The sequence below is a fragment of the Thioalkalivibrio sp. HK1 genome (assembly GCA_000583135.1).
Classification (GTDB): Bacteria; Pseudomonadota; Gammaproteobacteria; order HK1; family HK1; genus HK1.
Genome location: JFBG01000059.1, coordinates 1 through 51,162 on the forward strand (window position 1 = coordinate 1; position 51,162 = coordinate 51,162).

At 59.2% G+C, this 51,162-nt stretch carries 41 protein-coding genes, 2 tRNA genes and 1 pseudogene; 8 read left to right on the top strand and 36 right to left on the bottom strand.

The features are described from left to right. Nucleotides 1-224: 224 nt before the first annotated feature. A complete protein-coding gene (locus BF99_RS23065) occupies nt 225-920 on the top strand; it encodes a hypothetical protein (protein WP_156013348.1) in 696 nt (231 codons plus the stop codon). A 673-nt stretch (nt 921-1,593) separates the two neighbouring features. Here BF99_RS23065 and recO read toward each other — a convergent pair. From recO to BF99_RS0114720, 14 genes are all read right to left on the bottom strand, one after another. After that, entirely contained in the window at nt 1,594-2,325 is a 732-nt protein-coding gene (recO, locus tag BF99_RS0114620; protein WP_025771523.1) for a DNA repair protein RecO, read from the bottom strand. A gap of 141 nt (nt 2,326-2,466) precedes the next feature. Next, on the bottom strand, nt 2,467-4,260 hold the full coding sequence (gene era / locus BF99_RS23815) for a GTPase Era (RefSeq protein WP_081759293.1): 1,794 nt from the start codon (nt 4,258-4,260) through the stop codon (nt 2,467-2,469). Then, entirely contained in the window at nt 4,220-5,029 is an 810-nt protein-coding gene (gene lepB / locus BF99_RS0114635; protein WP_025771525.1) for a signal peptidase I, read from the bottom strand. Before lepB ends, era begins: the two co-directional genes overlap by 41 nt. 206 nt (nt 5,030-5,235) lie before the next feature. Continuing rightward, entirely contained in the window at nt 5,236-6,657 is a 1,422-nt protein-coding gene (locus tag BF99_RS0114645) for a DegQ family serine endoprotease (RefSeq protein WP_025771528.1), read from the bottom strand. A gap of 341 nt (nt 6,658-6,998) precedes the next feature. Beyond that, on the bottom strand, nt 6,999-8,006 hold the full coding sequence (locus tag BF99_RS0114660) for a MucB/RseB C-terminal domain-containing protein (RefSeq protein ID WP_197019174.1): 1,008 nt from the start codon (nt 8,004-8,006) through the stop codon (nt 6,999-7,001). 160 nt (nt 8,007-8,166) lie between these two features. Beyond that, nucleotides 8,167-8,946, bottom strand: coding sequence for a sigma-E factor negative regulatory protein (locus BF99_RS0114665; protein WP_025771530.1), 780 nt, complete (start codon nt 8,944-8,946; stop codon nt 8,167-8,169). Between the two features lie 6 nt (nt 8,947-8,952). Further along, nucleotides 8,953-9,504: a sigma-70 family RNA polymerase sigma factor gene (locus BF99_RS0114670; RefSeq protein ID WP_051482938.1), complete on the bottom strand. Its 552-nt coding sequence runs from the start codon at nt 9,502-9,504 to the stop codon at nt 8,953-8,955. 638 nt (nt 9,505-10,142) lie between these two features. Beyond that, nucleotides 10,143-11,135, bottom strand: coding sequence for an EF-P lysine aminoacylase EpmA (gene epmA / locus BF99_RS0114680; protein ID WP_025771532.1), 993 nt, complete (start codon nt 11,133-11,135; stop codon nt 10,143-10,145). Then, nucleotides 11,113-11,682 (bottom strand): elongation factor P, encoded by a 570-nt coding sequence (efp, locus tag BF99_RS0114685; RefSeq protein ID WP_025771534.1) that lies wholly within the window; start codon nt 11,680-11,682, stop codon nt 11,113-11,115. Before efp ends, epmA begins: the two co-directional genes overlap by 23 nt. Nucleotides 11,683-11,827: 145 nt before the next feature. Beyond that, on the bottom strand, nt 11,828-14,089 hold the full coding sequence (gene parC, locus BF99_RS0114695; RefSeq protein ID WP_025771535.1) for a DNA topoisomerase IV subunit A: 2,262 nt from the start codon (nt 14,087-14,089) through the stop codon (nt 11,828-11,830). 61 nt (nt 14,090-14,150) lie between these two features. Then, nucleotides 14,151-16,325: a DNA topoisomerase IV subunit B gene (gene parE / locus BF99_RS0114700; RefSeq protein WP_025771536.1), complete on the bottom strand. Its 2,175-nt coding sequence runs from the start codon at nt 16,323-16,325 to the stop codon at nt 14,151-14,153. 168 nt (nt 16,326-16,493) lie between these two features. Then, complete coding sequence (locus tag BF99_RS0114705) at nt 16,494-17,084, bottom strand: DUF3501 family protein (protein WP_025771537.1); 591 nt, start codon at nt 17,082-17,084, stop codon at nt 16,494-16,496. A 36-nt stretch (nt 17,085-17,120) separates the two neighbouring features. Further along, a complete protein-coding gene (locus tag BF99_RS0114710; RefSeq protein ID WP_025771538.1) occupies nt 17,121-18,473 on the bottom strand; it encodes a heterodisulfide reductase-related iron-sulfur binding cluster in 1,353 nt (450 codons plus the stop codon). A 288-nt stretch (nt 18,474-18,761) separates the two neighbouring features. Next, nucleotides 18,762-19,178, bottom strand: coding sequence for a rubrerythrin family protein (locus BF99_RS0114720; RefSeq protein ID WP_025771539.1), 417 nt, complete (start codon nt 19,176-19,178; stop codon nt 18,762-18,764). A gap of 487 nt (nt 19,179-19,665) precedes the next feature. On the opposite strand from BF99_RS0114720, the gene xseB reads away from it, so the two are divergent. The 3 genes from xseB (at nt 19,666) to folE2 (ending at nt 22,068) form a co-directional block, all read left to right on the top strand. Then, nucleotides 19,666-19,950 (top strand): exodeoxyribonuclease VII small subunit, encoded by a 285-nt coding sequence (gene xseB, locus BF99_RS0114740; protein ID WP_025771541.1) that lies wholly within the window; start codon nt 19,666-19,668, stop codon nt 19,948-19,950. A gap of 83 nt (nt 19,951-20,033) precedes the next feature. Further along, complete coding sequence (locus tag BF99_RS0114745; protein ID WP_081759294.1) at nt 20,034-20,987, top strand: polyprenyl synthetase family protein; 954 nt, start codon at nt 20,034-20,036, stop codon at nt 20,985-20,987. Between the two features lie 259 nt (nt 20,988-21,246). Further along, nucleotides 21,247-22,068 (top strand): GTP cyclohydrolase FolE2, encoded by an 822-nt coding sequence (folE2, locus tag BF99_RS0114755; RefSeq protein WP_025771545.1) that lies wholly within the window; start codon nt 21,247-21,249, stop codon nt 22,066-22,068. 105 nt (nt 22,069-22,173) lie between these two features. Here folE2 and mazG read toward each other — a convergent pair whose 3' ends face one another. Further along, nucleotides 22,174-22,998 (bottom strand): nucleoside triphosphate pyrophosphohydrolase, encoded by an 825-nt coding sequence (mazG, locus tag BF99_RS0114765; RefSeq protein WP_038098545.1) that lies wholly within the window; start codon nt 22,996-22,998, stop codon nt 22,174-22,176. A 105-nt stretch (nt 22,999-23,103) separates the two neighbouring features. Here mazG and BF99_RS0114775 point away from each other — a divergent pair, with 105 nt between their 5' ends. Then, complete coding sequence (locus BF99_RS0114775) at nt 23,104-25,107, top strand: transglycosylase SLT domain-containing protein (RefSeq protein ID WP_197019175.1); 2,004 nt, start codon at nt 23,104-23,106, stop codon at nt 25,105-25,107. A 105-nt stretch (nt 25,108-25,212) separates the two neighbouring features. Here BF99_RS0114775 and BF99_RS0114780 read toward each other — a convergent pair whose 3' ends face one another. The 9 genes from BF99_RS0114780 to murJ form a co-directional block, all read right to left on the bottom strand. Next, a complete protein-coding gene (locus tag BF99_RS0114780) occupies nt 25,213-25,896 on the bottom strand; it encodes a DUF1249 domain-containing protein (protein WP_231471402.1) in 684 nt (227 codons plus the stop codon). A 176-nt stretch (nt 25,897-26,072) separates the two neighbouring features. After that, complete coding sequence (ampD, locus tag BF99_RS0114790; protein ID WP_025771550.1) at nt 26,073-26,645, bottom strand: 1,6-anhydro-N-acetylmuramyl-L-alanine amidase AmpD; 573 nt, start codon at nt 26,643-26,645, stop codon at nt 26,073-26,075. Then, nucleotides 26,642-27,862 (bottom strand): phosphotransferase, encoded by a 1,221-nt coding sequence (locus BF99_RS0114795; protein WP_025771551.1) that lies wholly within the window; start codon nt 27,860-27,862, stop codon nt 26,642-26,644. The genes ampD and BF99_RS0114795 overlap by 4 nt, the downstream gene beginning before the upstream one ends. A gap of 19 nt (nt 27,863-27,881) precedes the next feature. Then, nucleotides 27,882-27,957, bottom strand: a tRNA-Thr gene (locus BF99_RS0114800). Nucleotides 27,958-27,994: 37 nt separating this feature from the next. Beyond that, entirely contained in the window at nt 27,995-28,432 is a 438-nt protein-coding gene (locus BF99_RS0114805; RefSeq protein WP_025771552.1) for a Fur family transcriptional regulator, read from the bottom strand. A gap of 273 nt (nt 28,433-28,705) precedes the next feature. Continuing rightward, nucleotides 28,706-29,656 (bottom strand): 4-hydroxy-3-methylbut-2-enyl diphosphate reductase, encoded by a 951-nt coding sequence (ispH, locus tag BF99_RS21100; protein WP_038098548.1) that lies wholly within the window; start codon nt 29,654-29,656, stop codon nt 28,706-28,708. A gap of 177 nt (nt 29,657-29,833) precedes the next feature. Continuing rightward, on the bottom strand, nt 29,834-30,415 hold the full coding sequence (gene lspA, locus BF99_RS0114815) for a signal peptidase II (RefSeq protein WP_081759296.1): 582 nt from the start codon (nt 30,413-30,415) through the stop codon (nt 29,834-29,836). Beyond that, on the bottom strand, nt 30,408-31,382 hold the full coding sequence (locus tag BF99_RS0114820) for a bifunctional riboflavin kinase/FAD synthetase (RefSeq protein WP_231471403.1): 975 nt from the start codon (nt 31,380-31,382) through the stop codon (nt 30,408-30,410). Before BF99_RS0114820 ends, lspA begins: the two co-directional genes overlap by 8 nt. Before the next feature lie 101 nt (nt 31,383-31,483). Beyond that, the gene (murJ, locus tag BF99_RS0114825) at nt 31,484-33,067 is read right to left on the bottom strand and encodes a murein biosynthesis integral membrane protein MurJ (RefSeq protein ID WP_025771555.1); all 1,584 of its coding nucleotides are present in this window, start codon (nt 33,065-33,067) and stop codon (nt 31,484-31,486) included. Nucleotides 33,068-33,303: 236 nt separating this feature from the next. On the opposite strand from murJ, the gene rpsT reads away from it, so the two are divergent. Beyond that, a complete protein-coding gene (gene rpsT / locus BF99_RS22620) occupies nt 33,304-33,573 on the top strand; it encodes a 30S ribosomal protein S20 (protein WP_081759298.1) in 270 nt (89 codons plus the stop codon). A 358-nt stretch (nt 33,574-33,931) separates the two neighbouring features. Here rpsT and proB read toward each other — a convergent pair whose 3' ends face one another. The 4 genes from proB to rplU all read right to left on the bottom strand — a co-directional run bounded on the left by proB (nt 33,932) and on the right by rplU (nt 36,982). Further along, nucleotides 33,932-35,146: a glutamate 5-kinase gene (gene proB / locus BF99_RS0114835; protein ID WP_025771557.1), complete on the bottom strand. Its 1,215-nt coding sequence runs from the start codon at nt 35,144-35,146 to the stop codon at nt 33,932-33,934. After that, a complete protein-coding gene (cgtA, locus tag BF99_RS0114840; protein WP_025771558.1) occupies nt 35,146-36,186 on the bottom strand; it encodes an Obg family GTPase CgtA in 1,041 nt (346 codons plus the stop codon). Before cgtA ends, proB begins: the two co-directional genes overlap by 1 nt. Nucleotides 36,187-36,389: 203 nt before the next feature. Next, nucleotides 36,390-36,650 (bottom strand): 50S ribosomal protein L27, encoded by a 261-nt coding sequence (gene rpmA, locus BF99_RS0114845; RefSeq protein ID WP_025771559.1) that lies wholly within the window; start codon nt 36,648-36,650, stop codon nt 36,390-36,392. Nucleotides 36,651-36,667: 17 nt separating this feature from the next. Then, nucleotides 36,668-36,982 (bottom strand): 50S ribosomal protein L21, encoded by a 315-nt coding sequence (gene rplU, locus BF99_RS0114850; RefSeq protein ID WP_025771560.1) that lies wholly within the window; start codon nt 36,980-36,982, stop codon nt 36,668-36,670. A 416-nt stretch (nt 36,983-37,398) separates the two neighbouring features. Between rplU and BF99_RS0114860 the strand changes: the two genes are divergently transcribed. Continuing rightward, the gene (locus BF99_RS0114860) at nt 37,399-38,433 is read left to right on the top strand and encodes a polyprenyl synthetase family protein (protein WP_025771561.1); all 1,035 of its coding nucleotides are present in this window, start codon (nt 37,399-37,401) and stop codon (nt 38,431-38,433) included. Nucleotides 38,434-38,481: 48 nt separating this feature from the next. Further along, nucleotides 38,482-38,558 (top strand) — tRNA-Pro (locus BF99_RS0114865). 236 nt (nt 38,559-38,794) lie between these two features. Here BF99_RS0114865 and BF99_RS0114875 read toward each other — a convergent pair. The 8 genes and pseudogenes from BF99_RS0114875 to BF99_RS0114920 all read right to left on the bottom strand — a co-directional run. After that, on the bottom strand, nt 38,795-40,252 hold the full coding sequence (locus BF99_RS0114875; protein WP_025771562.1) for a M81 family metallopeptidase: 1,458 nt from the start codon (nt 40,250-40,252) through the stop codon (nt 38,795-38,797). A gap of 135 nt (nt 40,253-40,387) precedes the next feature. Next, the gene (locus BF99_RS0114880) at nt 40,388-41,377 is read right to left on the bottom strand and encodes an ABC transporter ATP-binding protein (protein ID WP_025771563.1); all 990 of its coding nucleotides are present in this window, start codon (nt 41,375-41,377) and stop codon (nt 40,388-40,390) included. After that, a complete protein-coding gene (locus BF99_RS0114885; protein ID WP_025771564.1) occupies nt 41,374-42,387 on the bottom strand; it encodes an ABC transporter ATP-binding protein in 1,014 nt (337 codons plus the stop codon). The genes BF99_RS0114880 and BF99_RS0114885 overlap by 4 nt, the downstream gene beginning before the upstream one ends. After that, a complete protein-coding gene (locus tag BF99_RS0114890) occupies nt 42,384-43,313 on the bottom strand; it encodes an ABC transporter permease (RefSeq protein ID WP_025771566.1) in 930 nt (309 codons plus the stop codon). The genes BF99_RS0114885 and BF99_RS0114890 overlap by 4 nt, the downstream gene beginning before the upstream one ends. Beyond that, nucleotides 43,310-44,227 carry an ABC transporter permease gene (locus BF99_RS0114895; protein ID WP_025771568.1) on the bottom strand — a complete coding sequence of 306 codons (918 nt, stop codon included), beginning with the start codon at nt 44,225-44,227 and terminating at the stop codon, nt 43,310-43,312. Before BF99_RS0114895 ends, BF99_RS0114890 begins: the two co-directional genes overlap by 4 nt. 60 nt (nt 44,228-44,287) lie before the next feature. Beyond that, entirely contained in the window at nt 44,288-45,820 is a 1,533-nt protein-coding gene (locus BF99_RS0114900; RefSeq protein WP_025771569.1) for an ABC transporter substrate-binding protein, read from the bottom strand. Nucleotides 45,821-46,128: 308 nt separating this feature from the next. Beyond that, complete coding sequence (gene ggt / locus BF99_RS0114910; RefSeq protein ID WP_025771570.1) at nt 46,129-47,736, bottom strand: gamma-glutamyltransferase; 1,608 nt, start codon at nt 47,734-47,736, stop codon at nt 46,129-46,131. Nucleotides 47,737-48,240: 504 nt separating this feature from the next. Then, nucleotides 48,241-51,162, bottom strand: a pseudogene (locus tag BF99_RS0114920) (autotransporter outer membrane beta-barrel domain-containing protein); the annotation flags it as partial.

Genomic DNA, 51,162 nt, shown 5'->3' on the forward strand with positions numbered 1-51,162 from the left:
CGGGGGGTGCGCATCGAAGTCCGCCCGCCCCCGCCGCCCGCCCCTCGGGATCCGGCATGCCTGAGCCGACGAATCAGTCTTTCACGAACCCCCCACCGGCCCCAGGCCGGGGCACCGGGGCTGTCGATCATGCCCCGCGCGCACCTCATCCTTCGCCGGATCGTCCATCGCCGAGGCAACGATCATGGTCCCCGAGGGAAAACAACCCCTTGACCGAGCGGCCGATGAGTCAAGCCCCATCATCGACAAGGACGCCTCCCCTCTCGACCCCGAGGGGTTCCTTCGAAAGACAACCGGATATCCCCAAGGCACCTGCACAACCCGATACCCCGCCGAGGGAGAGACACTGGCATCCCGAGCCGTCATCGAGGCGTTTTTCACCCTCGCCTCCTTGGTCCGGCTCCGCTGCCACCCCCCGTTCGGATCATCGAGGGGGCGTCGACTCCTTCAAAAGCGAAACGCCCAAGATCGGCGGCACGGGCCCGAGCCGAGGAAGGCCCTTCGTCGATCCGGCAAGCAGATCCGATGGAACGGGCTTGAGCGGTGCGCCGAGCCCGGCAACGAGGACGACACCTTCGCCGACGAGCGATCCCTTCCGCGAGCGAAGCCCGGGGCGCATGGAGGGTTCTCACGGCGATCGAAGGGGCGAGTTCGATACCCGCTTCGCCTCGACCCCTGCAAGAGGCGAGGGATCGTCCTTTTCGTCTCCGGCGGCGCAAGGCGGATCGGCGGCCCCCGTCGACGGCGGCAGGCAACAGCCACACCGCTCTCCCTACGAAGCAACTCCGGCAAGGGAAGAAAGAACGGAGGATCGCCCGGTCGACGATCGCTATCGAAGGGGCAGCCCGGGATCGATGGATGCAAATATCGAACCCCGCCGATCGACCGGCGGCGGTGATGATGATTCGCATCGGGATTGACCGATCTTCGATCGCCCCCGATCGTTTTTCGCCTCGATCCGGTCGCCTGACCGGTCGAGGCGAGCGTCGAAGGGCAAGGCAACGATCCGCTGAATGAGATAGAGACTCACAAGGAATCTTTTTTCCGCCACCTGATTTCTCACCGAGGATGCAGCGCTTGGGCAAGCGTTGATCGCTCATTCGATTTGCGGATGGACAAAGCCCTCGTCCGCAAATCGAATGACAGTGATTGAAAAGGGTGGGGATTGAAAAGGAGCGATTCTTTTCGAAAGCGAGCGATGGCCGCTTTATCTCGGTGATGGACTCCCAATCGGGGCGTCGAAGACAGCGGTTTTCCTTGACGGAAATCGGCTCGATGCCAAATTCGAGCCTACGGATCCATCGAACGATCATTCTCGATGGCATCACAGGCCCTTGGTCGCTCGGCCTTGGTCGCTCAATCTTGACAGCGGGGTCTTCGAAATTCCACGATCACCGATATCTTCATCTCATCTGCGAGAAAAAAGGGTCGCCCCCATCCTTGGCTGCCCCCTCACCCCCGCCGAAGCCGGTCCCGGTCTTTGCGAAAAGTCTTCCTCAGCACTTCACGATAGGGGTTTGCCCGAACACCTTCGCTCGAACACCCAAGGCGCGCCCCGCTCGCTCCTCGCTCATCGTCATCGCCCTTTGGATTTCAGGCGGCATCCGATGATCGTCGCCGACGCCAGAGATTTCGAGAAATCAGCGTTTTTTCTCCGCTGTGGGCGAAGATGACCCGCCGCATCAATTGCTTGGCCTCCCGCAATGTATCGCGCTTCGATAGCCGCTCTTCGGACAAGGCCAGCAGGGTCTCCCCGCTGATGCCGGCGCCGGAGTGTCGACGGGGATCCCAAGGCTCGGGACCCGAATCCGGCCGATAGATATAGCGAGCATCCGGTACGATCCGAGCGCCGCTCTTTGCCTCTCTTTCCAGCTGCAAGGCATAGCCGGTGGCCTGCAAGAGCCTTTTTTCGAAAATACGCAGCGAAGGCTCCGGATCCTCTTCCAAGGCGATTCGTTGCAAGGTACGACGGTAGGTTTCGAAAAGATCCGGTTCCGGATCGTGGCGATGCAGAAAATGGAGCAGCAGTTCGTTGACATAAAAACCGATCAAGGTGGCGGAGCCTTGCGTCGGAACGATCTCCCCTTGGGCTTCCGCTGCGGTCAATGTCGCCAGCTCGCCCCGCCCTCGCCATGAGATCAACAAAGGTATGAAGGGTTGGAGCAGGCCGCGCATCCTGGACTTCGGACGCAGGGCGCCGCGAGCCACCACCGCGAGCCGGCCGCTATCGTGCCCGAAAGCCTCGATCAGCAAACTCGTTTCCCGGTAGCGCCGGGAATGCAAAACGAAGGCCGGCTCGAGATCGATGCGCTCGGTACGAATCATCGGCTATCCCCGAAATCGCTTGCGCGCTTGCGAATACGATCGGAATCGAGACCGACAACGAACCGAGACGAAGCCTCGACCCCGCTCGAATCCATGGGAGCCAAGAAAAAACAATCCCCGAAGCCGAGCATCGGACGATTCCTAGCGCTCTTCCACATAACCCAAGGACGCCAATGCTCGCTCGTCATCCGGCCATCCTTGTCTGACCTTCACCCATATCTCCAAGTGCACCGGGCGGCCCAAGCGCTGCGCGATCGCCTGACGGGCTTCGATACCCACTTCCTTGAGGCATCGGCCGTGGCTGCCGATCACGATCGACTTATGCTGTTTGCGCGCAACCCATACCAAGGCGTGAATTTGCAGCTGTCGGCCCTCGTCCCGGCAGTGCTCGATCTCGACCGCGAGTTGATGGGGCAACTCCTGGCCCAATCGCCGAATCAATTTCTCCCGCACGATCTCGGCGATATGGAAATTCTCGCCCCGGTCCGTATTCACTTCGGGGGCGAATATCGGCGGACCCTCGGGCATCAGGGGCTCGACCACCGCCATCAGGCGATCGAGATTCTCGCCGTTGCGGGCACTGATCGGGATCACCTCCAAGAAATCGTGCCGCTGCGAAACATCGCGCAGCATCGGCAATATCCGCTCTCGCCGCCGCAGGCGATCGATCTTGTTGATCACGAGGATCACCGGAGCCCCACTTGCCGCCGCCAACACCCGATCGAGGATGGGATCGTCATCGACCTGCCAACGAGGGGCCTCGATGATCATCAATACGAGATCGACCCCGGCGAGAGCCCCGACCGCCACCTTGTTCATGAAGCGGTTGAGGGCGCGGCGGTGGTGGCGATGGATCCCCGGAGTGTCGACGAGGACGATTTGCGAGTGCTCCTTGCTCAACACACCCGAAATACGGTGGCGGGTGGTCTGCGGGCGCCTCGAGGTGATGGTGAATTTGCGCCCGGCGATCCGATTGAGGAGGGTGGATTTGCCCACATTCGGCCTTCCGGCAACGGCGACGAGACCGCAGCGATGGGGAATCCCGGGCGGCGGGGAACAAGCCTCTTTATCCGAAGGTGTCGGTATCGATTCCCGCTCGTCCTCGTCGGCACCGCCGCCCGACATCGATATCGTCTCGCAAGCCGTCTTCTTCCTCTCTCTCAGATCGGCGGGAGGGGTCTTTTTTCCCTCTCGCTTCTTTCGTTTCTCGGCCTTGCTTCGCCCTTTGCCGGTTTGCGGATCCTCGTCGACGCCGAGACGCACAAGGGCCGAGGCGGCGGCCGAACGCTCCGCCCGGCGACGAGAAGAGCCTCGCCCCGTCGTATCCCCGATCATCCCCTCCACCTTGCAGTGCACGATGAAACGCCGCTCCTCATCGGCTCCCTCGACCTCTGCGATCCGATAATCGGGCAAGGGTTTGCCTTGTCCTTGCATGTGCTCCTGCAGGCGAGTTTTGGGATCCTTGCGCCCGCCCTCGCTCCTCGCCGCCGCAATGGTTTTTGCAAGTATCTCCAATATCCGCTCGCGGCAAACCTGCAGATCCGAATCGAGCCAGATGGCACCCATCAAGGCCTCGAAGGCACCGGCGAGGATCGAATCGCGATCGCGGCCGCCGTTGCGACGCTCACCGGGGGAAAGGCGCAGCGCCGGTCCCAATCCGATGGATCGAGCGGCGGCGGCCAAACTCTCGCCGCGGACGATCCGGGCCCGCATGCGCGTCAGTTCCCCTTCCTTGGCATCGGGATAAAGGTCGAAGAGATGCTCGGCGATCACAAGGGACAGGATTGCATCGCCCAAGAACTCCAAGCGCTCGTTATTGCGGGCGTCGGCGCTGCCATGCGTCAACGCCCGTTTCAACAATTCCCGGTCGGAGAAGAAATAACCGAGGCGTCGCTCAATCGATGCTCTGGCCAATCCTGCCCCATTCGATCCCATGACCGAAATCCCAGTGCATCCAGATCCCGAATGCCCTGCCGATCAGCATCTCGTCCGGAACCATCCCCCAATAACGACTGTCCCGGCTATGGTCCCGATTGTCACCGAGCACGAAATATTGTCCTTCGGGAACGACGACATCGCGGGTCTCGCGAGAAAAAGCGCCGGGTCGAATCAATATGGGATGGCGATGATCGAAAATCCTCTCTTGGATCAGACTCGCCCCGTCCATCACCGCTCCCGATCCATAGCCGGTATAACGCACCGCCGGACCTTGTTCCATCTCCTCGCCGTTGATATACAGGGTTTTATCCCGGTATTCGATCCGATCCCCGGGAAGACCGACGATCCGCTTGATGAAGGGCGTTTTCATATCGCCGGGATAGCGAAAAACGACCACATCCCCGCGTTCGGGGGTGCCGGTGGGCATGACCATGGTATCGACGACCGGCAAGCGAATGCCGTAGCTGTATTTGCTGACGAGGATGAAGTCCCCGGTCAGCAGCGTCGGCATCATCGAGTTCGAGGGAATGCGAAAGGGCTCGATCACGAACGAGCGAAGCAATAAAACGATCAGGAGAACCGGGAAGAAGGAGCGCGAATACTCGACGATGCGCGAGGGGGCGGCGGGGACGAGGAGCTCGCCCCCGGCCTCTTTCGCTCGCAGGGCGATCGAGCGACGACGAGAGAGCACCAAGGCATCGAAGGCCCAGATCAACCCGGTGGCCAGAACGAGCAGAACGATCAGAGTGGGAAAATCAAAGCGCATCGAGGGTGTTCCGGATCATCGAAAGAAAAGCGCAAGGGGTATCGAAGATCGTCCTCTTATTCAGCAGGCGAACATCGACCCTCGGGCGCATGAAATTCCTTGGATTCGAACTTCGAAGGCGGGGATGATGCGATAAGCGATATTGACCGAGGGTCGATATCATGATATCGGTCTTCGGTTTCGACAACGAAAAAAAGCCATTCGATCTACTCCGGTCTCAGTGCGAGAAATACGGGATCGCCGTTTCGATGCACCAGCATCGAAACCGCCTTCCCGGACTCCAATTCCGATACGATGCGCTTGAAATCGACCGCACTCGTGATCTTCTCGTTCTTGAAAGTCTTGATCACATCGCCCGAGCGCAACCCCGCCTGTCGCCCGATTCCGTCTTCGACCTCGGTGACCACCACTCCGTGTCCCGGTCCGTCCTCGGCGGTGAGTTCTTCCTCGCTAAGATCGCGCACCGTGATCCCGAAGCGGTCGATATCCGCTTCCCGTTTGCCCGAGGACTGCTGCATATCGTCCTCCGGCAACTCTCCTAGTTTCACCGTCAGGGTGATTTCCTCGCCGTCTCGCAAAATATCGACATCGACTTCCTCTCCGACTCTCGTCAACCCCACCACCGGCGGCAAATCGGATGAGCGTTCGATCTCTTGGCCGTTGAACGCCAAGATGATATCCCCGGTGAGAACGCCGCCCTTGCGAGCCGGACCATCCAAGACCCGGGCGACCAACGCCCCTTTGGGTTTTTCCATGCCGAAGGATTCGGCGAGTTCGCGAGTCAGATCCTGAACATGCACCCCGAGCCACCCTCTCGATACCCGCCCCTTCTCGCGCAGCTGCCGCACCACATCCATCGCCACCCCGATGGGGATCGCAAAAGACAGGCCCATGAACGAACCGGTTCGGCTGTAGATCTGGGCATTCACCCCGATCACTTCGCCTTGCAGATTGAAAAGAGGACCACCGGAATTCCCGGGGTTGATGGCGACATCGGTCTGGATGAAGGGTACGTAGTTCTCGCCTTGCAGGCTACGGCTTTTGGCGGAGACGATACCGGCGGTCGCCGAATAGTGGAATCCGAAAGGCGAACCGATGGCCAAGACCCACTCCCCGACCCTTAGATCGTAGTCGGTGCCGATGCGAACGGTCGGCAAACCTTGAGCTTCGATCTTCAGCAATGCGATATCGCTGCGCTCGTCGGAGCCGACGATCTCCGCATCGTATTCGCGACGATCGCTCAAGCGCACGATCACATCGCCGGCATCTCGGATCACGTGGTGATTCGAGATGATATAGCCGTCCTCGGAGATGATGAATCCGGATCCGAAAGCCGTCGATCCGTACCCCTGCATATTCCCTTGGTCTTGGAAAAACCGACGGAAAAAATCGTTGAAGGGGCTATCGGGGGGCAATTCGGGAATATCGAAACCCTCGGGGAAGTTGCGTCCGGATTGGCGCTTGCGCTCGATGCTGATATTGACCACCGCCGCTTGATTGCGCTCGATCAGATCGGTGAAGTCGGGCAGCGAGGCGGCGCTTGCCGGCGGGGCGAGAACAATCGGGATCAGCATCGCCGACAACGAAATGAACAGGTGAGCGCATCGCAAGCGAAGGGGAAATCTCATGACAACCTCGTATCGATACCGATGATGAAAGAACCGTTCGTTTTCAAAAAGGGGCGAAAGGGTGGAGGTCTTGGGGTGAGTATCCCTTGCGATCGAGCGATGACTCGATCAAGACATCCTTCCTTTCGTATCCTAAGATGCCAATGATATCGCTTTTTCGCCGGCGACGGACCATTCGAAGGAGAGCGACCGAAATGTCGCTTACAACGATCCCCCGCCGAGTTCACCTTTTTTCGAGTTCGCAAAAGGAAATCGGGCCAGGCATTCGACCCCCCGGCGACGAAGGTTCGATCGGATCCGGTCGATGGGAAAGACGCTCGAGGCGATCGGCCATCGGCGATCTAATGTATCGGGGCAACGGAAAGCGCCACTTTCTCGACCGTATGCATCGGCACCTCACCGAGGACGATGATCTGCACCGAACCCTCGATGCGAGTGAACGAATTGACCGCTCCCAAGATATCCCTTGGAGGCGGCGCAGCGGAATCTTTTTGGATATCCCCTATGAACAAGGAAAACGATGCGTGGCCGTCGCTGAAAAGACGATGGTCCACCGGTTTTCTCCCGGGGTGAGCGATATCGAAGGATCGACTGATCATCTCGAAGCCCTCGGGCACCCACTTTGCCGACCACCTCGCAAAGTCGGGCGGCGGATCCGAGGGCACCGTCTCCCTTCGAGGTTTCAGCTCGTGACGTGTGAATCCGGTATCGGGAATCTCGGGGCGCAAAGCGATATCGGGGATCGATTCCGGTATATCCAAATGGGTATAGAAGAGCCGCTCGAGCGAGGTCCCGTCCGATGATCGCAGATCGGACTTCAACAACAACCCGGTATGCCGGTCGATCACCAAACGGGAGGCGTAGCGATAACGATCTTTGGGAACGATATCGATCACCACCCCTTCGCGCCCCGCAACCCGCTCGAGAGTGCGATGCTGCGAGATCTCGTAGGCACCGAGATCGTCGATCGTCGAGCGCTCGAAACGACTCCCGGGGATGGGCAGGGATCCGTCATGAACATCGGATAAATGCTCCGCGATCAATACGGATCGGGTATCGGACATGATGCACACCACCTGATCGCCGTCTCGGATCACCTCTCGGGCAACCCCCGATAGCGAAAAAAGGCGCTCTTTGAACCCTCGGGGGTCGATGCGACGAACGATCCGCACCGACTGCATCGCCGCCCCGTCATCATAGACGTATGTCCCGATGTGACTTAGCGACGAAGACGCTTTGCGCATGCGTTCGATCCAATCATGCGCATCGGGATCCGCTTCTCCTTGCCCCCTGGCCGTCGGCAAAAACAATATCGCCAAGATCAAAGCGGCGATCGAATGAGCGAACATCCCGCCCCGCCGAGGACGATAGCGGTGCTTCGAGCGTGAAAAAATCGATCCGAGTCCCCCCATCTCCGAAGCTCCCGCTTGCCCGTTGAAAATCGCTCGGGAATACAAAAAAGCGCTCACTATCAGTCGTCGATCTTGCCTTTTCGAAGGGTCTCCTTTTTCAATGCGCCGCCTGTGCTTGATCGCCGACGATGCTGCTATAGGCCTGCATCGCTCGCAGCTCACCGCCCCGGTACCCGGCCCGCCGCAGCAGATAGAGATTTCGATAGCCGCTGTCTCGATAAGCGGAGCGAGCGTCCAACGAAGGATTCGAAGAAGTCGGCAACGTCGGCGCGATCACCTCTTCGCTCGGCATCGTATCACCCGAAGGCGCCGGGTCCATCGAGGCGCTCGATAATTCTTGATGGCGGGCTCTTTTTTCCGATGAGGGAATCATCTCGACACTCATGATCGCGATGATGGCGATCGATGTCGCCAACACCGGCCCGGTAAAGAAGCGCATCCGAGAGGGCTTCGATGGAGATGTCTTCGGCGATGAAGCGCATGAACCCGAGCTCGAGAAGGCCTTCGGTTCCGAGGGGGTCGATGGGTGCGAATGCTTCGAGCGGCGGCGGGGATGGATCGGCATCGGGGAGGCGGTGGAGCCCCGACAAAAAGAGCGAGGAGCGTCGGCTTCGGCGTCCGAACGCTCCTTCTCGATCTCCTCGATTTCCTCGGCGATCCTCGCCGATAGACAATCGCCGTCATCGATCGCCATCTGCACTCGACACTCGGTGCCTCGAAGGATATCCCCGATCAGATGGTAACTCGCCCACCGGCGACGCAGCGTCTCGTCTTCGAGCAGGCGATCGACGAGAGCGCCCCCCTCCTCGGGGGGAAGCTCATCGTCCATGAATGCGCTGATATCCTCCAAGATATCGGATCGATCCTCGTATTTCATGCGCCTTCAGCCTCTTGGCGGCTTTCGCCGACGTTTGCGCTCGAGCACGGGAGCGATGCTGTCGTAGATTCTGGTGCGGGCGCGATAAAGCCGAGATCGCACGATATTCGGGGTGCAACCGATAATGCGACCGATTTCTTCATAGCTCAACCCCTCCAATTCCCGCATGGTCGCCACCGCTTTGAGATCGACGGGTAGGGCATCGAAGGCCTCGATGATCGCTTGGCGAATCTCGTCGCTTTCCGCCAAATCCTCGGGGGTATCGGAGATATCGAAGATCATCCACTCCGAGCCATCGATCGACTGATCGCCGTCCATCACCTCCGCTTCATGATAGACCCGGCGCCTGCGCTTGATCTGACCCATCAGATGGGTCTTGGAGGTATTGGTAGCGATTCTGTAGATCCAAGTGTGGAAACCGCTCTCGCCACGAAATCCTTTGAGTCCGCGCCAAGCACGGACAAAGACCTCTTGGGTCACATCGAGCGCCTCGCAAGGATCTTGAATGTAGTGGGAGACGATATGACCGACTTTACGCTGATACCGAAGCACCAGCAAATCAAAGGCCCCTCGATCCCCTTGCTGGGATCGATGAATGAGCTCCCGGTCCGACGATTGTTCGATTTTCTCGGGCTTACCGTCGCTCGCTCGCTCCGACTTCGGATCCGGCGAATCGGTATCGGCAGAAAATCGAAAGCCTTTCCTGACCATCCGCACCCCCAGCCATCAGCCATCCTTACCAAAGCCACAATTTCGCCGATCCCTTTCCCGCCTCTCCATTACCCCGAAAAAAACGACTCTTCGGGACGACGGGCAAAAAAACCCGATGATCGGCATGATTCGAAATCGCCTCGCTTGCGATTTCACTTCTCTACGCTTTCGGAACACTTTTTTGTAATGACTATCTCATTGTCGCATATTTGCCAAGACTCCTCCCCTTTGCCAAGACGATTTCAAATGAAAGAGGATTTCAAGGATTTTTTTTCGCGAGCATCGATATCCCTAGGTATCGCATTCGATCTTCAAGTTTCGAGCTTCGAGCTTCGAGTGTCGAGGGAATACCTTGCATCGAGACTTCATGCTCGGGCGCTTCGGTCATTGGATCCTTATAGTACCCCCATATCCCTTCGATATCGGCATTGGTGCAAAAAGCCCCAAGTCCGGTTCTTGACCGTGCGCACATTGCAGGGTATGAATCAGGCGATCTGCCCGGCAAAGGGAAGGACTTGCGCCAAGCCGGTGCGACCGGCGGCGAGCATCAGCAGTCGATCGAAACCGAGGGCGACCCCGGCACAGGCGGGAAGGCCCGCAGCATGCGCTGCGATCAATCGCTCGTCGGGCTTCGGGATCGACTCCGGATCCGAATCGACATTCGCCCCAAGCCGCCGCCGATATTCCACCGACATCCTTCTTCGCAACTCGTCGGCATCGCGCAGCTCGTGATAGCCGTTGGCGATCTCGATACCGTCGATATAGAGCTCGAATCGCTCGGCGACGGGAAAGTCTCCCGGCCTTATTTTGGCCAACGCCGCCCGGGAGGCGGGGAAATCGAGCACGAAAACCCTCCCCGCTCCCAAAGCGGGCTGCACCACCTCGGCCAACAGCCAATCAAGGCAGGTATCTCGATCGGCCTTTGCCCGCCGGCTATCGAATCGATAAGCCCCACAAGCCTCGTGCAGCGTATCGAGATCGACGACGAAGGGATCGAATCCCGCAAAACGCTCGAAAGCCTCGCGAAAACTCAATCGTCGGGCGGGCTCCTCGCCGGGGCCGAGGAGGCGATCCAACAAGGCTTCGATATCGTCCATCAAACGATGATGATCGAATCCGACCCGATACCACTCCAGCATCGTGAATTCGATATTGTGGTACCGACCCCGCTCGCCATCTCGAAAGGCCCGGCTTAGCTGGAAAATCGAACCGCTGCCCATCGCCAGCAGTCGCTTCATCGAGAATTCCGGCGAGGTTTGTAAATACCACAAGCGGCCGGAGCGATCCCTCGTATGCAGGCTCGATATCGCCGGATCGGTGACGGTGGTGGCACAAAGCACCGGGGTATCGACCTCCATCACCCCCCGCTCATCGAAATAGGCACGGATCGCGCGCAGATAGCGAGCCCGCAAACGCAGGATATCGAGATCGATGCCGGGCCGCCAAGCCTGCCCGTCAGCCCTTGGCTCGAGAGACATATTCGCCGGTGCGGGTATCGATCTTGACCGATTCTCCGACCTCGATGAACAGCGGCACCTTGATCACCGCCCCGGTCTGGACGGTTGCGGGCTTGGTCGCCCCGCTCGCGGTATCGCCGCGCAGTCCGGGATCGGTTTCGGTGATTTCAAGGGTAACGAAATTCGGCGGCGTCACCGCGATCGGCGCGCCGTTCCATAAAGTGATGATGCAGGTATCTTGCTCTTTGAGCCATTGGGCGGCATCGGCAACCGTCTCGGCATCGGCGGCATGCTGCTCGAAGTTCCCGGCATGCATGAAGTGATACATCTCGCCGTCGCTGTAAAGATATTGGAGTTCGACCTCCATCACATCCGCGGCTTCCATCGACTCCCCCGACTTGAAAGTGCGTTCGATCACCCGACGATTCTTGAGGTTTCGAAAGCGGGTGCGCACGAAAGCCTGCCCTTTGCCGGGTTTGACGAACTCGTTTTCGATGATCGAGCATGGATCGCCGTCGATCATCAATTTCAATCCCGCTCGAAATTCGTTGGTATTGATATTCGGCATCGTTCCCTTCCTTTCAAAAGGTGGAAAAATTCAGCCCCGAACCATCGTCGATGGCGGCATGAGTCCCCATCGAAAATCGCCCGCGATCCAATCCGACTCGTTCGGCCTCATCCTCGGCCTCGCTCTCGATCCCTCATTCGACTTCTTATTCGACCTCCAGCGAGGTGGCGCGCTGAAAACCCTTGGGCAAGCGCTTTCCGCGCCGTCCTTTTTCGAAAAGATAGGCTTCGAGATCGCCGCTTTTGAGACGCAGATGACGCTTGCCCGCACGCACGATCAAGGAGGCTTTGGGCGAAAAGACCGCCATCGCCACCACGAACTCCTCGCGCGATTTGACCCTCGCCGACGGGATCTGAAGGATTCGAACCCCCCTTCCTCGTCCCAAGCGCGGCAGATCATCGAGCGAATCGAGCACCAATAGATTCCCGCCGCTGCTCAACATCGCCAATCGCTCGGCGCCAGAATCCACGATCGGCGCCGGGGGCAAGACCCGGGCTCCATGAGGCAAGGAAAGACAAGCCTTACCCGCTCGGGTGCGAGACCACAAGGACTCCATGCGCACGATGAAGCCGTAGCCCGCATCGCTGGCGATGACATAGAGGGCATCGGCCTGCCCCATCAACACTCCCTCGAAGGTCACTCCGGGCGGAGGGCTCAAACGGGCCGCCAGCGGCTCGCCTTGACCTCGAGCGGAGGCGATGGTGTGCGAGGCGATGCAATAGGCGCGACCGGTCGAGTCGAGGAAGACCGCGAGTTGATTGCTTCGCCCCCGCGCCATCGCCCGATATCCATCCCCTGTCTTGTAGTTCAAAGACTGCGGATCGATCTCGTGTCCCTTGGCCGCACGCACCCACCCTCCTTGGGAGAGGATCACGCTGACGGGCTCGACCGGGGTCAGATCCATCTCCCCGAAAGCCTGCGCCGCCTCCCGCTCGACGATGGGCGAACGCCTTTCATCGCCGTACTCTGCGGCATCGGCGATGATCTCCTTGCGCACCACCTTCGCGATTCGGGCCTTGGTTTCGATGGTTTTTTCGAGGAGATCGCGTTCGCTGCGCAAGGCATCCTGCTCGGCCCGAATCTTCATCTCCTCCAAACGCGCCAGATTTCGCAGGCGGAGGTTCAAGATGGCCTGCACCTGGATATCGTCGAGACCGAATCGCTGCATCAGCACCGGTCCCGGGCGATCCTCTCGCCGGATGATGGCGATGACCTCGTCGATATCGAGAAAGGCGATCAGCAGCCCGTCGAGTATCTGCAAGCGCTCCCGCACCCGGGCGAGGCGATATTCGATCCGGCGACGCACGGTGGCGATACGGTGTTCGAGCCACTGCGACAATATCTGCCTCAAATCCGCCGAAACCGGTCGACCGTCCCTTCCGATCAAGGTCATATTGACGCGATAGCTGCGCTCGAGATCCGTGGTGGCGAAAAGATGCGACATCAAGCGCTCGATATCGATCCTTTTGGAGCGCGGGATGATCACCAATCGGGTCGGATTCTCGTGATCGGATTCATCTCTGAGATCATCGACCATCGGCAATTTCTTCGCCAACATCTGCTGGGCGATCTGTTCGAGCACCCGCCCGCCGGAGACCTGATAGGGCAAGGCGTTGATCACGATCGCCCCGTCCTCCACTTCGTAGACCGCCCGCACCCGCACGCTCCCCGATCCGCTCTTGTAGATCGCCGCCAGCTCCGCCGGAGGGGTCACGATCTCGGCCTGGGTCGGAAAATCCGGCCCCGGAAGATAGACCGGCAGATCCTCGATCGTCGCCTTCGGATGATCCAATAGATGCACGCAGGCCGAGGCGATCTCGCGCAGGTTATGGGGAGGGATATCGGTCGCCATCCCCACCGCGATCCCCGCCGCCCCGTTCAGCAATACATGGGGCAATCGCGCCGGCAGAAGGATCGGCTCTTGCAATGTGCCATCGAAATTCGCCGCCCAATCCACCGTTCCCTCGTGCAGCTCCGAGAGCAGGATCTCGGCGAAGGGGGTCAATCTCGCCTCGGTATAGCGCATGGCGGCGAAGGATTTGGGATCGTCGGCACTCCCCCAGTTGCCTTGACCATCGATCAGCGGATAACGAAAGGCGAAGGGTTGAGCCATCAACACCATCGCTTCGTAGCAGGCGCTCTCGCCGTGGGGATGGAACTTCCCCAATACATCGCCCACGGTGCGCGCGGATTTCTTGAACTTGGCATCGCCGCCAAGACCCAATTCCGACATCGCATAGATGATCCGCCTTTGCACCGGCTTCAAACCGTCACTGAGATGCGGCAAAGCGCGATCCAAAATGACGTACATCGAATAATCGAGATAGGCCTTCTCCGCGAATTCCTTGAGCGGACGACTTTCTCCTTCGGTGATGGAGGGATCGGGGATGGTCAAAAGGTCGTCCATGGGCTGTTCTTTGCGCAAGATTCAAAGGGGTGAGAGGGGGGCAGAAAAAACGATGTTCGTTTCAAAGATCGAGGGGGATATCCTCGGGCTCTTTCTTGGCCGGAGCCGGAGTCGATCTTCGAAGACGGGGGGTCTTCGAGGGCGGGGGCTTGGCGATCGACGCTCTTTCGGGTTCTTTTCGCTCGTTGTCTTTTCGTTCGGGCGCTTTCTTGTGCGACCCTTCTTGCATCCGGTTCATTTCCGGCGGCGCTCCCGATGGGATTCCGGCCGTAGGAGAGGATATCTCGTCCTCGTTCGACTGCGGATCGGCATCGACGGGCGCCGATTCGGCACCTGCGAGCTGAGGAAGATCGGCGAGATTGCCGCTTTGCGTCAACCACGCGCGCCGATCCGCCGAGCGCTTTTTGGCGAGCAGGCGATCGACGACTTCGCCGGTATCATCGCCGGCTTCGATGGTGAGCCTGACCAGACGCCGCGTCTCGGGGGCGATGGTGGTCTCGCGCAACTGCAAGGGATTCATCTCCCCCAAGCCCTTGAAGCGCTGGATGCCGACCTTGCCTTTTCGCTTTTTCGCTGCAATGCGATCCAATACGGCTTGGCGCTCATCGTCGTCGAGGGCATAGTGAACATCGTTGCCGATATCGATCCGATAAAGCGGCGGCATCGCCACGAATATGCGCCCGTCCTCGATCAACGCCCGAAAATGACGCAGGAAGAGGGCGCAAAGCAAAGTGGCGATATGCGCTCCGTCGGAGTCGGCATCGGCGAGGATGCAGATCTTGCCGTAGCGCAGACCATCGAGATCGTCGGAACCCGGGTCGACGCCGATGGCGGTGGCGATATCGCTGACCTCTTGGGATGAAAGAACCTCCCTCGGATCGACCTCCCAAGTGTTGAGGATCTTTCCGCGCAGCGGCATCACCGCCTGGAATTCCCGATTTCGCGCCTGCTTGGCCGATCCCCCGGCGGAATCCCCCTCCACCAAGAAGAGCTCCGTGCGAGCGAGATCCTGCGAACTGCAATCGGCCAACTTGCCGGGCAGGGCCGGGCCGGAGGCGATCTTCTTGCGCTGCACCCGACGCGCGCTACGCATCCGCTCTTGGGCGCCGGCGATGGCCATCTCGGCGATCCGATCCGCGATCTCGGGATGCTTTCCCAGCCACAGGGCGAATTGATCCCGGCTCACCCCCCAAACGAAGGCGGTGCACTCTCTCGAGGAAAGACGCTCCTTGGTTTGACCGGTGAACTGCGGCTCGCTCATCTTCACCGAGAGCACATAGCGACAACGATCCCAAAGATCCTCGGGGGCGAGTTTCAAACCGCGCGGCAGCAAGGAGCGGAATTCGCAATAGTCGCGCAGCGCTTCGATCAGTCCGGCGCGAAAGCCGTTGACGTGCGTCCCCCCGGCGGGGGTCGGGATCAAGTTGACGTAGCTCTCGGTCGGTCCCTCCCCTCCCTCGGGGAGCCAGACCACAGCCCAATCCACCGCTTCGTCTCCGCTTTCGCGATTGCCGGTGAAGGGAGTATCGTCGGGAAGGAAGGGCGTTCCCGGCTCCAAGGCGGCGGCCAGATAGACCCCCAACCCCTCTTCATAGCACCATTCATGCCGCCGCCCGCTCCCCTCGTCTTCGATGGAAACCGCAAGCCCGGGGCACAAGACCGCCTTGGCGCGCAACGCATGGACGAGGCGCGAGAGGGAGAATTTCGGGGAATCGAAATAGCGCTCATGCGGCCAAAAACGAATGCGGGTGCCGGTTTTTCCGCGCGCCACGGATCCTTGCTCCGCAAGCGGGGCGCTCTTCTCGCCCTCTTGGAAGGACATCGCATATTCCAAGGACCCTCGCCGAACCCGCACCTCCAAGCGCTTCGACAAGGCATTGACCACCGACACCCCCACCCCGTGTAGCCCGCCGGAAAAGCGATAGTTCTTCGAGGAGAATTTTCCGCCGGCATGCAATCGGGTGAGGATCAACTCGACCCCGGGGATTCCCTCCTCGGGGTGCAGATCCACCGGCATGCCCCGCCCGTCATCCTCGACGCTGAGCGAGCCATCCTCGTGCACGATCACATCGATCCGGTGCGCATGACCGGCAAGCGCCTCGTCGACGCTGTTGTCGATGACCTCCAAGGCAAGATGATCGGGGCGTGATGTATCGGTATACATCCCGGGACGTTTGCGTACCGGGTCGAGCCCCGCGAGAACCTCGATCGAGGCGGCATCGTAATCGGCGGCCATGGAAACTTGCGAACCCTCTTCGACGAATCGTCTTCGAAAATATCTAAAAAATCGGAAAACCGGATCGAGCGCTTATACGCTCGATCCGTTGATCATAAAGGAAAGCCAAAGGGTTCGCCTATGCCGTGCAGCATATCGCGCAAGGCGAAAGGAGGGTTTTTCGAGATTTCACCCCAAATCCGCACTCAACGCCCTGCGGGATTTCGGATCCAAGGCAACTTCGATGCGATAGCCATCGTGATCGATGCCGATACGCACCTCGCCGTCTCCCAAGAACGCTTGCCGCACCTCGGCGCCAAGCTCGAAACGCAGGAAATGCACCGAGGAGGTCTTCTCATCGGTGGTGCGCTCGATATCCTCGTCGGCGATCGCGAATATCCGCTGCGGGCCGCTCTTCGTATCGGCCTCGATCCAAACCCGATCCTCGACTCCGACCAGCTGTGCGAGCATTTCTCGCCGCTGTTCGGGATCTCCGTATTCGAGCATGAAGGTGGCTTTGAGGTTTTCGCCGTCGGGGATCAGGGGGTTGTAGGCGGCCAACTCCTCCTCGATGGCCTCGGTCTCGAAAATCCGCTCCACCCGCAGCATCTCCTGAATCTGGTAGTGGATGGTCAGGCGATCTTCGAAATACAAGGTGGCATTGTCCCCGAGGGCCACTTGACGATCTCGCTTATGGGCGAGGACGCGTTCGCGAAATTCGGGGCGATGCGCATGGTATTCCTCCAAGGAAAACAGATCGGCGCAAACGAGCTTGTCCATCGAAAAAATGCCTCTTCGGTCGAAAGAAAATCCGGATCAGATGCCGTAGGCTCGGCGCAGCAGGGTCATCGGGGCGACCGGCTTCGATCCATCCCCGAGCACGCTCTCGATATGATGCCCCGCCATCACGCAATCGCTGGTATAGCAATCGGCCTCGATGCTCTTGACCCGGCGCGCTACCGGACGGGCGATCTCCACCGCCATCGCATGGAATTCCCGCTTGACCGCATAGGTACCGTCGTGGCCGGAGCAACGCTCGATCGGAACCACCTCGGTATCGGGAACCAAGGAGAGCACATCCCTCGTCTTGAGGCCGATATTCTGTACCTGTTGATGGCAGGCGACGTGATAGGCGACCTTGCCCAAAGAGGCGGCGAAATCGGTATCGAGCAATCCGGCGCGATGGCGCAGCATCAGATATTCGAAGGGATCGAAAAAGGCTTGCCTGACCTTCTCGATCTCCGGATCATCCGGGAAAAGCAGGGGCAATTCCTGCTTGAACATCAGCACGCACGAGGGCACGGGGGCGACGATATCCCAACCCTCGTCCACCAAGGCGGAAAGGATCGGAATATTGACCTCCTTGGCTCGCGCGACCGCCTCGATATCGCCGTTTTCCAGTTTGGGCATCCCGCAACAGCGCTCTCTCGCGGCGAGGGTCACGGGGATGTCGTTATGCTCGAATACCCGCACGAGATCCTCGCCCACCTGCGGCTCGTTGTTGTTGCAATAGCAGGTGGCGAAGAGGGCGACTTTGCCGGAGGTCTCGTCGGTGGGAGTCGCCTTGGCCGCCGAGGGCTCCCCTCCCGCTCGGCGATCTGCCAATCGGCGGCGCAGGGTCTTCGAGGCGAAGGGGGGCAACCAAGCATCGGCATGCACTCCCAAGACCTTGTCGAGCAGCCCCCGCATCGGCTTCGAGGCGTTCACGGCGTTGACGACGGAGGCCACCACCGGCTTGGCCGCAACGGCTCCCAAGGCATCGGTCGAGCTCAACACTCGATCCCGCCACTTCATGCCCTTTTTTTCCCGTTTGACCACTTTGGCGCGCAGCATCAAATGAGGGAAGTCGATATTCCACTCGTGCGGAGGGACATAAGGACATTTATGCATGAAACACATATCGCAAAGGTAGCAATGGTCCACCACCTTCCAATAATCCTCTTTGGCGACCGTGTCGAGCTCCATCGATGCCGATTCGTCGATCAGATCGAAAAGGGTCGGGAATGCCTTGCACAGACTCACGCATCGACGACATCCGTGGCAATGGTCGTAAACCCGCTCGAGTTCGGCGAACAAGGAATCCTCGTCGTGAAATTCCGGATTCTTCCAATCGATCGAATGTCGGATCGGAGCGGCAAGTCCACCCTCTCGGTGGCTTTTTTCGGTCATGGCGGCGATACTCGGGGAAATTTCGTGGCATCCACAGGTGATCGAAAACGAAGCGGTCGAATGGCGCTCGACGGAAAACGGGCTCGGATGACGATGCCGCGATCGATCATGATGTCATCGCCGGTCTCGTTCTTTTTCGCTCCGCGCGATTCTACCGGTCGGTCAATCGCGCGCACCCGGGTGAGCGAAAAAAATGCTTTTCGACCCGACCGGGGCTTTTTTAGCGCTCGGTCGGCCGCATCTCGAGGGATGCGGCCGACCGCGCAAGGCAGACAACGAAGCCTCTTGTCAATCCAAGCTATCGAGGGCTTTTTGGAAGCGATTGGCGTGAGAGCGCTCGGCCTTGGCCAGCGTCTCGAACCAATCCGCGATATCGTCGAAGCCCTCTTCGCGAGCGGTCTTGGCCATCCCCGGATACATATCGGTGTATTCGTGGGTCTCGCCTTCGATCGCCGCTTTGAGGTTGTCGGCGGTGGTGCCCATGGGCAGCCCGGTGGCCGGATCTCCCACCGCCTTGAGATAATCCAGATGACCGTGGGCGTGACCGGTCTCTCCTTCGGCGGTGGATCGAAAGACGGCGGAAACATCGTTATAACCATCCACATCCGCCTTTTGGGCGAAGTAGAGGTAGCGCCGATTGGCTTGGGACTCCCCGGCAAAGGCGTCCTTGAGATTCTGCTCGGTCTTGCTGTTCTTGAGTTCCATCGGATGATTCTCCTTTGGGAAAACGAAATCGATCATGGTCGAGCCTGGACGGTCGATCCTTCGAACCGAAACCGAAGGGCGGTCGTCGATCTTGCGATCGCATGATTTAGAATCATTCTAAATCATGACATATCATGAGGGCAATGCAAAGCGAATTCAATATCGGCGCAGATGATTTCGATCCGAAAAACGACGAAAAAATCGGCGATGAGGAACGATCGCTTCAAGAGATTCGATATCGGCTCGCCTTCGAAATCGACCTGCCGGGGGATGTCGGTGAAAAATGGCATGGTGACCTTCGACCGACGAATCTATGATAAGAGGAGGCCTTTTCGGTCATGATCGTCTTTTATCGAATCCGATCTCCTTCGATCGCTCATTCGATCTTCTTCGATCACCCATTCATCGCCGTCTTCTTCGGCGAGTTTTTTGGATCGTCGATGTCCTTTGAAAACCCATCCTTGCCGCCTTGATAGAGAATCATCCGATGAATGAAAAAACCGAAACGCCCCCGAAAACGCCCCCTTTCGAAAAGATGCTCGATGATCTGGAAAAAATCGTCGATCGCATGGATGCCGACCCGCCCCCGGGCCTCGAGGAATCCTTGGCGCTCTTCGAGCGAGGAACACAGTTGAGCCGTCAGTGTCGGGAATCGCTGGCCCTCGCCGAGCAACGAATCGAGACCCTCACCAAGGATGCCAAGGATCATGCGATCGATGACGGGCAGGACGAAGAAATCGACGATGACTACGACGATGACCGTCCCTTCTAAAACCGAAGCCGATGACATCGGTGGGCGTTTCGTATGAAACGCGTTGCCTGCGTTCGGTACTTTTCATCGATACCAAGTGATCCATGAGCGCTTCCGCCTCATCGACAACGCACCCATCGCTCCCTTCTTCGGCGAGCGACGATGCGACTTTCGAACGCTCGCTGAGCGATGAGCGAAAGCGTATCCACACGCTGCTGGATCGGGCGCTGCCCGCACCCGATCTGATCCCGCAGGAACTCCATCGGGCGATGCGTCATTCGGTGCTGAACGGAGGCAAACGTCTGCGGGCGATTTTGGTGCTGGCGGTGGCCGATGCGATAAAGGGTCGATCGAAAAAGAGCGACGATGCCGCCTGCGCCGTGGAGCTGGTTCACGCCTACTCGCTGGTGCATGACGATCTGCCGTCGATGGACGACGATGATCTGCGGCGCGGTGTCCCTACCTGCCACCGCGTCTTCGGCGAGGCCAACGCTCTGCTGGCGGGGGATACACTGCAGTCGTTGGCCTTCGAGGTCTTGGCGCGCGAGGAGCATCCGGCGAACGGCGAAATGGTTCGTACTTTGGCGCGCGCGATCGGCTCCACGGGGATGGGGGGCGGACAGGCGATCGATCTCGCCGCCGTCGAAAAAACGATGCGCCTTTCGGATCTCGAGGATATGCACGAGCGCAAAACCGGGGCGCTGATCCGAGCCTGCGTCCGATTGGGGGCTTTGAGCGTCGGAATCGTCGACAATATCGGGGGCGAGGGTTCGAAGATCCTCGCCGCGCTCGATCGCTATGCCCGATGCACGGGGCTGGCATTTCAGATCCGCGACGATGTTCTGGATATCGAGGGCGACACCGATACCCTGGGCAAGCATCGAGGAATGGATGTAGCGCTCAACAAGCCCACCTACCCCGCCCTGATCGGGATCGACGCTTCTAGAGCCAAAGCGCATGAACTTCACGATCGCGCTCTGGCGGAGATCGAATCTTGGGGCCCGGCTTTCGATTCGCTGCGGCGGATCGCCGGATTCATCGTCAATCGGCGATACTGAAAAAACGCTTGCGGATCGACCGCATCGAGACCCGAGGCAAGGGCGCGGATCTCGAACGGGATGCACATCTTCACATCGACTTCACGTCTTCACCGTCATCATCGGGCAATGAATCCGGCGGATTCGACGACATCATCGCCCCCGAAGGGGCATTCGGACGATCGATTTTCATCAAAAGGCGAACTCAACCATGACGATCAACTCGGCCCTGACCGGGGCAGCGGATGATAGGGAAGACGTGGATTTGGCCACCGAGGCGATGCTCGATGACGATGCGAACGAGCCGATGATCGACGATGTGCAAAGCTCGATGGATACGCGCAACATCGCGATCGACAAGGTCGGGATCAAGGGCATTCGCCATCCGGTCCGGGTGCGGGATCGATCTCAAGGCGAGCAACACACCATCGCCACCTTCGATATGTATGTCGAGCTTCCCCATAGCTTCAAAGGAACGCATATGTCGCGTTTCGTGGCCATCCTCAACAACCATGAATACGAGATCAGCGTTCGCTCCTTCCGCGACATGCTGACCGAGATGGTGACAGTGCTCGAAGCCGACTCCGGGTATATCGAGATGCACTTTCCCTATTTCATCCGCAAGAGCGCCCCGATCAGCAAAGTGGCGAGTTTGATGGACTACGATGTGAGCCTGATCGGCCGGATCGATGCCGACGGTCCGCGAACGGAAGTCAAGGTGCTGGTCCCCGTTACCAGCCTTTGCCCTTGCTCCAAGAAGATCTCCCGCTACGGCGCCCACAACCAACGATCCCATATCACCGTGCAAGCCCGCACCCGAGGATGGATGTGGATAGAGGAGTTGATCGATATCGTCGAGTCGGAGGCTTCGTGCGAACTATTCGGCCTGCTCAAACGACCCGACGAGAAATTCGTCACCGAACGAGCCTACGAAAACCCGAAATTCGTCGAGGATATGGTGCGCGATGTGGCCCAACGTCTGAACGAGGAGGAGCGCATCGTCAGCTATGTGGTGGAGGCGGAAAATTTCGAATCGATCCACAACCATTCCGCCTATGCCTGCATCCAGCACGATCGCGAAACCGATACCGCTGCGCGGTGAACGAGCGATGCGGACTCGAACGGCCGCATCGCTTTGTCCGCCTCGGCAATATCGCCCTTTCCCTTGCGCCGATGCGCTCGTCCTCGCTTCGAAGCATCGAAGGCATCATCCTTTCGACGAGGACGACTCCCTTTGCCGGTCCTTGATCGAAGACCACAATCGTTCCAATGATTCGATGGGCTGCTTAGGGATCGGGGCATCGCCGGCGGCCGCGGCTCTCTCCTCGCGCCGGACTTCTTCTTCGAGAGCGCGGAATCTTCGCTCGAATTTTCGATTGGCGGATCGCGCCGCGACCTCCGGATCGACCCCGAGGTGGCGCGCAAGGTTGACGAGGGTGAAGAACATATCCCCGATCTCTTCCTCGATCGACGCTTTTTCCCCCGAGGCGACGGCTTCGGCGAGTTCTTCCTTCTCCTCGGCGAGTTTGTCGAGCACCCCTTGCGCATCCGACCAATCGAATCCGCATCGTGCGGCTCGGCTTTGGAGCTTGGTCGCCTTGGAAAGGGCGGGAAGAGCGACCGGAATGCCATCGAGATGGCTTCGCATCGACGGATCCGCCGAACGCTCGGCCGCTTTCATCGTCTCCCACGATGCAATCTGCTGTTGCGCATCCGGCATCCTCTCGTGCCGAAAAACATGCGGATGGCGGCGCACCATCTTGTCGATGATCGCGCTCACCACATCATCGAAATCGAATATCCCCGCCTCGCGAGCGAGCTGCGCATGAAAAACCACCTGAAAAAGCAAATCGCCGAGTTCGTCCGCAAGATCGTCGGCACAATCGCGTTCGATCGCATCGGCCACTTCATAAGCCTCCTCGATGGTATAGGGCGCGATGGTGCGAAAAGTCTGCTCCCGATCCCAAGGGCATCCGCTCTTCGGATCGCGCAATCGCATCATGATCCCCAACAGCTCATCCATTCGACTCATCGATCACCGCTCCCTTTTACCAAAGCGCGATTCGCTCGCACCGATCCGCCGCGCCGGCATCCCGGCTTCAAAGGAATCGCCGCCGCCGGCCTTCTCGCGGCCACCTTGGCGGGTTGCACCCTATCCTCGGTCGCCGGCTCGCCCGGGGCGGCCCCCGAAGCGGAAGTATCGATCATCGAGGCCGACCAAGGAGATTCGGAGCCGGTGATCACCATCCGGACCCCGGCGACGCCCCCCGTTTGCCCGGCGATGGAATTTCCCCGAGAACATCGCGATCGCTTCGAGCGCGCGGAGAAGGATCCGCCGCGCAGCGCAAAGGCATGGGAAGCGCTACAGGCCACGCTCGGCGACTATCCCCTTTTGCCTTATATCGAATATGCCCGCCTGCGAAGGGATATCTCGAGCGCATCGAATGCGTCGATCGAATCCTTCCTCGAACGTCACGCAGGCGGACCGGTGGAGAAATGGATACGCGAGCGTTGGTTGGAGAAACTGGCAAAGCGCGGGGATTGGCAGCGATTCGTGCGGTGGTATTCGGATGATGCACCGACCACCCTTCGCTGCCACCACGCATCGGCGCTGTACGAGACCGGCCAACATCGGCGCGCCCTCGACGAAGCCGAAGATCTATGGCTTTTCGGTCAATCGCGCCCCAAAGCCTGCGATCCGATCTTCGAGGTCTATCTTTCCTCGGATCGATTCTCCGACGATATCGCATGGCAGCGCATCGGCCTTGCGATGGAAAAAGGCAGCCTTGACTTGGTTCGCTACTTGGAGCGATTCCTCGGCGATGAGGATCGACGCCTGTCGACATTGTGGCGACGATTGCATCGCAAGCCGAACGAAGTCGCCCAAGCGCAAGTAAACGAGAACTCCGATCGAGCCCAAGAGGTCCTGCGCCATGTCATCGAACGCCTTGCGCGCAACGAACCCTTGGCCGCCGCCGAGGCCCTGCGCCGACTCGAAGAGCGCGGCCTTGCCGGGGAGACGGTGCGGGCCGCCGCCATCCGTCGGATCGCGCTCACCTTCGCCTTGCGGCGAGACCGCCGCGCCCTGCAATGGATGCCGCTTGTCGATCCCGCCCCCGACGATCACCGACTGCTGCGCTGGCGGGTGGCGAGTGCGGCTTTGCACGAACAATGGCCTGCGGTCCTCGAGGGCATCGCGATCATGCCGAGCGATGAGCGCATGCGCGAACGCTGGCTTTGGTGGAAAGCCCGAGCGCTGGAGGAAACGGGAGAGGAAAAAAGCGCTCGACGCATCTTCGAATCCCTGGCCAAGAAGCGAGACTACTACGGCTTTTTGGCGGCGGACCGTATCGATGCGAGCTATCGCTTCAACCACGAGCCCATCGCTCCCGATGCCGAGACGGTGAGCCGGGTCGCAAATCTCGCCCCGACCCGCCGCGCCCTCGAGCTGATGCGTTTGGGTCGCTCGACGGCGGCGCGAAGAGAATGGCAATTCCTGCTACGGGGCCTCGACGAGGAAGAGACCCTTGCGGCCTCGTGGATCGCCGGCTGCACAAACTGGCATGGACGGGCGATCGCCACCATCGCCCGCATCAAGCAATGGGACGACCTCGAACTGCGCTTCCCCTTGCCCTATCGCAAAACCATCGACGAGCGGGCGATGCGCCATGATCTATCGAGCGCCGTGATCTTCGCCCTCATCCGACAAGAAAGCGCCTTCATCCCCGATATCCGATCGGGAGCGGGGGCGGTGGGGCTGATGCAGATCATGCCGAAAACCGGGCAGTCGATCGCTCGCTCGCTCGGAGTTTCGTGGCGGGGAACGAACCAGCTCCTTTCGCCTTCGACCAATCTCGACTTCGGCAGTTATTACCTGCGACGGATGCTGAACTCGACGAAGGGGAGCCTGCCCTTGGCCGCCGCCTCCTATAACGCGGGGCTAAGAAGGGTGAAGACTTGGCTGCCGAAGGACGATTCGATCGATGCCATCGCTTGGATCGACAATATCCCCTTCACCGAGACCCGACGTTATGTGCGTCGGGTGCTGACATACTCCGCGATTTACGAATATCGGCTGGGGCTACCCATCACCCCCTTGAGAGATCGCCTATCCGAGGTGCCCCGACAAGGCGGAATCTGAATCAGGTGAATCAAGTCCATCGATGCGGGCAAAAAAGCCCACCCTTTCATCGCTTGCGCGAGGATCGAAGGGGAAATATCGAAGGAAAAGCCATCGAACGGATATCTAAGGTAAGTGGCTCATGCCCGGCAGCCCCGGCAAGAAGATATGCCCTTGGTGGAGACAAAAGCCGAGCCATTTCATCAAGAACCGATTCATCCGCCACTTGCGTTCGAGTTCCGGGGTCGGGCTCGGTGACTTCGCCGAGGATCGAGGGTCGTGATCGAGGCGAAACGACGATCGGCGATTTTGCGAAATCAACTCCGCCGCCCGGGCATCGTGATAGATATGGATACGGGCATTCGGCTCGAGCACGCCTCGCCCCTCGTCGAGGCCTTTGCGGGATCGGCCTTTTTCGCAAGCCGGCCCATCGACACCCCTCTTTTCTCGGCAATCCTCATCGATGGCGGCGGGGGAAAGGCGATAGGTCAAATTCACCACCGTCGTATAGCGCCGGTGCTCGATGATCCGAAGATAGAGATCCTGCGCCCCGACGACCCTTGAAATCAGCAAGATATCCCGCGGCGAGAACGATCTCTCACCCCCCGAAGGAGGGTCGGACGCCACCGCCAAGCGATGAAGGCGATCTCTTCGCCCCAGCAGTTCGTCGATATCGGGAAGCAGGGTGATCATACGAACGTAATTCGCCTCGCAAGTGCGGATAAGGCCGGCGATATCGCGCTTGACGAAGCGATTCGAGGATGGAGCGTTTCGGTATCCGCCGAATGAGCGCGGCGCTCTCGTCTTCATCGACGATCCTCGCTCCGGCCTATCTCTCATGATGAATATCCATAGTCGATCCTCTTTGGAGGAAATCCTCGTCGAAATCGCAAAGAAAAAAAGAAGTGTATCGGGTCAACGAGGGGGTTCGAGTCTCGATCTTTTGGATACCCGACAACCCCTCTTTTCATTTCTCGAACCCGCCATCAAGTGCGCGATTGTCCTATAAAAGAACGAAGGAGCGTCCGGAATCGATCCCATTCGAAGGAGGGACCCGGATCGCTTTTGCGCCCCGGAGCGATATCGCTGTGACCGACGATACGCGCCGGTGAAATCGCAGGCCATCGATGCATCAATAGACCGCAAAGCGAGGCGAGGGTATCGTACTGCGCCGAGGTATAGTGAATGAAATCGCTCCCTTCGAGCTCGATCCCGATCGAAAAATCGTTGCAATCACGCCGTCCTTGCCAAGAGGATAAACCGGCATGCCACGCCCGCTTCGACAGGGCCACGAATTGCACCACCTCGCCCTCTCGCCGGATCAGAAGATGGGCCGATACCCGCAAATCCGAGATGGTGGAAAAGTATTCATGCTCATGCGCATCCAAACGATTGCAAAAAAGGGCTTCGATCCACGGTCCGCCGAATTCCCCCGGAGGCAGGCTGATGCCATGCACCACGATCAGATCGGGGGCGCAATCCGGTGGGCGCACATCGAAATTCGGCGAGGGCGCATACCTCGCCCCCGACACCCACTCTCCTGCCTCGTCCAAGCTCAAAGGCACAGTCTGTACCCGGATTCGGCGAAGGTCCTCACCATCTCTCGTTTGGAAAGGGACTCGCCGGATGCGGCGTTTCCATCCAACCCCCGGCGATAAACCCCTTGGAGGATGGCCGCAAAACGAAAGCAGGAAAAAGCGAGATAGAAATTCCAATGGGGAATTCGCATCGAGGTCTTCTCGAAAGTCTCGTTCGAAGGAGCACCCTCCAAACCCCGGCCTTTCAGATAATGCTCGATGATCTCATGCTCATCGGGAATTCCCGTTATCGCTCTCCCGGGCGATTCGAGCATGGAATAACCCGGCACATCGTGATGAAAGGCCATACAAACATAAGCAAGATCCGCAAGGGGATCGCCGACGGTCGCCAGTTCCCAATCCAGCACCCCGATAAGACGAGGCTCGTGCAAGGCAAAAAGCAGATTGCCCAAACGATAATCCCCGTGGACCAAACTCGCCCTTCTCATCTTTTCGAAGATCGTCGTCGAGTCGGGAGCCCCGCTCAAATACTCGATGTAATAGTCTTGCAGGTATTCGGCCAGTCGATCCATGATCTTGATATCATCCGTGCGACTCGCCTCGTACTGCTTCGTCCAGCGCCGCAGCTGACGCCCCAGATAATCCCCGGGGCGAACGAGATCCAAAAGCCCCGCCTTTTCGATATCCACCGAGTGGATCGCAGCCAGCCCGGCCGCAGCGGCAAGGATCAAGGCCCGGCGTTCGGCGACGGAAACCCGAGGCAGGCGAGGGTCGACGAAGACCCTGCCATCCAAATAATCCATCAAATAAAAGGCGGTGCCGATCACCGAGTCATCCTCGCACAACCCTAAAACGGCAGGCACGGGCACCTCGGTCAAGGCCAACGACGAGAGAATACGGTATTCGCGCTCGATCCGATGAGCGGTGGGAAGCAGCATCCCCGGGGGCTTCTTGCGCAAGACGACCCGCCGCTTCGGGGATTCGATCAGATAGGTCGGATTGGACTGCCCGCCTTCGAACTGCCTGATATCGAGACCTCGACCGAAGCCCTCGAGATGTCTTGCAAGCCAATCATCCAAACGCGCCTCGTCGATGGCGTGAACCCCGGTCGCCGGCGACAATATCGGGATCGCAGGTGCGGTTTCTTTCGATCCGATGCCTTCGCTCGTCGCTCCCATCGAGCCTTGCGGCCCGGGCTCGGTTTTCGAAGCGCCGAGAATCCGGATCTTCTCGCTCATATCCGGTTTTTCTTCGATATGGTGCCGGTGAGTGGACTTGAACCACCGACCTGCTGATTACGAATCAGCTGCTCTGCCAACTGAGCTACACCGGCAAAAATGGCTGGCAAGACGGACATCTCATATCCGATATCACGATATCCGGCGCAATCTGATGATGGTCTCGATTCCATCGATGGCGGTGCCCGGCGGCAAGTCGGGCAGACCGTTCAATCGAATGGTCCCGGGGGCGATATCGATCAAAAGCCCCGATTCCACATCATGAAAATGATCGTGATTCGAAGTATTGGAATCATAGAACACCCGGCTTCGATCCACGAGGACTTTGCGGAGCAGACCCTTGCGCACGAAAAGCCCCAAGGTGTTGTAGATCGTCGCCTTCGAGACCTGCGCATCTTGCTTGACAAGGGCTCTTCGCAACTCATCGACGCTGATATGACATGGACGATGCAGTAGATGGGCGGCGATGGTCAAGCGCTGCTTCGTGGGATTGACCCCGCGCTCTTGCAGCAAAGAGGCGAGCGCCTCGCGATCGGCCTTCGTCGAGACCGCATCGGCCTTTCTCCTCATTTTGCCACTTCGAGTCGGTTTCTTCATCGATCGTTCTTCGACGGCGATGTCTTGTCGGACGAATGCGAGGAATCAACCCCGCCTTGCTATCTGCCCGCCAAAAAACGGACTTGCAAGGTCGCACCGAGATCATAGAGTACAACAACTCGCCCACCCGTCGACACGAGTTCCAAGGGTTTCGGCCTCGCTTTCCCCAAACATCGCCCCTTCGACATGATCGCTCAATCGTCGATGGCCCGGCCGATCGCTTCGTTCGAAGGGCATCGATAGCCCCTAGGCCAGCTCCTTCGGCAGCGAAAAGATCACGTTTTCGCTCGTCGTTTCTTGCGCACCGACCGGTTGCCCTCCCCACTCGACGAGACGGTCAACCACCTCTTGCACCAACCCTTCCGGTGCGGAAGCACCCGCCGTCACCCCCACTCTACCCGCCCCTTCGAACCACCGGGGATCGAGCTCGCCCGCGGTATCGACCAAATGGGACGATGGGCAAAAACGAGCGGCGATCTCGCGCAGTCGGCTGGAATTGGAACTGTTGACGGAGCCGACCACGACGAAGACATCGCAGTCGGGGGCGATGCGCTTGACGGCATTTTGCCGGTTCTGCGTCGCATAGCAAATATCGCTTTTGCGCGGCCCTCGTATCGCGGGAAAACGCTCCTTCAAGGCGGCGATGATCTCGGCGGCATCGTCGACGGAAAGGGTGGTCTGGGTGATATAGGCAAGACGTTCCGGATCTTCGACCTCGAGCGCGGCCACATCCTCGGATGATTCGAGCAGGTGAATCCCGCGAGAACGAGCCCCATCGCCGATCGAGGCCTCATCGAACTGACCCAAGGTGCCCTCGACTTCGGGATGACCCGCATGTCCGATGAGGATGCATTCGAGCCCCTCTTTTTGATAACGCGAGACTTCGACGTGCACCTTGGTCACCAAGGGGCAAGTGGCATCGAATACCTGCAAACCGCGTCGGGCCGCTTCCTTGCGCACTTCCTTGGAAACGCCATGAGCACTGAAAATGACGATCGACCCGTTGGGGATCTCGTCGAGTTCATCGACGAAAATCGTACCCTTTTTGGATAGATCCTCGACCACCGACCGATTATGCACGACCTCGTGTCGAACATAGATCGGGGCGCCGAATTTCTCCAATGCCCGATCCACGATATCGATGGCCCGTTCCACCCCGGCGCAAAAACCGCGGGGAGTGGCAAGCACGATCTCCATTGACAAAACCTCGCATGGCAGGACGGCAAAGGCGAAATTCTACGCGATGATCGAAATACGCTTCGCCCAAGTCGCATTCCGTGGATAAAAAGCGGCTCTTCGAAAAGATGCGGCGGCCTTTCGATCTTCGCTTCATCCCTTGCGTCATCGAAGCGCATGGATTTTCCGATCGACGATTCAATCCTCGGAATCCGAATTCGGCCGCAATGTGCAGATCATCAGTAACACCACTCCGATGCAAATCGCGCTATCGGCCACATTGAACGCCGGCCAATGCCGGCCTGCGACATGCACATCGATGAAGTCGATCACCGCTCCGAGATGGATCCGATCGATCATGTTGCCGATCGCACCGCCGAGCAGGAGCGAGAGCGCGCATGACATGAGGCGCTGATTTCGGGGCATCGTATAAAGCCAACGCACGACCAAAGCGCTCACCGCCAAGGCCAAGCCGATGAAAAGCCCGCGCTGCCAACCGCCGGCGGTGCTGAGAATGCTGAAAGCGGCACCGGGGTTGTAGGCGAGCACGAGGTTGAGCATCGGGGCCAAGGCTTTGGGAGCCAAAGGATCGATCCAAAGAAGCGCGGCGATTTTCGTCAGCTGATCCGCAATCACCACCGCCAGCGAACACCACAGCCATTTCAACGCCCCGCGGGATGTCGGAGGCGCATCCGGCGGCGCATCCGCTCGGATATCGGACAGTTCCGCGGTCGAACCGTCTTTGTCGATGGAGGGCTGCACGGATTTTTCCTCACCCATCGGCTTTGGCCCGGTTTTCAAGGATCGAGCGAGCATCGGCGCTATCGACGACGATCTGATCTTTGAGGGCGTCCAAGGAATCGAATTTCCGATCCCCTCGGATGTGAGCGACAAAAACCACCTCGACATATCGACCGTAGGCATCCCCCGTCCAATCGAATACATGCACCTCGAGCACCGTATCCGTTCCCCCGACGGTCGGCCGCGGACCGACATAGGCAACCGCATCTCGCACCCGATCCCCCAAACCCTTCACCCGAACCGCATAGATCCCGAGCAGCGCCGACCGGCGGCCGCGCATCGGGAGATTCAAGGTGGGAAAACCGATGGTGCGGCCTCGAGCGTCGCCACGGCGGACGCGCCCACCGATGCTGTAATCGCGGCCGAGCAGGTCGCGGGCGAGGGCCAGATCTCCAAGCGCCAGCGCCTTTCGGACCCAAGAACTGCTGACCCGACGTTCGCGCACCGAAAAGGTCTCGATCCGCACCACTTCGAAACCTCTTTTTGCGCCGATACCGAGCAAGCGATCGAAATCCCCCTCTCCTTTATGCCCGAAACGAAAATCATCCCCCACCAGCACCGCCCGCACCCCCAAACCCTTCACCAAGACGATATCGACGAAATTCTCCCAGGTCATACGCCTTAGATGTTCGTCGAAGCGAAGCAGCAACACTCGATCCAGCGGCAAAGAGGAGAGCAAGGCGATCTTCTCGCGCAACGAAGTCAGACGAGGCGGAGCCGCCGAGGCGGAAAAGAATTCCTGCGGGGAGGGATCGAAGGTGATCAATGTCGATGGCAGGCCGTGCTCCGATGCCAGCGCATCGAGCTGATCCAGCAAAGCCCGATGCCCCCGATGCACTCCGTCATAGTTGCCTATGGTCGCTACGCAGCCACGATGCTCGGGTCGCAGGCTGTAGCGCCCGCGGATCAACTCCAATCCGGCTTTCAATCCGTCTCTTGCGTGCATTCTCGGTTTTACCGACACTGTCTTTTATCCAAGGGATCGGGTCCCCCGACGGGTTCTTTCATCGTCGGATCTCGCCAGATCTCAACGTACCGGCGAGGAGATCATACTTTGCCGTCGCTTCGAGCATCCGACACCGCCCCGCCGCCGGCGGGCATCGCAAGATGGTGAGGACGAAGACCCAAAGCCAGCATGATCAAGGCATAAACCACCGCCCCGCCGAAGACGAGAAGGGTCAATCGCAGCGCTCGCTCCGTGGCCGCCATCTCCAACCATCGAGCGACATCCCCTTGCGCAAACCACAATCCCGCGGCCAGCAAGGCGTTGGCGATGAACACCCGCGATATGAGCGCGATCCACCCCGGGCGAGGACGATAGACATCTTGCGCCAATAGACTGCGCAGCAGCAAACCGGCATTGAGGAACGCGCATACGGTGGTCGCAAGCGCAAGCCCCGCATGGGCCAACGGCTTCATCAGCAACAGGTTGAGGATCACATTCGCGACCATCGCCACCATGCCGATTCGGACCGGGGTCCGGGTATCCTGGCGCGAGAAAAAACCGGTGACGAGGACCTTGACCGCAACGAAGGCGATCAATCCCGCGGAAAAGGCGATGAGGCTGCGCACCGTCATCTGAACATCGTGCGCGGTGAAGGCTCCGTAATGAAAAAGGGAGGCGATGATGGGAACGGCCAATATCGCCAGTCCCACCGCTGCCGGCGTTGCGATCACCAATACCAATCGCAGCGCCCAGTCGATGGTGTTCGAAAAATTCGCCGGATCCAAGGTCCGGGCATGCTGGCGGGAAAGGTGGGGAAGTATGACCGTCGCCAAGGCGATCCCGAATATCCCCAGCGGAAACTCCATCATCCGATCCGAAAAATAGAGCCATGACACGCTTCCGGTCACCAAAAACGAGGCGATCACCGTATCCACGAGCAAGTTGATCTGGGAAACGGATACGCCGAAGAGGGCGGGGATCATCAGTTTGATGACCCGGCCCACCCCTTCGTGAGCCCGCCGCCATCGGGGACGCACGAACATCCCGATCGCGGCGAGGAAGGGAAACTGAAAGGCGAGCTGGACGATCCCGGCGACGAAGACCCCGACGGCCAGTGCCAATGCCGGCTGTTCGAGCACCGGAGCCAGCCAAAGAACCGCCGCGATCAAGCATAGATTCAAGAACACCGGGGTGTATGCGGGTACGGCAAAGCGACCGAATGCGTTCAGCACGCCTCCGGCGAATGCCACCAAGGAAATGAACAGGGCATAAGGGAAAGTGATCCGAACCAGCTGCACCGCCAGTTCGTATTTTTCCGGATCGGCGCTAAAACCCGGAGCGAAAACGAGGATCAACAACGGCGCCGAGACGACCCCGACCACGGTCACAATGCTTAGCCCACCGGCCAGCGCCCCGAGCACGTGGGAAAGGAGATCGCGTACGTCCTCGGGCGAACGCTGCGCTCGGTATTCGCTCAAGATGGGGACGAAGGCTTGGGAGAAGGCGCCCTCGGCGAAGAGGCGGCGCAGGAAATTCGGGATGCGAAAGGCGACGAAGAAGGCGTCGGCCCCCGCTCCGGCGCCGAAAACACGGGCGATCAGGATATCGCGCACGAAACCGAGCACCCTGGAAGCGGTGGTGCCGGCACCGACGGCCGCAACGGATTTGAGAAGGGATTGGCTCACCGTGAACCGAGGAATCGATGAATCGAAAAACGCATTACCGAGGAGGATATCGAAGAACGTCGAAAGAACGAAGCGAAATCGACATCCGAGGTATCGAATTGCGTTGCCATGGAAGCCTTGGCTGGTGCATAATACCCAGTTGACTTTGCAAATGCCCTTTTTTCGGATATTTGCAAATATCTTCGCTCGATCGATATTGTCGCATCGAATTCATGATTCGAAGGAGAGTAGAACCGGTGGCCAACAGTTCCCAAGCGAGAAAGCGTGCGCGACAGTCCGAAAAAAGACGCATGCACAATACCAGTTTGCGCTCGAGGATGCGCACCAGCATCAAGCGCATGATCCGCGCGCTCGATAGCAACGATGTCAATGGTGCACAAGAGGCTTCCAAGCGCGCATTCCCCCTGCTCGATAGCGCATCGGGGAAAAACCTCATCCATAAAAACAAGGCGGCACGGCATAAAAAACGGCTCAACGCCCGACTCAAAGCCCTCGCATCCGCCTGATCGCCCTCTTGAATAGGAGACGGCAAGGCGGTTTGCCGCCGTCCGAGCCTCGGTTCGGCGGGACTCGTCCCCGATATTGATATCGATATTGATTTTATATGGCGACGAGGGCGCCGACGAAGCCGGCTTTCGCAATATCGTCGCTTTTGCGGCCAAGGCTCGAACCCTAGAGATTCGAGCCTTGATCGCAAAGACCGCTCGGCGCTTTGTCCAAAGGCTTCGGCGATCGAGTCTTCGGCGATCGTCTTCGACATCGATTCGCTCGGGCGAAGCCCTTGATCGGGCGTTGCATCGCCAAGGCCTTCCTTTCGGCCCTCGCTACATCGTTCGAATTCCGCTTGCGCCCGTTCTTTGCGGATCATTCGGTCATCACCACCAGATTATCCCGGTGGATCAGCTCCGGATCGTTGGCATAGCCCAGTAGATCCGCTATTTTTTCGCTGCGATGGCCCATGATCCGGCGCGTTTCCTTGGCATCGTAATTCGAAAGCCCCCGAGCGATCTCGACGCCCGATGGATCGAAACAGGCAACGACCTCCCCGCGCGCGAAATCACCCGTTACCGCCCGCACCCCGACCGCCAGAAGGCTACGTCCGGACTCGAGCAGAACTTTCGCCGCCCCCTCGTCGATGGATAGACGGCCGCGCACGCTCAGCTGACCCGCCAGCCATTGTTTGCGGGCCTGCAGCGGTGCCTGCCCCGGCTCGAGACAGGTTCCGATCTCCTCGCCTTCGAACAGGCGGCGAAGCACATCGGGCTCGCGGCCGGAGACGATGCGGGTGCACGTCCCGGAACGAGCGGCCAAGGCGGCGGCCTTGAGCTTGGTCCGCATCCCGCCGCGGCCGAGCGCTCCGCCTTGCCCCGCCCCCGCTTCCAACGCCGGATCCCCCGCTTTGCCGCGGGCGATCAGTTCGGCGCTCGGATACAAGCGCGGATCCCGATCGAAAAGCCCCGGCTGATCCGTGAGGATGATCAGAAGATCCGCCTCCACCAGATTGGCCACCAAGCCTGCAAGATTATCGTTATCGCCCAAACGGATCTCGGGAGTGGCGATCGCATCGTTTTCGTTGATCACCGGCAAGACCCGGTGTCGCAACAGCTCCCGAAGCGTGCGACGGGCATTCAAATAGCGGCCGCGATTCGAAAAATCCTCGTGGGTGAGAAGAATCTGCGCGGTATGCGTATTTCGCCGTTGAAAGCACGATTCATAGACCTGCGCCAGACCCATTTGACCGACCGCCGCCACCGCCTGCAACTCGTAGATGGCCTCGGGGCGACGGACAAGCCTCAAACGGCGCATCCCCTCCGCCACCGACCCCGAGGAGACCAAGACCACATCGACCCCGCACCGGCGCAGATCGGCCATCTGCTCGACCCAGATATTGATGATGGATGGGTCCACTCCACGCCCGTCATCGGTGATCAACGCGCTGCCGATCTTGATGACCCAGCGGCCCGCTCCGCCCCTGCGCTGCGTCCTTGGCGACTCGTGCGAGGGGATCACCGATGCGATGTCGCCTCCGATCTCAAGCCCGGATTTCTCTCTCGATTCGCCGCCTTCTTGCGCTGACATCAATCGGATACCTCGAAATCGCCGGCACCGCTCGACTCGATCCTTCGCATCATCGCCTCGCTCAACGCATCCACTCCCGAGCCGGTCAGGGCCGAAATCGGATAGACGGGGAAGCGCCAGTTCAGAGCCTCCACCAGCGCCGCCACCGCAGGCTCGCGCTCGTCCGGGGGGAGAAGATCCATCTTCGACGGGACCAGCCAACGCTCTCTGCTCGCCAGCAAGCCGGATTCGAAGGATAAAAGTTCGCGCTCGATACCCCGCACTTGAGACACCGCATCGCTTTGCTCGGTGATCGGTGCGATATCGACCAGATGCAGCAAAATTCGATTACGGGAAAGATGGCGCAAAAAACGGCTGCCGAGGCCGGCGCCGGCATGAGCCCCCTCGATCAACCCCGGGATATCCGCCATCACGAAACTACGATCCGGCCCCAAACGGACCACTCCGAGCGCCGGATAGAGGGTCGTGAAGGGGTAGTCCGCCACCTTCGGGCGAGCGGCGGAGACCGCTCGGATCAAGGTCGACTTGCCGGCATTGGGTAACCCGACCAACCCCACATCCGCAAGCAATCGAAGCTCGAGTTTTAGTTCTAAGAACTGGCCTTGCTTGCCTTGCGTGGTCCGCCTCGGAGCGCGGTTGATGGATGATTTGAAGCGGGCATTGCCGAGCCCCCTCCCCCCGCCTTGCGCCACCCGCAATCGCTCGCCGGGCGCCGCCAGTTCTCCTATCGGCGAGCCGTCGGCGGCATCGAAAATCATCGTGCCCGCCGGGACCTTGATATGGCGGTCGGCGCCATCTTTGCCCGTGCGATTTTTTCCTTGACCGGGCTGCCCGTTCTCGGCTTTGAAGCGACGGGTATAGCGAAAATCGACCAAGGTATTGAGCCCGGCATCGGCGATCAACACGACATCGCCCCCGACGCCCCCGTCCCCTCCGTCCGGCCCCCCTTTGGGGATGTATTTCTCTCGCCGAAAGCTCGAACAACCATGACCACCCGCCCCCGCCTCGATCGTAATCAGCGCTTCATCGACGAATTTCATGATGGATAGGAGGTCTTCGAGGATCGCAAGATCAACCGATCATGGGCGTTCAAAGCGCTGCCGACCGAAACGAAAAACCCTGCCTCGGGCGGCAGGGTCTAGGCAAGGATCGAATGCCCCTCGACATCGGGCCGCATAACGCAGGCTGCACTCGAGTTGCGATCCGATCATTCGCATCGCCGACAAGCGCAAAGCGATGCCGATCAGGTCGCCGGGCGAACGCTTACGTATTTACGCCCCAAAGGCCCTTTGCGTTCGAAAAACACATGCCCGTCGAGGGTGGCGAAAAGCGTGTGATCGCGCCCGCAGCCGACATTCATTCCCGGATGAAAACGCGTTCCTCGTTGACGAACGATGATACCCCCGGCCTTGACTTCCTGTCCGGCGAAGAGTTTGACGCCCAACCGCTTGGAATGCGAATCGCGTCCGTTTTTACTGCTTCCGCCCGCTTTTTTATGCGCCATTTCGCTGCTCCTTGCAACTAGCCGGTCGTAATCGACCCGATTTCCAATTCCGTGAAATTCTGGCGATGGCCATGCTGCCGAAGATAGTTCTTGCGACGCTTGAATTTCACCACTTTTACCTTTTTCGAACGGCCATGGGCTCGAACGATCGCCCTCACCTTGCCACCGGACACAAAAGGGGTTCCGACTTCCACCTGCTGACCATCGCTGACCAACAGGACTTTATCGAGATCGACCTCGCTACCCTCCGTGGCATCGAGCCTTTCGACCCGCAGGCGATCCCCTTGGCTGACCCGATATTGCTTGCCGCCCGTTGCTATCACCGCATACATTGGATTGACTCCCGAAAAGAAATTCGTTTATCGACCCGACCGCCACCTCGAAATCGACGGGCGACCTCGAAAAACCAAGGTCCGCAGATACCGCCACCGACGAGTCCCGATGGCTCTTAGCGACTCGAAGCCTTGGATGGATCGCGCTGTTTCGGCGGATATCGTTTCAGCGGATAGATACCGTTCCGGTGGATAATTATAACCGGCATCGGCATCGATCTGTTCGCCCGAAATCCATCTGACTTGTAAAAGACGACATCCTCTCCCGGCAAGGTCAGTCGATCGATGGAAGGAGACAAGAAAAGGATACCGGATGCGAAATTCGATCCTCGATCCCGAATAAACCGATAATTCCCCCTCGCCGCCCCCGATACCCTTCGAAAGACGGACTTTCAACCGAAAAAACCACCGACCTCATGACCGCCACCGAATTTCACAGCCACCCCCCCACCCCCTTCCTCGATCTGGCATCGATCAGGAAGTCGGTCGAGATCGATCTCGAAGCGGTGGATCGGCTGCTTCGAAAGCACCTCGATTCCGATGTTCCCCTCGTCAACGAAATCTCCGAGCATGTCATCGCCGGCGGCGGCAAACGCCTGCGCCCGATCCTCGTCCTCCTTAGCGCCCGCGCTTGCCACCATACCGAGGACAATCTTGAAATAAACGAGCGGCATATCCGGCTTGCGGCGGTGATCGAACTCATCCACACCGCCACCTTGCTACACGATGACGTTGTCGATAGCTCGGGGATGCGACACGGACGAGAGACGGCGAATCGTCTATTCGGCAACGAAGCCTCGGTGCTGGCCGGGGATTTTCTCTATTCGCGCGCCTTCCAGCTGATGGTGGAGGTCGGCAACATCAGGATCATGGAGATCATGGCCCATACCACCAATCGGATTGCCGAGGGCGAAGTGATGCAGCTGATCAATTGTCGCGATCCCGATACCACCGAGGCCGGCTATTTCGAGATCATCGGTCGCAAAACCGCCGATCTTTTCGCAGCGGCGGCGCGCATCGGGGCGATCTGCGCCGAAGCCATGCCTGCGCAGGAGGATGCGATGGCCCGCTACGGCCATCACTTGGGGATTGCCTACCAGCTCATCGACGATATCCTGGACTATCCGGTGAACGATGGCCAAGGGCTCGGCAAGAATGCCGGCGACGACTTGGCCGAGGGCAAACCCACCTTGCCCCTGATTCACGCCATCCGCGAAAGCGATCCTCGAAATGCGGACATTCTGCGAGAAGCCGTCACGAGCAGCCGACTCGATGCCATCGAGGAAGTTCTGGCGATCATTGAATCTGCGGGGTCGATCGCCTACACTTCGCAGATTGCGACGGAGCATGCGAGCCTTGCGGAGCGAGCGTTGCTCGAGATACCGGATTCTCGCCGGCGAGAAACCCTGCGAGGGCTTGCAAAGTTCGCGGTCAATCGTCGCACCGACTGATCGGCGTATCCAAAGGTCGCCGAGGATTCGCTCAAGCGCTAAAATATTCGGGGTGTAGCTCAGCCTGGTAGAGCACTGCCTTCGGGAGGCAGGGGTCGGAGGTTCAAATCCTCTCACCCCGACCATTCAAAAAGGCCCTTGACGGGGCCTTTTATTTTTCGCCGATCTCAATTCGCAACGATACCCGCTAACGTCAAGACGATCGCTCGAGATTGTTCGGGCTCTCGGGTGCGGGGATCGATCTCGCCGAAAAGCCGGACCCATCATCGCTTAAACCCCATCGCCTTGGATGACCTTGAATACGTTCGCTCCCGAGACGGCTTGATCGCCGGATCGATAAGTCCGATATCGGACTTGTGCTTCAACCCTCGTTGAAAGGGTCTTGGACTTTCGGCCAATAATCGTCGCCAAAGTGCCGATAGGGAATCGTCGCGAAATCCGGAGGGATGGCGCCGGGGCCCGATAGATATTCGATGCGGGAGGCGATGGGGGCGAAGCCTGCATAGAAGTGCTGCGTGGATTTCACGACGATACCCCGATAGGCGGTTGGATCCACACCCAGCTGGGTCATGCCGTCGGGGTGAAATACTTGGGTCCGCTTGGTCGTCAGAATCAGGTCGATATCCCCGGTTGTCACCCACACCGCCGTACCCATGGGCATGCGGGCATCCCCGAAGGTCTGCCCGGCTTCCTCTAAAATGCGCTTGACCCTCACCCGAAGATCGACCGGATCGCCGGAGGACACCCCGCATTTGCCGCCGATGCGCAGGTCGATGCTCGCCCCTTCTCCGGCCTCTTGGCAAAAACGCACCGCGATCGGATCCCAGTAGTGACCGGTCATCAGTCCTGCGATGCCGCGATCCAGTGCCGCCCGGAGCACGAAGGTCGAATCCGAGGGGGCTCCTCCACCGGCATTGTCCGCGACATCCGCAATCACCACGGGTCCGGGGCCCGCCTCGATCAGATCCAATGCTTGATCGGTCGATATCATGCTCTGGTTGGCCTCGTCTCGGACGGACCATAGGCGCTGCGCGAAGCGTTTCGCCGTCTCCGCCGCCGCCTGTGCATTTGCGTTTGCGACCACGACCATCTTTCCGCTGGTACAAGGCACATCCTGCCAAGGAAAGCCGTGCGCAAAGCTGACCGACAGGATATCGCCTTGGCCTTCTGCGTCCTGCATCTGCGAGACGATGGTCTTCATCGGCTCCGTGGGCGTGCGCCACTTCATGATCATCTTGCAGTCATGGACGGCGATGACCGGATTCACCTCGCCCGCATGCACTCTGGCGCAGATGTCGAACAGCTCCTCGGCCCGAGGTCCGACATCCGTATGTGGATACTCCTTGAACAGCACCATGACATCGGCCGCTTCGGTCATGGCCGGCGTTATGGAGCAGTGCAGATCCAGTTCGACACCCAAGACGACATCCGGGCCGACGATATCTCGGACCTTTCGCATCAGGTCGCCCTCGCAGTCGTCATAGCCCTCCGCCGTCATGGCCCCGTGGAGGGATAACAAGACGATATCCACCGGCGAAGCGGCTCGTAGATCCGCAAGGATCCTATCCCGGAGACCTTCGTAGACCGAGCGCACCGTCAGTCCGGCGGGTTGCGCAAAAGCGGCGATGGACTCGACGACCTCTCCTTGGCGCTCCTCGGTCTTTCGTCGCCAAATATGCAAGGGCAGCGAAAAAAGATTGGGCGGGTGCCGTGTCGCATCGCCCTCGAAGTACATCGAGTCGAGGAAGGTCTGCATCCCGGTGGGCAGATTCGAAAAGGAGTTCGTCTCCGTACCGAGACAGGCAATGAATGTTTTCATCTTTTTCACCGAGTAGTGGGGCTCGCATCCATCCAGACAAGGCCCCGAGGGATTGCGAGCGGGATTGTCGTTTTTTCGCACCCGTATTTTTCACTCATATTTTTCGCACCGACCGATGGGAGCGAGCGGAATCCTTCAAGCGACTTCGGCTTCGTTCGTCTGGTATCGATGGCATTCGATCATTCGCCCACCCTCCACCGAAGGCTTCGGCGCCTTTTTGCTGCATATATCCATGCATTCGGAGCAGCGTGGATGGAACGAACAGCCCGAGGGCGGATCGATGGGGTTGGGGAATACGGTTCCAAGATGCGTATCCGGCACGCCCAGCGACGGATCCGGCGTCAGAACCGACCCGAGCAGAGCCTTCGTATAGGGATGGCGGGGATCGTCGAACAGGGTATTCGCATCGGCCTCTTCGACGATCCGGCCCAGATACATCACGGCAACCCGATCGGCCATATGCTCGACCACCGCCAAGTTATGGGAGATCAACAGATAGGTCAGCCCCAGCTCTTGGCGCAAATCCTGCAAGAGGTTCAGTATCTGGGATTGCACTGAGACATCCAAGGCGGAGGTCGGTTCGTCGCATATAACCACCTCGGGTTTCATGATCAGCGCTCTGGCGATGGCCACCCGTTGGCGCTGCCCACCTGACATCTGCGAGGGATAGGATTGCGCGACCCTTTTCGGCAGGCCGACGAGATCCAAGATGTCATAGACCTTCTTATCCCACTTTGAGGGATCACCGATATTGTGGATCCGCAAGGGAAGACAGACGATGGAGTGGATGGTCTTCGTCGGGTTCAGCGACGAATAGGGATCTTGAAAGATCGGCTGGATGCGCCGGGCGATCTTCTTGCGATCAAGATAACCGGTCTGTTGGCCGTAGTAGAGCGAATCCCCCGACATCACATCTCCCGATGTCGGCTTTTGCAAGCCCAACAGGATATTCGCCATGGTGGACTTGCCGCAGCCGGATTCCCCGACCAGACCGACGACCCGACCCTTCGGGATATTCAACGATACCCCATTCACCGCGCGCAACGGTTTCGTGCCTTTCATGAAGCCTTGGCTGACTTCGAAGACGCAGGATACATCGACGGTTCGAAGAGCCGTTTCGCTCATGCGACCCCCTGTACCGCCGCGGTCTTTGCGGCTTCTTCCGGCGTCAGGCGGCAGGTGAAGGCATGGCCATCGTCGATCCGCGTCGGCTCGCCGGAGAGAGTTTCGCAGATCGAACTTGCATGCGCGCATCTGTTACGGAACATGCACCCTTGCAGATCACCGACCAGATTGGGAACGATTCCCGGCACGGATCCGAGCTTCGAACCCCGTTTGGCCTTGCCCGGTACCGGAATGCATCGCAGCAAGCCCGCTGTATAAGGATGCAGGGGATTGTCGAACACTGCCTGACAGGGCCCTTCTTCGACCGTGGTCCCGGCGTACATCACCTGCACCTGATCCGCAACGCGAGCGACGACACCCAGATCGTGGGTAATCAGAATCATGCCCATCTCGAACTCGTCTTGCAGCTCGGCCAAGAGATGCAAGATCTGCGCTTGGATCGTCACGTCCAAAGCGGTGGTCGGCTCGTCGGCGATGATCAGATCCGGCCCGCACATCAACGACATGGCAATCATCACCCGCTGCCGCAGACCGCCCGATAACTGATGCGGATATTGCGACAGGCGCGAGGCGGCGGCGGAGATCCCGACCTTTTCCAAAAGGAAAATCGCCCGCGCTCGCGCTTCGGATCCGTTCTTGGAAATATGGCGCCGATAGACCTCCATCAACTGATTGCCGATCGTATATGCGGGATTCAAAGAGGTCATCGGCTCTTGAAAGATCATCGCCATCTTGACCCCGCGCAGCGCCGCCATCCGGCGTTCTTTGAAATCGCGGATATCTTGTCCCAAAAAATCCATCCTGTCGGCGGTGCGGATCGCGGTCTTGGGCAACAATCCCATCAATGCCAAGGAGGTCAAGGACTTGCCACATCCGGATTCGCCGACGATGCAAAGCGTCTCCCCGCGGGCGACGGTGAATGAAACCCCGCGCACGGGATGTAGCATCCCCGCCGTTACCGGAATATCGACTTTGAGATTTTGAACCTCCAAAATGTTGTCACCGCTCATCGCTCGCGCTCCAAGGCGACATCCCGAAGACCGTCGCCGAAGAGGTTGATCGCCAAGACCAGCAGGAAGAGGCAACCGCCGGGCAAAGCCAACAGCCAAGCCGAGAAGAACATGTACTCGCGCCCTTCGTTGAGCATCAGCCCCCAAGACGGCGTAGGAGCCTGCACCCCGAAACCGAGGAAAGAAAGGGCGGCCTCCAACAAAATTGCATTCGCCATCTCGACTGTTGCAACCACTGTCAACGACGACAACACATTCGGGAATATCTCCCGCACGATGATATAGGGCGTCGAACAGCCCAATGCGCGTGCGGCCTTTACATAATCCAAGTCCCGCGCCTGCATGGTGATACTTCGCATGACCACTGCGAATCGATCCCAAAGAAACAGCCCCAAGACCATGATCACCACCAAAAGCGAGGCCCCGAACGCGACCACCGCGGCCATCGCCACCAGAAAAACCGGCATGGCCAAGCGAGTGTTGATGATGAAGTTCACCACCATATCGATGCGGCCGCCGAAGTAGCCCGCGGATACGCCAAGGACGGTGCCGATGAAGCCCGAGATGATCATGGTCGAAAAACCGATCAACAACGATATCTGCGCGCCGTAGACGAGGCGAGACAGGTAGTCGCGCCCTACCTTGTCGGTGCCCAAAATATGATCGGCGTCGAACTTCTTCTCGTGCCAAAAGGGATTGTTCAGCCGCTTGCTCAGATCCTGTGCGTAGGGGTCCTGTATCCAGCCCGAGGCCTCGAGGACCGGGGCCAGCAGAGCGATCGAGACGATCAGCACCAAAATGAAGGCGCCGATCAAGAAGCTGTAATTTTTGAAAATCCGCCGCCGGAGCTTCGCCATCGGGCTCGGCTCGAGGATCTCCTCGGCGATCCGCAGGCTTGGCTGCGAAGATGGGCTCGCATCGGTCATCGCACGGAAATTCTCGGATCGAGATAGGCGTTCAATAAATCCGCCGACAGCGTCAGCACCACATAAAACGATGCGAAGATCAACACGATGGCTTGGACCACCGGCAGATCCGATCGCAGCAGCGCATCGTAGGACAACCACCCGATGCCCTTGAGATTGAAGATCGTCTCGATGACGATCGACCCGCCCAGCATGAAGCCGAACCAAACCGCCGCCAGCGCCACCACCGGAATGATCGCATTCCTAAGCGCATGCTTGAACAAGATCGAGGTCGGCGAGAGTCCCTTCGCCCGGGCGGTACGGATATAGTCGGAGGCCAAGACCTCGATCATCCCCGCCCTCGTCAAACGCATCAACGCCGGGGTGGCGTAGTACCCGAGGGCGATGGTCGGCATCACGAAATGGGCCCAGGTCGTATTGCCGGATATCGGCAACCAACGCCACCAAACTCCGAAGACGATGATCATCATCAATGCGAACCAAAAGGTCGGCAGCGCCTGCCCGAGGACGGCGATCAGCAAGGCGAAGCGGTCGATCAACGAATTGGGTCGCATGGCCGCGACCGTGCCCAAGGGGATCGAAACGATCAAGGCGAATAAAATGGCCGCAACGCCCAAGGTCATGGTCGTGCCGATTCTGCCCGATATCATTTCCACCACCGGCGCTTTATAGTGATAGCTTTCGCCGAAGTCCCCTTGCAAGGCGCGGCCGAGCCAACTGAAATATTGTTCATAAACCGGGCGATCGAAACCGTAGAGGATGCGGATCGCCTCGATATCCTCATCGGAGGCGTTTTCCCCGCCGATCGTCAACGCCGGGTCGGTGGATAAATGGGATAGCGAGAACGTCAACCCCGATACGACGATCAAGATCAAAAAGGCGACGAACGTTCGCTTCAGCGCATAGACCAGCATCGAATCGCCCCGGCGAGACCGGGGTGCGCTTTACCGCGCACCCCGGGGCTTGTCAACCCATCACTTCCAGCCATATTGCCAAAAGCGCGGGATCTCATCCGCATAGCCGACGAAATTCAGATCTTCATGGAAGGCATAGTTTCGGACATGGTTGAACATCGGCAGCCAATAGAGTTCGCCGGTGATTCGTTCGATGGCCTTGGCGTAGTTCTCTTTGCGAACGGCCGGATCCGTATTCGTATCACCGGCTTCCAGCCAAGCGGCCAGCTCGTCGTCCAAGGCGAAATCATCCGGGCCTTTTTTGAAAAAATGCGAGGTGATGGCGGACATATCGTTCATCGAATAGGACCCCCAGTCCATCAAGAACATGGGTGTCGTGCCTTCATTGCGCTGCTTGTCGCGCAGAGCGAAATAAGGCATCTTGGTCAGATTGGCCTTGATCCCGATCTTGGCCAGATCGCCCATGACCGCCTCGGCCCAGTCCGCAGGGCGAAAGGTGTAGAACTCGATCTCGAAACCATCCGGATAACCGGCCTCGGCCAACAGAGCCTTCGCCTTTTCCGGATCGAATTGATATGTCACGGCCGCGTTTTCATCACAGCCGAACTGGGTGGGGAAACAAGGGGTGTGGATCACACCGGCATCGCCGCGGATCAGATTCCTCACCAAACTCTCGCGGTCCACGGCGTGGGCGATGGCCTGACGGACCATCGGGTTGTTGATGGCTTCGTGCCCCGAGCGATTGGCGGCGTCGAAGCCGATATAGCCGGTCCGCATGGTGCCCGCTTGCATGGCGGAAAAACCCGGCACGCCGCCGATTTGATCGACGTGGTCGGCGGAGATATCCGCGGTGATGTCGATGCCGCCCGCCAAAAGCTCGGCGATCTGCGTTTGCACATCGGCGATCTCGCGCACGACCATGCGGCTGACCTGCGCTTCGCCCTTGGGGGAGCCCCAAGTGTAGTCGGGGTTCTTTTCGAGCACATACTCCTCGGCGGTCTTGACCGAGACCACTCTCATCGGACCGGTACCGACGGGTCGCTCGTGCATGCCCTCCGGTCCGACCTCGGCATAGTATTCGTTCGGATAGATCGTGATGGGACCGCTCAAGAACTCGAATGCTTGGGGGAAGGGGCGTTTCATTTCCACATCGACGGTAAAGCGATCGACCTTGCGGGCGTCCTTGATCCAGTTGACGTTCCGTTGAACCTTGACTCCGTTCTCGGGGTTCGCAACCCAGTTCAAGGTGAAGACCACATCGTCGGCATCGAAGGGCTCGCCATTGTGGAACTTGACCCCCTTGCGCAGATTGAACCGCCAAACCGTATCGCCGAGTTGCTCCCAACCGGTTGCCAGCAATGGCTTGTATTCGAAAGTCTTGGGCTCTCTGTAGATCAGCTGATCCCAGACCATGCGGCTGAACCATATACCGTAGCGGGTATTGTTCACATAGCTGTCGACATTCTCGATGGGTCCTGCACTGCCCCAAGCGATGATCAGGCTGTCATCGTCCGGTCCGGCCACGGCGGTGGTGGACATCATCGCCCCCAAAGCGGCGGCGGCCGCGAATTGCACGATGGTTTTGGGTTGCATGGTTTTTCTCTCCTCGTTCAAAAGTTCCGATGTCGACTCGGGCGGAGATCTCGGGCGCTTCGATGATTCGGATCCCGATGACACGAGAGCGCCTTTCGAATACGGATCCGCTGCGAGCATCCAATGAAGTGACGCATTAATGCAAGAGGGTTGTCAACACGCCAAATCATCGGGCGGGTCTTGGTTTGCAAAATCCGGCGCCTTGAAAACATCGGCGACCATCGCCGCCGAATGCGCCGTTTTTCGGCCCCCGCATCCAACCGATGCCCCCCTCCCCCCGCGGTCGGGCGTCGATGCCGGTTTTTCAGTCAGACCCCGAGCGCCACGCCATCATGACCGGGATCGGCCCAGCCCGTCAGACGACCGTCATCGATCCGTATCCCATGCACCGCAGCGATCCCGAAGCTCATGGCGGAGCGGATCACCTGATAACCATCCTTCTCCAGCGGTTCGACCACATAGCCGGGTATCCGGTTCATGATGTCGATCGCATCGGAGGTCGCCGAAAACCTCGGGCAAGAAACCGCCTCGACCATCGACATGTCGAAATCCAAGACGTTCAGCAGCGCCTGCAGGACACCCATGGCGATCTGGGTGCCGCCCGGTGCGCCCAAAAGCACCTTCGGGGCGCCGGATTGGAAGGCGATCGTCGGGCATAAAGACGAGAAACGGGACTTGCCCGGCGCGATCGATCCCGCCCGTCCCGGGCGCGGATCGAAGACCGCCATGCAGCCATTGAACATGAAGCCGAGCCCGTCGGTGATCACCCCCGAGGGCATGCCCAGCGAATGGGTCATGGTCACGCACATGCCGTTTTTATCGACCACGCAAACATGCGTCGTGTCCTTCGGCTCGGGCGTGCCTAACCGGGGCACGTGCATTTTCTCGCCGCCCTTGATCCGTTCGGCGATCTGCGCAGCATAAGTCTTGTCCATCAAACGCTCGGGAATTTCGACGAAGACCGGATCCCCGATATAGGCGTCCTTGTCGGCGGTTGCCGCCTTCATCGCCTCGCTGACGATCCGGATATAGTCGGTCGAATTGTGTCCCATCGCGGCGAGATCGAAATGTTCGAGGATGTTGAGCATCTCGATCAGCATGAGGCCGCCGCCGGGGGGATGGTTCGTCGCCAGATCGAATCCCCGGTAGGAACCGCGCAGCGGCTCGGTACGGGTCGTCTGATAAGCCTCGAGATCCGCCTTGCGCATCAGGCCGCCGTTGGCGGCGAAATCCGCATCGATCCGATCCGCGATTTCGCCTTTGTAGAACACATCCGCCCCTTCGCGGGCGATCAACGAAAGCGTGCGCGCCAAATCGGGGTTCTCCAACCGTTCGCCGATCATCTTCACCCGCCCGTCCGCGCGGAAATAGATATCGCGCCCGGTGCGAGAGAAGCCCAACCGTTGCTCCACTCGAACCCGCCCCATATCGGCCCCGTGGGTCCACCAGTGATGGACATGCGGGCGCACAAGAAAGCCCCGTTCCGCTTGGCGCACCGCGGGGGCGACTATATCGGCCCAGTCCCATGTGCCGTAGTCGTGCGCGGCCTCGAAATAGGCCATCAACGAGCCGGGCGTGGTCACCGCGCCATAGCCGAGATCGTTGGCATTGTCTTCAAGGACAAAGCCGAATCCGTCTCGGGTCTCGCCTGCGAGCCGGTCCTCCCACATATCCGGCGTCGCCGCCAACGGGGTCTTGCCGTGAAAGTCGATGACCTCGTGGCGGCCGGAATCGGGGTCGTAGATCTGACAGGATCCGAAACCGGCGATGCCGCACATCTGCGGATCGACAACCCCGGCGACCAAGGCCGCGGTCATCGCCGCATCGACCGCATTGCCGCCGCGCATCAATACGCGGGCGCCGGATTCGGATGCCTCGGGCTGAGCGGTCACGATCATCTGAGTCGCTTCTTTCATGCCAATCCCCCCTTGGTCAAATGCCTCTCGATATCGATGCTTGCGCACATCGACAATCCATGCTTTCCAAAGAGATATCTGTCTGCTCGTGCCGATGCGGGCATCGGTCCACTGCCTTTTCTTCCATAAAAACCTTCGGAAATTCGAAAGTCGACATGACCCACCGCACCACTTGAAGCGATACCTCAGTCAAAGGAGCCCTGCCGATTCTTGATGGCTGCTTGACGAACTGAATGAGCATGTTTCCACGAAGTTAACAGCAACCCATCGCGGTGCTATCCGTCGAAAATCGATCTTTTGGAATATAACGTCGCAATCCGATAGATATTTTCAAGGCTTTACATCAAGGAATCAATTTTGCAAATACGTTCTCGCAACGACAACGCAAGCGAGATTGCAAAGCGCCCGCTTCTTCTTGCTCGCTCAAAGGAGCGATAAGCTATGAGACTCGGAGCGCCCGAGGCAAAGATCGGAAAGATCGCCCCTCGAAGGACTATGCTCATATCACTCCCACGGTTTGATATCGTATCTCACGCTTCCCTCGATCGAGAGATCGGGATCGCCTTGCCCGCTTTCGCTTTCCCGGCTCGTCAAATAGACATCCATTTCCAAACCGCCATCCTTTTCGTCTTCCAAACGATAGCCGAGTCGATTTTGACGCTCGCTCGACGAGCGCACATGCTCCAAATAGGGCGAGCCCACCAGCCCTCGTTTGCCGAATTTCATTCCGTAGGCAGCCTCCGCTCGCCAGCGCATTCCTCGACTTTCGCTGCTGCCTACCAGACTCGGGAAGGCATCATCCGAGAACAGTGCGGTCGTCCCTCCTTCGGGCTCGATCCCTCCGAGATCGTTATGGACCCTAACCGAGAATCCGCGACTCGTACCCGGATCCCCATCCCATTCGATACCCGCCGACACACCCCAATCCCGAGTCGCCTCTTCTCGGTGATAGACCAGCACCCGACCTTTCAACGACATTTCCAGCCCCGCCCTGCCGTCGCCGTAGGTCAAGCCCGCTCCCACATCCAATCCCCATCCCTCCTCGGCATCCCCGCTGTCATGACGAATCCCGGCATCCACCCTTTGGGAGAAGCGGGCTCCCGTCTCGCTCCTTTGCACCAACGAGCCCTCGATTCCCGCCCGCACCCGCCTTGACTCGCCCTCGATCTCCCCCCCTTCATCCATCTCGTCCGAGCGAATCTTGGTCCACAGAAAATCCGTGGTGTAGGCAAGGCCGAATCCCTCTTCCGGCGACTCGGTCAGATTCTTTCTAAGACCCAAGTTCATCATCCCCCAATCCAACGAACTCTCGGAGGCGGACCCATCCGGCCGATTCAGTCTCATCTCTCCGCTTCCATAACCGAGCGCCCCGCGCAAGTGCATCCCGCCTTCGAAGGAAATCGCAGCCCACGGGATCATGGTCGTCAGATTCGCTTCTTTGCCCGTCAGCTCGTCACCCTTTTTCAAACCGCCTTCACCCTCGCTATGCATCCCCACCAATCCCACCATCCAGTTCCCTCGTGCGTAATCCACTCCCAGCATTCCGGTGTTCACCTCTCCATCCACCGTGGATGCCGCCGACTGTCCTTCGTAGCCCGATGCTTGGATCTCGCCCCACAGCGACACGCCGCTCGCTTCGGTGGATTGGGCGATATTGAACGATGTCCCGTTCGATAGCACCTCGCTCAGCGTCAGGGTATTTTCGCGCTCGAAGTCATCGTTCGAATCATCGTCCCGGTCATCATCCAAATCCTCCCTCATCTGATCGAGGCTCTCCATCGAGATATCCCCGGCCTTGACCTCGCGACCGGCCACTCTCGCCGACACCCCCGAATCCCTTCGTTGATCGCCATCCATCCGAGACTCGATCCCCTCGATCGCCTGCAATCCCACCGTCCTTGCAAATCGTGTCAGCCACGCCGAGCGGTTCCCGGCATCGCGCACCGTCACCCTCATCCGATCCGTCATCCCGTCGTAGTCCCCTCCCGAGGCCTGCACCGAGATCTCCGCTCGTTCGTCATCATCGTTCGCATCTCGCAGAGCCTCCACTGCCACCTCGCGCATCTTGTTCCAATCCGCAGGTTCGATGACCATCGTGCTTTGTCGGCCTCGGGCAGTCGGATCCGCATCCACTTCGAGATCGGCTCCTTTGGATGCCTCCAACCTAAGCGTCACCGCACTTATCGGGCGTGTCGCCAACCTCACTTCGAAATGCTTGATTTCTCCTTCGGCCAACTCCATCGGCCCCCCATCGAAAACCAATCCCCGGATGTCGTCATCCTTGATCGATACCGTTATGCGCTCTCCCACACCGTCATAACCTCCCCCGGTCGCCGATAGGGATAAACGGGATTCCTCATCCACCCCGTCGGCATCATCCGATGCCACGAAGACCACCTCTTGCGGTTTGTTCCAGTTATCGGGCGTGAAAACCAAGATCGGCAATCCTGCCGACTTCTGCAACACTCCGGAATCATCCGCGTCGACGATCCGGGGTTGTAGCGAGCTCGAAACCAAAGACCTGGTTTCCTGAGAGAAGGCCACTTCCACATCCCCGCTCGGACGCGTCGCCAAGTTCATCGTGAAACGACCGCCTTCTCCCTCCCTTATCTCCGATGGCACTTCCATCAGCACGAGGGCCGCTTCGTCGTCATCGACGATCGACACGTGCACATCCTCCGTGACGCCTTGATATCCCCCTCCCATAGCCGACACCGGGATCACCGCACTCTCGTCGAGCGCATCGTCATCCTCGGCGGCCGAGACGACGATCTCTTGCATCACCTCCCAATTCGATGGCCCGAAGATCAATCCGAACGGCATGGTCGTGATATCCGGGTTATCCGATACCCCCACGACCAGACTCACTTCGCCCCTAGGGGGAGCCGAAAGACAGACTCGGAAGCGGCGATCGCCCCCTTCTTCGACTTCCAGCGGCACCTCTTCGAAGACCAATCCCGCATTTGGAATCGGGCCCGAGTCTTCCGGATCGACGGGATTGGGGTTCTCCGGATTCTCCGGATTCTCCGGATCCTTCGGATCCTTCGGATCATCCGGACCACTCGGATCCTCCGGACCGACGGGCGGGGGCATTGGATCGACTGGCGGGATCGGGGGATAGATAGATTCAGGGGGATCGACGGGCTCCGGTATCACCGTCAGATCGTTCACCCTCACGGTTACCGTGCCGCTCACCCCCGTATAGCCTCCTCCCGAGGCCAATAGCGATATGCCGTCGCGATCATCGACGGTATCGTCGTCCGCGGCCGCGAAGACGAATACCGCCTGCGATGTATTCCAATTGGAGACCGTGAAACGAAGCTCGGTCTGATTGCCGGGAGTGCCGAGATCGGTATCGACCATGACATCCGCGTTGCTCGGCTGGACCAAGATCACCCTCACATCCGATCTCGGCTGCACCGACAA

Coding starts and splice junctions, on each gene's coding strand:
- BF99_RS23065 (WP_156013348.1), top strand. CDS start 225: ATGAGTCAAGCCCCATCATCGACAAGGACGCCTCCCCTCTCGACCCCG.
- recO (WP_025771523.1), bottom strand. CDS start 2,325: ATGATTCGTACCGAGCGCATCGATCTCGAGCCGGCCTTCGTTTTGCAT.
- era (WP_081759293.1), bottom strand. CDS start 4,260: ATGGGATCGAATGGGGCAGGATTGGCCAGAGCATCGATTGAGCGACGC.
- lepB (WP_025771525.1), bottom strand. CDS start 5,029: ATGCGCTTTGATTTTCCCACTCTGATCGTTCTGCTCGTTCTGGCCACC.
- BF99_RS0114645 (WP_025771528.1), bottom strand. CDS start 6,657: ATGAGATTTCCCCTTCGCTTGCGATGCGCTCACCTGTTCATTTCGTTG.
- BF99_RS0114660 (WP_197019174.1), bottom strand. CDS start 8,006: ATGTTCGCTCATTCGATCGCCGCTTTGATCTTGGCGATATTGTTTTTG.
- BF99_RS0114665 (WP_025771530.1), bottom strand. CDS start 8,946: ATGAAATACGAGGATCGATCCGATATCTTGGAGGATATCAGCGCATTC.
- epmA (WP_025771532.1), bottom strand. CDS start 11,135: ATGTCTCTCGAGCCAAGGGCTGACGGGCAGGCTTGGCGGCCCGGCATC.
- efp (WP_025771534.1), bottom strand. CDS start 11,682: ATGCCGAATATCAATACCAACGAATTTCGAGCGGGATTGAAATTGATG.
- parC (WP_025771535.1), bottom strand. CDS start 14,089: ATGGACGACCTTTTGACCATCCCCGATCCCTCCATCACCGAAGGAGAA.
- parE (WP_025771536.1), bottom strand. CDS start 16,325: ATGGCCGCCGATTACGATGCCGCCTCGATCGAGGTTCTCGCGGGGCTC.
- BF99_RS0114705 (WP_025771537.1), bottom strand. CDS start 17,084: ATGGACAAGCTCGTTTGCGCCGATCTGTTTTCCTTGGAGGAATACCAT.
- BF99_RS0114710 (WP_025771538.1), bottom strand. CDS start 18,473: ATGACCGAAAAAAGCCACCGAGAGGGTGGACTTGCCGCTCCGATCCGA.
- BF99_RS0114720 (WP_025771539.1), bottom strand. CDS start 19,178: ATGGAACTCAAGAACAGCAAGACCGAGCAGAATCTCAAGGACGCCTTT.
- xseB (WP_025771541.1), top strand. CDS start 19,666: ATGAATGAAAAAACCGAAACGCCCCCGAAAACGCCCCCTTTCGAAAAG.
- BF99_RS0114745 (WP_081759294.1), top strand. CDS start 20,034: ATGAGCGCTTCCGCCTCATCGACAACGCACCCATCGCTCCCTTCTTCG.
- folE2 (WP_025771545.1), top strand. CDS start 21,247: ATGCTCGATGACGATGCGAACGAGCCGATGATCGACGATGTGCAAAGC.
- mazG (WP_038098545.1), bottom strand. CDS start 22,998: ATGAGTCGAATGGATGAGCTGTTGGGGATCATGATGCGATTGCGCGAT.
- BF99_RS0114780 (WP_231471402.1), bottom strand. CDS start 25,896: ATGAAGACGAGAGCGCCGCGCTCATTCGGCGGATACCGAAACGCTCCA.
- BF99_RS0114795 (WP_025771551.1), bottom strand. CDS start 27,862: ATGAGCGAGAAGATCCGGATTCTCGGCGCTTCGAAAACCGAGCCCGGG.
- BF99_RS0114805 (WP_025771552.1), bottom strand. CDS start 28,432: ATGAGGAGAAAGGCCGATGCGGTCTCGACGAAGGCCGATCGCGAGGCG.
- ispH (WP_038098548.1), bottom strand. CDS start 29,656: ATGGAGATCGTGCTTGCCACTCCCCGCGGTTTTTGCGCCGGGGTGGAA.
- lspA (WP_081759296.1), bottom strand. CDS start 30,415: ATGGGTGAGGAAAAATCCGTGCAGCCCTCCATCGACAAAGACGGTTCG.
- BF99_RS0114820 (WP_231471403.1), bottom strand. CDS start 31,382: ATGCACGCAAGAGACGGATTGAAAGCCGGATTGGAGTTGATCCGCGGG.
- proB (WP_025771557.1), bottom strand. CDS start 35,146: ATGTCAGCGCAAGAAGGCGGCGAATCGAGAGAGAAATCCGGGCTTGAG.
- cgtA (WP_025771558.1), bottom strand. CDS start 36,186: ATGAAATTCGTCGATGAAGCGCTGATTACGATCGAGGCGGGGGCGGGT.
- rpmA (WP_025771559.1), bottom strand. CDS start 36,650: ATGGCGCATAAAAAAGCGGGCGGAAGCAGTAAAAACGGACGCGATTCG.
- rplU (WP_025771560.1), bottom strand. CDS start 36,982: ATGTATGCGGTGATAGCAACGGGCGGCAAGCAATATCGGGTCAGCCAA.
- BF99_RS0114860 (WP_025771561.1), top strand. CDS start 37,399: ATGACCGCCACCGAATTTCACAGCCACCCCCCCACCCCCTTCCTCGAT.
- BF99_RS0114875 (WP_025771562.1), bottom strand. CDS start 40,252: ATGAAAACATTCATTGCCTGTCTCGGTACGGAGACGAACTCCTTTTCG.
- BF99_RS0114880 (WP_025771563.1), bottom strand. CDS start 41,377: ATGAGCGAAACGGCTCTTCGAACCGTCGATGTATCCTGCGTCTTCGAA.
- BF99_RS0114885 (WP_025771564.1), bottom strand. CDS start 42,387: ATGAGCGGTGACAACATTTTGGAGGTTCAAAATCTCAAAGTCGATATT.
- BF99_RS0114890 (WP_025771566.1), bottom strand. CDS start 43,313: ATGACCGATGCGAGCCCATCTTCGCAGCCAAGCCTGCGGATCGCCGAG.
- BF99_RS0114895 (WP_025771568.1), bottom strand. CDS start 44,227: ATGCTGGTCTATGCGCTGAAGCGAACGTTCGTCGCCTTTTTGATCTTG.
- BF99_RS0114900 (WP_025771569.1), bottom strand. CDS start 45,820: ATGCAACCCAAAACCATCGTGCAATTCGCGGCCGCCGCCGCTTTGGGG.
- ggt (WP_025771570.1), bottom strand. CDS start 47,736: ATGAAAGAAGCGACTCAGATGATCGTGACCGCTCAGCCCGAGGCATCC.